The organism is Ulvibacterium marinum, from assembly GCF_003626755.1.
GTDB classification, from domain to species: Bacteria; Bacteroidota; Bacteroidia; order Flavobacteriales; family Flavobacteriaceae; genus Ulvibacterium; species Ulvibacterium marinum.
This window is the reverse complement of the sequence record NZ_RBCJ01000001.1, coordinates 1383149-1440819: the sequence shown is the minus strand read 5'-3', so window position 1 is coordinate 1440819 and position 57671 is coordinate 1383149. Positions and strand designations below refer to the sequence as shown.

Genomic DNA, 57671 nt, shown 5'->3' with positions numbered 1-57671 from the left:
CTGTAATATATATTTTATTGATTCGCTTATCCTTATGGCTTTGTTCTCTTCTGACATGTCCTTTTTTCTCCATTTTCGCCAATAACCGCGCCATGGTCGATTTGTCCCGGTAAAGGAGAGAGGCTAGTTCATTTTGATTGAGGCCATCTTTTTCCGTAAGCTTTTTTAGTAAGACAAACTGCTCTTTGGTAAGTTTAAAACCATGCTGTTGCAGGGCATCCTGCAGATAATAATCCACAATTTTTGAAGTCTTCCCAATCCATGGGGCCAAGGAAGAATCAATGTCCGCTACAACTTCAATTTTCACGAGGCTAAACTATACAAAAAGAATTAGTTGCATACGCAACCAATGTTAAAGATATATTAAAATCTGTTTGGGGGTAGCCAGAATTATTTAAACACATAAAAAGGGATGTAGTTACATCCCTTTTTGTATTGATTGGAGCGTCTATCGTTTAATTCTCATCCTCAAATTTTGTATTTGCCACTGGTGCATCGATATCAAATAACTCTCGATATTTGAGGTTCAATTTCAAATCATCCGTATCAAATACAATAAGGTTTTTGCTTTGTATATTTTGAAGGTTTTCGAAAGAAGTGAAATCGTTTCCTTGAAGTTGAACCAGTTCCAGGTATGGCAAGGAATCGATGCCCTTGGGTACAGTGCCTTGGAAGTTGTTAAAGGACAGCAACAACTCGGACAGATTTTGCATATTACCAAAGCCAATATTTATTTCCCCATCCAGCTTATTACCGGAAAGCACCAAGTTTGTTAGATTGGAAAGTTCCCCGATACTTTTAGGTAGGTCTCCTTGCAAATAATTGTTGGAAAGATCAAGAATCTTAAGGTTCCTGATTTTACCCATACCTTTTGGAATATTTCCCCCAAGCTTATTGTCAAATAAGATAAGCTCTTCCAAATTCAACATTGCCGTAAAGCTTTCGGGAAGCCCTCCCTTTAAACCGTTCATCTCCAGTTTTAGAACCTTGAGTTCGGTAAGTTCGGCCAATGTAGTCGGCAACTCTCCTTCCAAGGCATTAAATGCAAGATCCAGAACTTCAAGCTTTTTCAGGTTTTTTAAACTTGGTGGAATCTTTCCGGTCAAATTATTTTTATACAAGTTGAGACCAACTACATGTCCTTCAATGATATCAACTCCATACCATTGACGAACATCTGATTTTAGATTCCATTTAATACTCCAAGAACTCCCGTTTGTGGCATTGTAGAGGTCTATAAGAGCAGATTTTTCGTTTTCGGGTATTTGAGCAATAGCGAGGGTTTGAAACAGCAGAAAGAAAAGGAATGTTGCATAAAGTAATTTTCTCTTCATAATTATAAGGATTTAGGGTTGGTACTAGTAAAGCATTTTGAAAATTCTATATTTCCGTTATGGCTCTTTTTTGTCAATTTTGAATTAATACGCAGCGTCTTTATTCGTTACGCTGTTTGTTTTTAACGTTTTTTTTCGCCATTTCTTATATAATCAGCTGATTCTCTGCAAGCTTCAAATAAAAAAGGGATGCATAGAAGCATCCCTTTAACCAAACTAACTAACTAAAAAATTATAAATCACTAGTCATCCTCAACATCTTCAAATTTTGTATCTGCCATTCTTGTCTTACTGAAATTGATATCCTTGAAATTGGGATCAAATTCTTCCTTATCATAATCGAATACCAAAAACTGACGGGAATCCATCATTTGCAGATTTTCAAAAGAATCGAACTTGTTGTTTTGAATCTGGAATATTTCAAGACTGGCCAATTGTGCGAACTCTGCAGGAATTTCACCGGCCAATTGATTATTGGCCAACACCAATTCCTTCATTTTTACCAATTTTCCAATTTCCGATGGAATACTTCCCTCCAGGGCATTTTCAAAAAGCCCCAAACTTTCCAGTTGGGTCAAATCTCCCAAGGCAGTTGGAATCCTACCCTTAATACTGTTACTGGAAAGGTTAAGTATTTTTAAATTCTTAATACTTCCAATACTTTCTGGAATACTCCCTGTCAAAAAATTGTTGAACAGACTGATTTCCTCCAAGCTTTCCATTTCACCAATGGTTTGTGGGAGTTCTCCTTTTATTCTATTCATTTCCAATTTCAACACTCTTAAACGATTCATTGAGACTATGGAACTAGGCAATTCCCCAGTAATCGTATTGAATGCGAGGTTAAGAACCCTAAGATGGACCAAATCCCCAATGCTTTCCGGAATAACACCATTAAGATTATTTCGAAACAGGTTTATTTCTATTACGTGACCCTTGTCCACTTTTACACCTTGCCAATTGGATACCGGCTCCTCTAGGTTCCACTTTTTTACCCATTCGGTGCCATTGGTGTTCTCGTACAGGTCTATCAATGCCCTTTTCTCTTTTCGCGTTACCTCGGCGAAGATTCCATTCGCGCTTAGCAAGGTTATCATCAAAAAACAAAACAGCTTTTTCATCATTTGTCGAATTATATAAACAGACAGTAAGATTTAGACTTATGAAATAAAGAATTACCCTACAAAGTAACTTCAATGGAGGATAAAAAGCAAAAAATATCGACGAAACGCCTTATTTTGTTGTGAAAGCACGGTATTTTGTGGTGTAGTAAAATTAAGTAGGCGAAGAAATTTTCCTACAAAGAAAATTCATCCAGCGTCAATGTTATTTGCTCCCAGTCTTTCATAAGCGCTTCTAACGTTTCCTTCTTTTTCTGGTAATCATCAAAAAAGTTGGGTGCGGCTATAGTAGTGTCATAATCTATAAGGAGATTGTGATCTATTTCCGCTAACTCTTTTTCCAAATCGGATATCTTACTTTCAATGGAGCTGAGTTTGTTCTTTAAGGATTTCAACTTTTTTTGATCTTTGAACGAATTCCCCGCTTTCTCACTTTTAGCCCTTTTCTTGGTTATATCTTGATTTTGCTCAATAGCCCTAAAACCATCCACTTGGCGTTGTTCCAAATAAAAATCGATATCGCCCAAATACTCCTTGATTCTTCTATCTTTAAATTCATAGACTTTGTTGGTAAGTCCTTGTAGAAAATCCCTATCATGCGAAACCAATATCAGGGTGCCCTCAAAATTCATCAAAGCCTGTTTAAGTACATTCTTGGACCGAATATCCAAATGGTTGGTAGGCTCGTCCATGACCAATACGTTAAAGGGTCGTAAAAGCATTTTGGCCAACGCCAACCGATTTCGTTCTCCTCCTGAGAGTACTTTTACATATTTTTCCACCTCATCACCACTAAATAAAAATGAACCCAAAATATCCCTTACCTTGCTCCTGTTCTTTTCATTGGCAGCGTCTATCATAGTATCCAGAACGGTTTTGTCCCCATCCAAATACTCGGCCTGGTTCTGGGCAAAATATCCGATTTGCACATTATGGCCCAACTTGACCCTACCTTGGTGCTCCAATTCCCCGACTATGATTTTGGCCAGTGTGGTCTTTCCTTGCCCATTTTGGCCTACAAATGCCGTTTTGCTGTCCCGCTCTATTAAAAGATCTATGGCCTGAAGAACATGATTTTCTCCGTAACTTTTAGAGAGGCCCTCAACCTCCGCGATTACTTTCCCTGGTGTTACAGAAATAGGAAAACGCACGTTCATAACGGCATTATCTTCCTGATCCACCTCAATGCGTTCCATCTTGTCCAATTTCTTGATCAGGGACTGTGCCATGGAGGCTTTTGTAGATTTTGCCCTGAATTTTTCGATGAGGCGCTCCGCCTGTTGTATTTCCCTTTCCTGATTTTTTTGGGCATTCAATTGTTGTTCCTTCATTTCTGCCCGAAGCCTTAAATATTTGGAATACGGTTTTTTGTAATCGTAAATACGCCCTAAGGAAATTTCAATGGTTCTATTGGTCACGTTATCCAAGAACATTTTATCATGCGACACTATCACGACGGCACCGGCATAATTAATGAGGAATTGTTCCAACCAAATTATGGATTCAATGTCGAGATGGTTTGTAGGTTCGTCCAATAATAGTACATCGTTGTTCTGCAACAGGAGTTTGGCCAATTCGATCCGCATCCGCCATCCACCCGAAAAAGTATCGGTTCTTTTAAGGAAATCCTCACGTTTGAACCCTAGGCCAAGTAATATCTTTTCTGTTTGGCCTTGATAATTGTAACCGCCTAAAATATCATATTGATGGGTAACGTCATTCAAATCGACCATCAGTTGATGATAGTCTTCACTTTCGTAATCGGTACGTTCCGCGAGCTGCAGATTTATTTCATCCAATTTCAATTCCAGGGCCTTCAATTCCACGAAAGCTTGATAGGCCTCCTCTAAAACTGTCCTGCCTTGTTCAAAATCGATGTCCTGTCTTAGAAAACCGATTTTTACATTTTTTTCAATGGCAATAGTTCCGGAATCCAGTGGCATCTCCTTGGACAGTAGTCTTAATAGGGTAGATTTCCCAGCCCCGTTCTTTCCGATAAGTCCTACCCTATCACCCCCATTTAGGCGAAATGAAACTTGCTTAAAAAGGTATTCGCCTCCAAAAGAAACGGAAAGATTATGGACATTGAGCATTTTGTGACTTTTGTAACGTTCAGGAATGGGCAAAACTTTACCTTTGCCAAAAACTTTTGCAAATGTTAAAAAAAGGGAACAAACTCTATAGCATTTTAACAGGATGTTGTCCAAGATGCCACCAGGAAAGCATGTACATGGACAAGAACCCGTATCGTTTGGGCTATCTTTTTAAGATGCACGAACGCTGTTCGCACTGTGACCTAAAATATAAAATGGAGCCCTCTTTTTTTTATGGTGCCATGTATGTAAGTTATGCAGTAGGTGTCGCTTTTGCCGTAGCAGCTTTTGTCATTTCTTACTTGTTCATTGGAGTCCCATTGTTCTATGCTTTTATAGCCATTGTAGGAACCTTGGTGTTCTTTTTACCTGTAATTATACGACTGTCCCGAAATATTTGGATAAACCTTTTTGTTAAATATGATATAAAAGCGGTTAATCCGAACGCTCAAAATATTTCTTCGTAAAGCGGGAAATGTCCATTTCCTCGGATATTGGTTCTTTTTGTTTAATAGCGGCAAATAACTGTTCGGCGGCAAATGGCGCTATCATGACCCCTCTAGACCCAAAACCATTAAGAACATACAAATTGCCATGCTCAGGATGTCTACCCACCAGTGGCCTTCTATCAGCTACCGTGGGCCGTATCCCGGCTACATGATTCACTACCTCATAATTACAGGTAAGGAAGGTATCCAGTTTTTGTAATAGCTCTGATTTTGCTTCTTGAGTCGGTATATTGGATTTGTCTTGCCATTTGTAGGTAGCCCCAACCCGATATAGGTCATCACCCAACGGTATAATAAACACAGAAGACTTTATGACCCTACTTTCCAGTAGTGCCGGGGCCTTTATGGTAAGGAGCTCTCCTTTGGTACCATTAAGTGGCAAATACTTAAAATAGGGGTTGTATTTTAATCCAAATCCTTCCGCAAAAACAATTTGCTTTGCTTCTATGGATTTATATTCTACGTGCTCTTTCGAAATTTTAAGTGCATTATAATCAAAGGTTTCCTCCAGAAACAATTGTTGCTCCATTAAATAATTGGCATAGGATTTTAATAGGGTCGCCGTATCTATTCTACCTGTACCCAAAACTTCTCCGAAACTAAAAGGAGCATCGACCATTGGATTCTCATTTTGGACAAGCCTTGTAGACAAAAAACTACTCAATGCTTTTTGGTCTGCGGCCTCATACCACAAATTTTGTTCCTCAACGGAGGCAAACCGCCTAAGCACGGGAACCTTGAAATCCAGTTTTATTTTTAATTTTTCTTCCAATCCCTGATAAAAGGGAATAGCCTTCTCCAATTGTTCCTGGGCTTTCCAGGCCAATGTAAAACGTTTTAGAATCACAGGATTGTAAAGTCCGCCGGCAACAATGGACGAAGTTTGGGAATTATCGCTAACGGCTACAAAGGATTTATTGTTCCTTTCCAACCACTCGCAGAACGAAATGCCTGCAAGGCCCAAGCCCACAACTATATAATCCAACATAGGGCAAAGGTAGAAATTGTAGTTGTCTTTCAAGAGATACTACCCAAGGACAGAGCAAGATATACTAAACATAAAAATGCCCTTACGATTTGGTAAGGGCATTTTAACTATATTGAATTGGAATGTAATCTTTTTATGAAATTGCCACTTCTTGGTGGCAGGGACTTGCTAATTAGAGTTTTGAATCCTATTTAGTAGGCCCACATATCCTGCTCCCTATCTCGGATGACCTCTTTTATACGGTTGGCCTCCAGCAATTGGAACAGGGCATTTTCGGAAATGTAGTCATTAATTTCGCGGTCTCCATGAACATTATCCTCGCGATAGATAACACCATTAAATCTTCTAGCATTTAAAAGCATATCAAAAGATATGGGCTGGGCGGAATTTCTTTGGTTGAATACCTTGGCATCGTGCAAAATCTGTCGTGCACCGGGGTACCATACCCAAAATAATTCTACCTTGGCATCACCAGGATCCATGGATTGGTCATCGATGAAGTTGACATCCGGAGCTACGGGAGCAAGTCCCAATAGACGGTATTTCAATTCACCTTGACGCTTATCAAAATACCAGATTCCCTTTATACGGTATTCTTCAATATCTGCGGCCGTAAGATCCCTACGAATCACAAATTCCTGAGAAAGTTCCTCGCCCGCATTCAATTGTTCGTAACCATAATCCGTGGTATCTACTTTTTGCAACGTAGCCCTTAGGTCACCCATAGTTCTTTTTTCGGTGAAATAGGAATCCACATATACATCCTGAAGTTTACCGCTTTTAATGTTCTTCATCAGAACATCATATAAGGATCTTCTATCGGCACCAATATCCACGGTGTCTATGGGATAGTACAATGGAAAGTTTACACGTTCGTCCAGATCAATTACTTCCCATACGGTCTTGGACCATAGGATGTCCCTATCGTCCACATAACCATATTCCAAGGGAGCGTCATTGTCCATCGTTTTTTGTGCTTCGGTCTTTTTCCCAATATCCTCAGGTTTTTTGGCGTTCAATATATTCGCCTGGGCCATTATGGATACGGGCAACAAACCAAGGGCTCCGATCAATAAAACATTCTTCCAATTCATTGTTTACTCCTTTTAAAATTACCGGGCGACCTTGTTACGGCCACCCGGTTTTTAATCGTTATTAATTTGTTATCTCCACAACTACCGGAGATACTTTCTTCAATTTGTAACTTTTGTTATTTGTGATGTAAGCGTTGATATCGAATATCTGAACGGCATCACCTCTTTTTGCACGTTTTAGGGCGGATTTGGCCCTAGAATCCAATTTGCTACCATTAACGGCAACTGTTGGCTGTCCGGGTACTTTAAATTTAAATCCACTAACGGCAAGGTTCAAGTCAAAGTCAAAATCCTCCAACATGGCACTGATCGTAGCGATTTCCAAGTTTCTTCTAGGTAGTTTTAGGCTACCGGTCTGCTTACTTACAGATCCTGAAGGTCTCGGAATATCCTTGATCCTAAAGGTTGCAGGAGTAGAAATACGCTGACCATCGGGCAAAATACCGGACGCAATAATCTTAACAGTCCTTCCTTTTCCAGGGTTCATTACATAACTACTACCGTTTCTTTTGGTAAGACCCGGTGCGGATGCAGTTACCTTGTTATTAGGTATACCTGGAATAGAAATTGACATTGGATTGGATACTCCACGATACACTACGTTCATCTTATCGGCAGCGATCAAAGCAGCGTTAGGTTTGCTGATCGTTGCAAAGGCATTTTTTACAGGTACGGGAATCTCTTCACCATCCTGCATGAAATATAATGTACCTTCTACAGTATGGTCACCGGGAGCCCCAGCGCCTATTAGCAATTTAACCCCGCCTGCTTCCAAACGATAGTCCTTTCCATCCGTCATTTTTCTACCGTCCAAAGTCAATTCTGCCTTAACAGGTGTAGAGGAATTATCGGTCTTACTAATAATTATCTTACCGTCATATTTCTCACCACTATAGAAAGCGGACTTAGTAGCTAAAAGAGAGGTAGCAAAGTTCTTTAAGGAAACTTGACTGGTAAGTTCTCCTTCCAACATGGATTTCAAAGCGTCTTCCTCCGTTGCCTTGACGTCCGCTTGAAGCGCGGTCAACTTGGCCAAAGAGGCAACTTGTGGAAAGCCTTCATAGTGATAGTTGATCCAATCTTGTTTGGTACCATCACGCTTTTCAACTTTGCCATTGGCATCACCTGTTTCGAAACGAGCTTTAATGGATTCTTTGATTCCTGCAGGAACAATGGCTGCAACTTGGGTACGATAATCCGTAATCCTTTTCATGAACTCCTTACCGCCTTTGGCTAGGTTGTCGCCTTGAAAGAATTGTTGATCTAAATAGTCGGACTTGTCCATTACAGCATAATCCTTTGGATCTTCAGTCTCTTTCATCATTTCTGATTTAAGACCTTCCAAATAATCGTAATATTCTTGGGACAAGGTTTTTATTTGCTGGGCATTCTGATACAATTCCCCATATTTGGCGGAATCCTCGGATGCCTTTGTTTCTAGACTGGCCAAGAAAGCTTCGTTACTTTCTTTCGTCTTTACATTGGAAGCCTCCATCCGTTCGTTCATTATTCCGAACGCGGCAAGAACTTCCTTGCTCATATTTAAGGCCAACATCGCAATGAAGATCAGGTACATTAGGTTGATCATCTTTTGACGTGGCGTCTGTTTTCCTGAAGCCATATTTTCTAATTGGATTTAATTAATTAATCTGATTTGGGTTTAAGGAATTCAATCCAATTAGTTTCTATTCATTGCGGTCAACATTCCTCCGTAAACACCGTTCAAAGAAGAAAGGTTGGTGGCCAAAGATTCCATTTGCTCCTTAAGGGCACTGGCATTCTGTACTACTTCTTCGTTAACAGAAGCTTGCTTACTTGCACTCTCCAATTGAACTTTGTACAAGCTGTTCAAAGACTCCATTTGTGCAGCGGCCTGAACCATTTCATCGGAATATTTCTTGGTAGACTCCATGGCATCCATTGTAGGGGCGATACCTTTGGCGGCTCCTTCAAAATTTCGGATACTGTCACCCAAGCTTTCCATAAGATTGGCATCTACACCGGCTTCTTTTAAAAGGTCATCTAATTTTTTGGATAAAGAAGTCTCAGCTTCTTTCATCTCGGCCAACTCGTTTTTCTTTCCGTTGGAAGCTCCACCGGATAATTCAGGATAAACCAAAGACCAATCATATTCATCATCTACTGGTTCAAATGCACTGATCGCAAAAATAAGTGCTTCCGTAATAAGTCCTATCGCTAGAAGGATTCCACCATTAAGAGGTCCGAACTCCCAGTGAAGGATTTTGAACAACGCACCGATAATTACTACAGATGCCCCAAGGCCGTAGGCCATGTTAAACAATTTCTTTGTTGATTTTGACTGTGCCATAATTTAAAATTTAATTTAAGTTTACTGTTAAAATAAGTATTTGGTTAAAATTTGATGGTTTTCCGATAGTTGGTATCGGGATTTGTATTTAAGATTTAAAATATTCTATTGTGTTGAATCCTCTTCGCCCATATAATCCTGGACGGTTCGGAAACCTATATAACTCCTTGCGGAATCTTTGTATTCGTAATCCCTGGTACTCACTTGAAGGAAATATGCTACGTCCTTCCAAGATCCACCACGGATCACTTTTCTTGCATTTCCACCGTCTCCGCCATTGGGGTTCATTGTAGAAACGTAATCATAGGATGCAGGATCATAGCTGGAGTTGGTCCACTCGGATACGTTACCGGCCATATTGTACAAATTAAAATCATTAGGCTCGTACGACTTTGCCTCCACGGTGTATAAGGCGGCGTCGGCTGCATAATCCCCTCGTTGTGGCTTAAAGTTGGCCATGAAACAACCTGTATCGCTAATTACATAAGGGCCTCCCCAAGGATAGGTTCCACCCTCAATACCACCTCTGGCGGCGTATTCCCATTCCGCTTCGGTAGGCAATCTAAATTGATTGACAAATTGCCTTCCGCGGCTCTTCTGATCATCATTCTTAAACTTGGTCCTCCAGTTACAAAAGGCTTTTGCCTGCTTCCAAGATACCCCGACTACAGGATAATCACTGTATGCATCATGCCAAAAGTAATCATTATGCATGGGTTCGTTATAGGAATATTCAAAATCCCTGATCCATACAGTGGTATCCGGATAAATTTCCAATTCTTCCTGACGGATAAAGTCCCTTCTACTACCCTTTCCTTTTTTGGCAGCGCGGGCGGCGGCTTCAATATCCATCCAACTATATTTATACTTTAGTTTGGTAACATCTACACTTCTTTGTCCATTATAGGATTCCTCCTCAGGAATGTACAAAGAATCCATAACCTCGGTATAGTATTCGTCCGGATATTCCGAAGTGTCCCAAATAAGATCTTCATCCTTGTTCAATCCCCTTCCTTCATATCCTGTCTCTCCCATTCCGGAGTAATTGTCCAGCATGTATTTATCGTATGCGGAAACTTTGGAGGTATCGGCATCCTTAAATGCGTACTCCCCAATTCCCCCATCTTCAGGACCTAGTCCCAATTCATCGGCAAGAATGGCCAATTTTGTTCTCGTAATGGAATCCTTTACCCATTCCACAAACTGCCTATATTCACTGTTGGTAATCTCCGTATCATCCATATAAAAGGAACGTACGGTAACAGTCTTTGTTGGGGCATTGAGAACCTTTGCCATATCTTCCTCGCTCTTACCCATAATGAAAGATCCCCTGGGAATCAATTCCATTCCATAGGGTTTCTCGGGATACCATTTTTTACCTTTGGCTCCAACTAGCTCTCCCTTCGTTTTAGACCCACAACTTGTGAGCAAAAAAACAAACGCTATGGATGATAACAATAGCTTCTTCATACTTTAGGTTAAATTTCGATTTCGGTTATAAACTGCAAACACAAATATTTATTCTACTCTCTAAAACTACGTTTTGAGTAAATTATTGTATCGAAAGCAATTATCCTCTAAAAAAACTTTTGATCAATTAAGGCCCTTCTTATAGGCCTTGAACCACCTTTCTGGAATGTTCTGGTCGCAAGCGTCCAAATAGTCCTTTTCGGCGCATGGTAATAACGCCGATGATTCCTTTTTAGTATGTGAAGTTAAAATTGAAGGTACCTCTACCCACCATCTTTCTGTAAGGTGACTTTTATAGAAGACCAACTCTTCCGTTTCAGTGGGTACGTTGTACTTTGTGAAGTTTTCATTTTTGGCATAAGGAGATTCATAAATCCTATAGTTATACCCCTCTATAAAGTACCAAATTATCTGAGCTACAAGTTGACCGGATTGTACTGTATTCTCCATTTCATAAATACCGAATAAACAGACTTTATCACTGATACCTGCATATCTGGCAATAGCACAGATTTCCCTACCATCAAACCCATTTGGGGAAAAGTCATTGGAAAGCACTCCCATTTCACCGGCCTTTATGGAACGAGCATCTATACTTACCACATGTGCATTTCGCAATACCGGCTCTACCAATGACATATTTTGGGTAAGTTCCCCCAATCTATAGGCATCAAAAAAAAGGCGATCCATAAGGTCAATTTCCTCTTGGGCATTAAAGTAACTTTGATATCCAATGTTGGAGAAATTGAACAGGTTGTTAGGCTTATCCGTAATTATCTTGCTCATGTAAGAATTGGAAGATATCAATTCGTCCTCTATTCCAAAATCGAAACGGCTGTCTACCGCTACCAAGTTTATCAAATCCTTTATGCCATCAAAGGCGCGGTAGGTAGGGTAGGTAACATCCTGGGTAGCCCCGATTATAATGGGAACAATATTTTCCTCCAAAAGACCCGCAGCAATTTCCCTAACCACAAAATATGTATCATCTACGGTCTCTCCCTCCTCTATATCTCCCATATCCACAAGGGTGGAGTTCCAGTTCCCCTGCAATAACTTGTATAATTGAATCCTGATGTTGGAAACATCCAGTTTTTCATGTTTTTTTACGAAAGCGTTCCTAGATTCCAAAACGCCCACTATGGCCATGGATGCGCCGGCCAAAACCGGCAGGCCCTCTTTTTCCGTATGCTTGTATATGTTTTTTCCAAGGGCTTGGGGGGGCAACAATTCGCAATGGGCAAGGACCTTATCCGCAACCGGTACTAAAAAATCGAAAGCCATGAAGGTAAATATTGGGTTATCGGGCTATTTGTTCGTTGTTCAAAACTAAAAAGTTACCGTGTCAATTGCAAGGACAAGAATTTTGGACTTTCGTAATACCCATAGCTTTGAATTTAGAATTGCCGACCATGATGTTTTTTACTTCTTCTTTGCCTTGGACCTTTTTTTCGGAGCCTTTTTTGCCAAAAGTTCCTTGGCCTCTTCCAGTTTTATTTTAGAGACATCCACCGTTTTGGCCAACTCTACCTTGGTACGACCTTTTATTATATTGTGTCTTCCCCATCTGGCCTTTTCGATCCGGATACCCTCCTCTGGCCATTCCTGTATTAATTTATCAATTTCCTTTTGCTTTTTAACCTCGATCAGTTCTTCGATATTCTCCTGGGATAAATTCTCGAAATCATATTTTTTATTGACATTGATAAAGATCCCATCCCATTTGATGAAGGGTCCAAACCTTCCTTTGCCTTTGGTAACTTCCTTGCCTTCATAAGTTGCAATGGGCGCATCTGCCTTTTCTTTTTCCTTAATGAGCTCAATGGCCCTTTCCAGATCCACATCAAAAGCACTTTCGCCCTTCTCCAAGGAAACAAACTTCTTTCCGAAACGAACATACGGACCATAACGACCCACACTAGCTTCTATGTCTTCTCCCTTGTAAGCCCCTAATTTTCTGGGAAGTTGAAACAACTCCATAGCCTCTTCGTAGGTAATGGTGTTAAGGGACTGGTCTGGCAAAAGACTGGCAAACAAAGGCTTTTCCTCCTCTTCTACCGTTCCTATTTGAACCATAGGTCCAAATCTTCCAAGACGTACGGCCACCTGTCTACCTGTATCGGGATCCGTTCCCAATACTCGCTCCCCACTGGCTCGATCGGCGTTTTCCTCCACATGCTCAACATTGGGCCGAAAATCCTTATAAAAATCCTGCATTATTTTTTGCCAATCCTCTTCACCTTCGGCAATTTCATCAAAGTTTTCTTCGACCTTGGCGGTAAAGTTGTAATCCAAAATATTGGCGAAATGGCTTACCAAAAAGTCATTTACGATCATGCCTATATCCGTGGGAACGAGCTTGCCCTTATCGGAACCTACGGTTTCGGCAAGCTTTTTTTCCTGTATTTTTCCGGAATCCAATACTAATTGAACGTAATTTCTTTCTGTACCTTCTATGGTGCCTTTTTCCACATAGCCCCTGTTCTGAATGGTAGAAATAGTAGGCGCATATGTGGAAGGTCTTCCAATACCGAGTTCCTCCAATTTCTTTACCAAAGAAGCTTCAGTAAATCGATATGGCGGTCTTGTGAAACGCTCGGTAGCCGAAATGTATGTATTGTCCAGAACATCACCTTCCTTCATGGCCGGCAACATGCCTTCCTGTTCTTCGGCCCTATCCTCATCATCGATCCCTTCCATATACACCTTTAGGAAACCATCAAATTTGATTACCTCCCCGTTGGCCGTAAATTCCTCGCCATGGGTGTTCGACTTAATCTTAACATTGGTACGTTCCAATTGGGCATCGCTCATTTGTGACGCAATGGTCCGTTTCCAAATAAGTTCGTACAATTTGGACTGGTCCCGCTCCAAGGATGGTGATTGGTTGGTTATGTTGGTAGGCCGTATGGCCTCATGCGCTTCCTGAGCACCTTTTGACTTTCCCTTAAAATTCCTTACGCTACTGTATTCGTTTCCATAATTTTCAATAATGGCCTCTTTGGCCATAGCAATGGCTTCACCGGAGAGGTTAACGCTATCCGTTCTCATATAGGTAATAAGTCCGGCCTCGTATAAGCGTTGGGCAACCTGCATGGTACGCCCCACCGAAAAATAGAGTTTGCGGGAGGCCTCTTGCTGCAAGGTAGAAGTAGTAAATGGTGCCGATGGAGATTTTTTAGCGGGTTTCTTGTCGAGGTTCCCTACTGAAAAAATGGCTCCAAGGTTCTTTTTTAAAAAGGCCCCTGCTTCATCCTTGGATGCAAAGGTCTTATTCAATTTGGCCATAAAGACGCCCCCATCGGCGGTCTTGAATTCTGCCGAAATCTTAAAGGAAGCTTCCGGCTTAAATACCTCTATATCACGTTCCCTTTCAACGATCAGCCTTACTGCAACCGATTGGACCCTACCGGCCGAAAGTCCTGGCTTAATTTTTTTCCATAGTACGGGCGAGAGTTGATAGCCTACCAAACGATCCAATACCCGCCTCGCCTGTTGGGCGTTAACCAAATTGTAATTGATATCGCGTGGATTCTCAATGGCCTTCTGGATAGCAGATTTGGTAATGGAGTTAAAAACGATTCGCTTGGTCTTTTTCTTATCCAAATCCAAAGTTTCGGTCAAATGCCAAGAAATGGCTTCCCCTTCACGATCTTCATCACTGGCCAACCATATGGTATCCGCTTTTTTGGCAAGATCCTTTAATTTCTTGACCAATGCCTTTTTCTCCTTGTCTACTATATATTTGGGCTCAAAATTATTATCTACATCTACGCCAAGCTCCTTGGAAGGCAAGTCCGCAATGTGTCCAAAACTGGATTCCACTTTGTAATCCTTCCCTAAAAATTTCTCTATCGTCTTTGCCTTGGCAGGCGACTCAACGATCACTAAATTCTTTGCCATGCAACGGTTTTTGAAGGAACAAAAGTAACCGAAATTTTTAATTTGAAACTATCCGCGCTATAGTCTTGCATAAAAAAGCCCCGGAATTCCGGGGCTTTTTCTGTCTTATATAATGTTTTAATCAAGCTGGAGGGTACTCATTAATTTAATATCATCTTGCAAATATTCGTATTGGTACAACACCTCATCTCCCACCATCAAAAGGGAATTATCCAAGGGAATGACATCAAACGTAAAAATGTCCTTAAAATGGTTTAGGGATACCAAATCTTCCACATTGGTCTTATCGTATACCTTAAGACCTGATTCGCCATCACAAACGAACAGCTTTTCATCCTTTATACCAAGTCCGTATGGGCCGTCCATGGGGTAGGAAATTTTTAATTCCGGACTGGAGATATTGGAAATATCCACAATAAACAATCCGCTTTCCGTTGCGCCACAACCGTTACCGCCCCGGAGGGTAACATACGCGTAGTCTCCATCCACGACTACTGGGTCACAAGCAGTGCCGTGTTGAAACTCTGATACGAAGGTAGGGGTAGCTGGGGAAGAAATATCATATATATACATCCCACGCATACTTCCGAGAAACAAATGTTCTCCACGATTAAAAATTGTTTCAATATCAAACCCGGCATAAACATCCTCTAAATCCTGTGGATTTTCCAAATCCTCTATATTAAAGATATTAATGTTATGGCTATCTACAGCATATAGAAAATCGCCAACAATCTTAAATCGTGCTAAAGAACCACCTTGTCCGGTGCCCGCATCATTGGCAGCTTCCGCAAACAAAGCATCCCCTCTGTTTAGAAAACGTTCCTCGTATTCGGAAATTAGGCGACGCTCTGTAACCACTTCCCATCCAACGATAATTTCATTCTCATAATCAAAATTCGTTTGTTCAAAAAAATCGACTCCCAAAGGCCAAATTACATTGTCCCTAAGTACATTTTCCAATCGATTCACGATAGTAATGTTGGTAATGTCCGAAATATCCAAAACGATAAGGTCCATGAGGCTATCAGCATATAGATAGTCATCTTTTACGGAAATATCCACATTACCGGCAATTTTAATAAAGGAGATCTTTTTTGGGGCATTTGGATTACTATTGTCTATGACGTGAACGCCCCTGTATTTGTCATTGACAAAAATGTAATCCTGATAAGCATAAATCTTTCCCGATTCCTCAATGGGCAAAGGAGCTATGACATCCACACCATTTTTAAATTCCGTCTTAGTAATCTTCAATGGGCGCGCCACTAGATAGTCCGCATACCTCCCATCGTCCTCGTTATCGTCGCAGGAAATAAATCCCAACGAAGCTACCACGAGTAGCAATAGCAATTTCTTTTTCATAACATATTTATTTATTGGGTTGTTGAATAATAGATGCATGTAATGAGATACCGTTGCGTTGGTTTGTAATGACAATCTTAAGAAAATTGATTTCCGGTATCAGAGTTTATCATTCTTATGGATACTAGATGTTGGGTTTTTTCCGCGGTACTTTGGGAAAAACCTTGAAGATTTATAGTACTTACTACGGCCATAACATCCCGATAAACAATAGGACATGCCCTCAAATGGCGAGATAACGCATAAAATATTGCAAAACAAACTGTCATTATGTCACAACTTTGAATTTAGTATTATCTTTGCCTTCCTAAATTCCACGAAAGATAGTAGGTATTCCATGGAGAAAGTAATTGACGAATCGGTTCAGGGCAACACGCTTACTTTGGAAAGCAACCAAGGCAATACACGTAAGCTGTACATAGAAAGTTATGGCTGTCAAATGAATTTTTCCGATAGTGAAATTGTGGCTTCTATCTTGTCCAAACAAGGATTCAATACAACGAATGTCCTTGAGGAGGCCGATCTGGTTTTGGTAAACACCTGTTCTATTCGCGAAAAAGCAGAGACAACCGTCAGAAAACGTTTGGAAAAATTCAATGCGGTAAAAAAAACCAAACCCCATATGAAGGTGGGTGTTCTGGGCTGTATGGCGGAGCGGTTAAAGGATAAGCTCTTGGAAGAGGAAAAGATAGTTGATATGGTGGTAGGTCCGGATGCCTATAAAGACTTGCCCAATCTTATACAGGAAATCGACGAAGGCCGAAATGCAGTAAACGTTATCCTTTCCAAGGACGAAACATATGGCGATGTGGCCCCTGTCCGATTGAACTCCAATGGTGTAACCGCTTTTGTATCCATTACCCGAGGATGTGACAATATGTGCACCTTTTGTGTGGTTCCCTTTACGAGAGGTCGCGAACGCAGCCGGGACCCACTTTCCATTGTAGCCGAGGTAAATGATCTCTGGAAAAAAGGGTTCAAGGAGGTAACATTGCTAGGGCAAAACGTGGACAGCTACCTATGGTATGGTGGCGGACTTAAGAAGGAATTTGAAAAAGCATCGGAAATACAGAAAGCCACTGCAGTTAATTTTGCCGGGTTATTGGAAATGGTAGCTCTCGCGCAGCCCAAAATGCGTATCCGTTTTTCTACTTCCAATCCGCAAGATATGACCTTAGATGTCATAAAGACCATGGCCAAGCACGATAATATATGTAATTACATTCACTTACCGGTACAAAGCGGCAGTAATCGCATTCTAAAAGCGATGAACCGTTTACATACCCGTGAGGAATATTTTGATTTGATAGCGAACATCCGCAGAATATTGCCGGATTGTGCCATAAGCCAAGATATGATCACTGGGTTTCCCACGGAAACCGAAGAAGATCACAAGGATACATTGTCCCTAATGGAATATGTGAAGTATGATTTCGGTTTTATGTTCGCCTATTCGGAAAGGCCAGGCACCTTGGCAGCAAGAAAATTGAAGGATGATATCCCTGAGGAAACCAAAAAAAGAAGGTTACGCGAAATTATAGATCTCCAGCAAAAACATGGGCTTTATAGAACCCAACAGCATTTGGGAAAAATTGAGGAAGTCTTAATAGAAGGGTCTTCCAAAAAATCGGAGGTCCATTGGATGGGACGTAATTCCCAAAATACCGTTGTAGTATTTCCCAAGGAAAATTACCATGTTGGGGATTTTGTAAACGTAAAGATAAACGAGTGTACCTCGGCTACCTTAATAGGTGAAGCAATAGGATATACAGCTAACAATTGACTTTTTGGAATTCCGTATTTGAACTGTGCCGTAAACGGCATTTTCATCCGGAAGGAATGCAAGAAACTAAATGGAATCAGTACAAGCAATAAAACAACGTTTCGAAATAATTGGCAATGACCCCAAACTAAACAGGGCATTGGAAAAAGCCATTCAAGTGGCACCGACAGATATTTCGGTCTTGGTCACCGGCGAAAGTGGTGTAGGTAAGGAAGCCGTTCCAAAAATCATACATTCCCTGTCCCATAGAAAACACGCAAAATACATTGCGGTGAACTGTGGGGCCATCCCCGAGGGCACCATAGATAGTGAGCTTTTTGGTCATGAAAAAGGCTCTTTTACCGGTGCTACGCAAACCCGGAGCGGATACTTTGAAGTAGCCGATGGCGGGACCATATTCCTTGATGAAGTCGGAGAACTTCCACTTACGACCCAGGTACGCCTGTTACGGGTTTTGGAGAACGGTGAATTTTTAAAGGTGGGATCTTCACAAGTACAAAAAACGGACGTACGTATTGTAGCCGCCACCAACATGGATATGCTGGATGCCATAAAGAAAGAAAAGTTCAGGGAAGACCTATACTACAGGTTAAGTACCGTTGAAATCAATATTCCTCCTTTGCGCGAACGTCAAGGGGATATTCATCTTTTGTTCAGGAAATTCGCTTCGGATTTTGGCCAGAAATACAAAATGCCCACAATACGGTTGGAGGACGATGCCGTTCAATTGCTCCTAAAACACCGATGGCCCGGTAACGTGAGGCAATTACGCAATATAGCGGAACAGATTTCGGTACTTGAAGAAGAAAGAAACATATCCGCATATGTACTAAACGGTTACCTTCCCAATGCCAACAGAAGTAATCTCCCCGCGGTTATAGACCAAAAGAGTGAAGAAGGGAATTTTAGCAATGAACGGGAAATACTGTACAAGGTACTGTTCGACATGAAGGGAGATCTTAATGATCTGAAGAAACTTACCCTGGAGTTACTTAAGAACAAGGATTCTGCCAAGGTACAGGAAGAGAACGAAACGCTTATCCGGAAAATATATGGGAGCAATGGGGAAGAGGCACAAGAAGAGGAAAGTACCTCCATGGAGGTCCTGCAACTTCCAGAACCCCATGTAGAACCCCAAACATATACCCAGCCCCAAGAGGACAAATATCATTTTGCAGAAGAGATAGAGGAAGAAGAAACCCTATCTTTACAAGAAAAGGAAATAGAATTGATCAAAAAGTCCTTGGAGCGCAACAGAGGGAAACGAAAAGCGGCAGCTGCGGAATTGGGCATCTCGGAGCGTACCTTATATAGAAAAATAAAGCAATATGACCTTTGAGGTTGGGGTTTCGGTTAAAAAGAGAATTTCCAAGGGATTTGGTCATAAAAGAAAGTGAAAACTTTTTTTATTCGTTCTATATTTTTTATTCTTGGTTTAAAAAGGAAGCGTGCATAAATCCAAATACAGAATTCCAATAGTAATCCTTACCATTTTAATAAGTGGTTGTGGAGTGTATAATTTTACCGGTGGAGATGTTGGTACGGCAGAGACTTTTCAGGTTCCCTACTTTCAAAATTATGCCACCCAAAGCCCGGGATCTGTTTTTGCCCCGGGTTTGGATAGGGACTTCACCCTGGCGCTACAGGACAGAATCCTAAATCAGACTAGCTTGCAGCTTACTTCTTCCAATGGGGATTTGCTCTATGAAGGCGAAATTGTTGAATATCGTGTGTCCCCAATGACGGCAACCGCACAACAGAGAGCGGCGCAAAATAGACTTTCGATGGCGGTAAAGGTTCGCTTCTACAACAAGACCAAAGAGGATGCCGATTTTGAACAACGATTCTCCTTTTTCTTTGATTATGACGCAAATGTACAGTTGACGGCTATACAGTCTGAGGCACACGAAGTTATTTTTGAACGGATAACCCAAGATATCTTTAACGAATCCCTGGCGGATTGGTAAAATACAAATACTAGCTTGGAAATATGAAAAATGAAGTTGGAAGCACAATATTGAAAGAGTTTAATTTGAAAATAAGCTTGTAGCCTTATATCTTGAATGTAGCAGAATTTACATACCTCATTCAATACCCGGAAAAAGTGGTATCCCCAGTACAGACTAAACAACTGGAAGACGTTTTGGATGAATATCCCTATTTCCAGGCTGCGCGGGCACTTCATTTAAAAGGGTTAAAAAACCTTAATAGCTTTAAGTACAATAACGCCCTAAAGGTCACGGCCGCCTATACCTCGGATCGGGACATACTGTTCGATTTCATTACCTCAAGGGACTTTCTTCAAAACAATATTGCAGATACCATTTCAGGAAAAACCACCTCCCTGGCAAATACCGAAACCATTTCGGAAGAGGTGTTACCCTCGGATAATGAAAGTATTTTTTTAATTGAAAAATCCAAGGATGCTCCCCTTCCCCAAAACAGTGGCGAAGCCGATCAGATCTTGGATCCCCTCCTATTTGAGTCCAAAAACCAAAAAGTTGCGGAAACTTCATCTGAAAAAAAGGATAATTCAAAAGACGGCCTACAGTTAGGTGACCCATTGCCATTCACTAAAAGAGAGAAATATTCCTTTACGGAGTGGTTAAAACTTGCCTCGTTAAAAACGGTAAAGAGAAGCAAAAATACATCAAAGGGCACAAGAGCAAAAGAGATACATTTCCCTGTCGAGGAAGAGGTGCTGAAAACCAAAAAATTCGAATTAATAGACAAGTTTATAGCGGAAAATCCCAAAATTGTGCCGAGGGAAAACCCTGACTCCAATATAGACATAAAGTCATCGGTAAAGATTGATAAAAATGAATTGATGACCGAAACTTTGGCCAAGGTATATTTGGAGCAAAAAAAGTACAAGAAAGCAGTACAAGCTTATAAGATATTGAGTTTGAAATATCCGGAAAAAAGTGGTTTCTTTGCAGACCGCATAAAGGCAATACAAAAATTACAGAAAAAACATAGTTAAGATAAAAGATGAATACGTTCACTATTTTTTTGATCCTTATCATCATAGTCTGTTTTCTATTGGTCCTGGTCATTATGGTCCAAAATCCAAAAGGAGGTGGTCTATCCTCTTCTTTTGGTGGAGGGGGCAGCCAAATTGTAGGTGGTGTAAAAAAGACCGGAGATTTTCTGGATAAAAGTACTTGGACCCTGGCCATTTTGTTAGTGGTCCTCATTTTGGCTTCCAATGTTGCTCTTAAAGGAAATTTCGGCCAAGCCGATTCAAAATTGCTTCAAGGGGATGATATAGAAACAACGGTTCCCGAAACGGTACCGGAAGAAATTCCAGCACCTGCAACAAATGATGGAGTAGATCCTACGGACTCATTGTAATCCATTGGACAAACATATCAAAATGCCAGCAAAAATGACAAGCTGGCATTTTTTATTTTACAAAGTGTCAGTTTTTAGGAAATGGCATAATTTCTGTCAAGTAAAACCAAGAATTTTTAAATCAATTTAAAACTATTAAATATGGCTAAAGTTAACATCAAACCATTGGCAGATAGGGTTCTTATTGAACCCATGGCGGCCGAAACCAAGACTGCATCCGGTATCTACATCCCGGATACTGCTAAAGAAAAACCACAACAGGGCAAAGTGGTTGCCGTGGGCCCTGGCACAAAAGATGAAGCGATTACGGTAAAGGTGGGTGATACGGTTCTCTACGGAAAATATTCCGGTACGGAACTAAAATTGGAAGGTACCGATTATCTTATGATGCGTGAAAGTGACATTTTAGCAATTATTTAAAACCAAACTCCAAAAAAACAAATCTCAAATCCCAAAAGCTTGGAATTTGGAAATTGAAGTTTGGGATTTTAAATTTTAATACAGTAAAATTTTAATTATGGCAAAAGACATAAAATTTGATATTGAAGCGCGTGACGGTCTAAAAAGGGGAGTAGATGCCCTGGCCAACGCGGTAAAAGTAACACTAGGTCCTAAGGGAAGAAACGTAATCATAAGCAAATCCTTTGGTTCTCCCGTTGTTACCAAAGATGGGGTAACCGTAGCAAAAGAGATAGAGTTGGCGGATGCCCTTGAAAATATGGGTGCACAAATGGTAAAAGAAGTTGCTTCCAAGACTAATGATCTAGCGGGAGACGGTACCACTACAGCCACTGTCCTAGCGCAGGCCATTGTAAAGGAAGGTTTAAAAAACGTGGCTGCCGGTGCTAACCCTATGGATTTAAAAAGGGGAATCGACAAAGCCGTTGATGCTATCGTTGAGAACCTCTCAAAGCAATCAAAACGTGTAGGTGATTCTTCTGAAAAAATAAAACAAGTTGCCGCTATTTCCGCCAATAATGATGAGGCCATAGGTGACCTTATTGCCCAAGCTTTCGGCAAAGTAGGAAAAGAAGGAGTTATCACGGTAGAAGAGGCCAAAGGAACGGATACTTATGTTGACGTTGTCGAAGGGATGCAGTTTGACCGAGGATACCTCTCCCCATATTTCGTGACCGATTCCGAAAAAATGACTGCGGATTTGGAGAATCCTTATATTTTATTGTTCGACAAGAAAATTTCAGCAATGAAAGATTTACTTGCCGTATTGGAGCCGGTAGCGCAATCGGGGAAACCTTTGTTGATCATTGCCGAAGATGTTGATGGTGAGGCTTTGGCCACATTGGTAGTGAACAAATTAAGGGGGTCTTTGAAAATTGCTGCCGTAAAAGCACCAGGCTTTGGAGATAGAAGAAAGGCCATGTTGGAGGATATTGCCATATTGACCAATGGTACGGTTATCTCCGAGGAAAGAGGTTTCTCTTTAGAAAATACTACCATAGATATGCTAGGTAGCTGTGAGAAGGTGACCATTGACAAGGACAATACTACTATTGTAAATGGGTCTGGAGCAGCAAAAAACATTAAGACCAGGGTAAACCAGATCAAATCCCAAATTGAAACCACCACTTCGGATTACGATAAAGAAAAACTTCAGGAACGTTTGGCCAAATTGGCCGGTGGTGTAGCCGTACTATATGTTGGGGCGGCCTCCGAAGTTGAAATGAAAGAGAAAAAAGACCGTGTGGACGATGCGTTACATGCCACAAGGGCAGCTGTTGAGGAAGGTATCGTTGCCGGTGGGGGCGTAGCTCTGGTAAGAGCAAAGAAAATGCTCTCCAAGGTGTCCACTGAAAACGCCGATGAAGAAACTGGGGTACAGATCGTTGCCAGGGCCATTGAATCCCCAATCAGGACAATTGTCGAGAACGCAGGAGGTGAAGGCTCTGTTGTAGTAGCCAAGGTAAATGAAGGCAAGGCCGATTATGGGTACGATGCCAAATCTGAAAAGTATGTGGACATGCTCAAGGCAGGTATCATAGATCCTACCAAGGTGGCTAGAATTGCATTGGAAAATGCCGCTTCGGTAGCCGGAATGATCTTAACTACCGAATGTGCCTTGACGGACATTAAAGAAGAAGCACCTGCAGCTCCTCCAATGGGAGGCGGTGGCGGTATGCCCGGAATGATGTAATAAGTGCTAAATCATTTTATAAAGTAAAAGCCTCTCTGGAATTCCAGAGAGGCTTTTATATTCTGGGAATCTATCAAAATAACTATTCCCCAAATAATGCCGTCTCATAAAAAGCCGGAATAGAGAACCAATACCCCATAAAAGAGGATGAAACCTTTAAAGGACTGCCTGAACCTGAGACTACCTCTCCAAAAGCATTCCATTGGGTACCATTGGTATCCTGAACAATCGCTTCTGAATCCCCATCAAAATTAAATTCAAATTCCGAGGTATTCTGGGATTCATTTAATTCGAAAGAGATAATAAATTCTGAATTTCCGACTATCAGATAATCCTTCCCCCTAAAAGAATCTTTGATTGCCCCCAAGGATTCAACGTCCTCAAAGCGATAGGCCTTTGCATCCCCATTATCTACAATGGCATGTACCCGTTCTTTTAACGGCAATCTGTCGTCCTTAGGCGTAGGGAAAATAAAAAAATCGTTGTTGGTCCTGTAATCACGATAGGGATAAATCCCATAAGTTCTGGAGAAACCGGTGATTATACTCAAAACTTTGGTAGAAGGAAACATGGATTTCCATGTTCCCCAATCGGTTTCCACTAGAGGAATCAAATCTGCCTTTTCTCCCAAAAGGTTACCATTTACGGATTCGTTCAAAATCTGAGACCAATTGCTCAGAGTTGCCCTGTCAAAGGGAACCAAATTGGTCTGGTACAACAACCCAGATACCCCGAAAGTAGTTTCTCTTCCATCGATTATTCTGTTCCAACCGATTCCGGTTCCTGTAAGCGGGCAATAGGTGACTGCAAGGGAAGTGTCATCTATATTATCATTGACGATTTCGTGCCAATCCAAAATAATATGGGGGTAAGCACGGATGTCATTGCCATTTTTAAAACCTATTACCAGATCGGTATCCTTCAAAACGGCCGAAGCATCTTCGGCAGCGACAAAATTGGGATTCTCCAGAGCAGGGATACCGTCTCTTCCAGGACCACCATCCAAAACTTCGGATACCGGAATGCTCCATTCATTGGAGGAAGGATTTGGATTACCTTGAACATCAGGATTTTGTTCCGTTTGTTGAGTGCTCGATGAGCTACATGACAATAAAAGTGTGCCACAAATCAGTAAAAATAACATGTTTTTCATAGCAAATTAGTTTAAAATGTTTACTTCTTTCTTTTTCAACAGAAATGAGATTCCAGCTGTGAACCGCAATGTAGGTGTGAGCTGTGTGCCGTTCACATAACTATAAATGGGCAGTTCCAATCTTGTACTAAGTATAATACTTGGTGTAATTTGAGCTCCAAATTCAGGCCTGACAAAAACCCATTCCCCTCCGGTATTGGGCAAATCAGAATCTTCTATTCTGTCCACGGAAGCGTTCCGGTATTTAAATACCACCCCAGGGCTAAATATAGTATTGAACAATAGAAACTGATCAGTATACCCTAAATTGGCCTGTATAACATCGCCAAATTCATAAGTAGAAGTGTTATTTAAATATGAATTGTTTTTACCTGTTAGGCGATATGTGAAACTTCCTGAAACAGTTGCGGAGGGCCTAAAGTTAAGTCCTTTGGATATGGACATCCATCCAATCATATCCCACGCCCCGCTTCCTGGTTGCAGGTCGGCGGTCAACTGAAATCCCTCCTCGGTAGTCAAATCCGATTTTCCCAAAGGTGCCTTGGTTCCTACTCCCAGATTCAAGACTGTACGTTCCCCCAGGATATCCGGAATTGCATATTTCGCAAGGAAAACAGCATCACCAATACCAGTGGTCTCAGTAAAATTCTCATTTCCAAATTGTGTAATGGTACGCGTTTGGTTTACCCATGTAAAGAGTGCTTCTACAGAAATTCTGTCCGTAAAGGCATAGCCCAAACTCGCTAAAATAGAATTGGTAATACGCAATCGGGAATCATCATCAAGCTTATCGGCACCTGCATTTAAGGTATTCAAATTGTTGTAGTCGTAATTCAATCCAAGAATCCAAACTCCTTTCCCCTCATTAGGTAGTCCCAAATTATTGGATAGGGGGACCCCTCCGGAACAACAAGTTTGGGAAAAAAGTTGTTGTGCCAATATGAAAATGGTTATAAAAAGAACCTTCCGCACCTATATCAACCTTTAGTGATATTGGGTTTAGTGTGAAAAATTGGGATGTCCTTACATTTACCTACCCAGATTGGGCGGTAAACCTCAAAATTTAACTTTTAGAGAGGGAATTGTGATGTTTCCCCAACAATTTATCAATGCTGTTTACTGTCATCCGTGTTATCCTCACGATATTTACAGCAGGGGTGTACGCTATTATAAGCTTCTTCGGTAGCTTTAAGTTCCTTGGTGTCATGACCTACCTGTACCATGGCGGTCTTTATTTTCATCGGATCTGTTTTGCGTTCATCAATAATTAATGACAATTGATGCGAAGGGATATCCCACAAGGCATATTTTACCCCCTTTACACCTAAAGCTGCTTTCTCTATTCGCATTTTACACATATCACACTTGCCATCGACTTCCATAGTCAACTTTTTGTTTTTTTCTTGGGCTAAAGTGATTGCCGACATGAGCATTAAAACGGAAGATATTATTATTTTTTTCATACTTTTTGTTTTTAGGGTCTCAACGATACTATATTCCAGATTTCTAAAGTTTAAGCCGGAAGCCTGTATAGAACATTCTTCCCATAATGGGTGCAAACACAATGGTGGTATCAAAATATGGGCCAAAGGGATCTTGAGACCCCAAAACCGGATCACCCTGCGTAAAATTAGTCAAATTTTCACCTCCCAAATAAACTTCGAACTTTTTAGAAAAAACTTTGGTCACCTGGGCATTCATTAAACTATAAGGCTCCGAAAATGCTTCCAACCGAAATGGCTCGGGGTTGGAGGATGTATCCGGCAGGCGTTGTTTACCCAATGTATGTAGCGTGTAATCAAATCGCCATTGAGACCCATTCTCTTTAATTTCGGTCTGGTAGCCCAAATTGGCAAAAAAACGGTGTTGTGCCAACAAGGGCTTTTGTAACCTCCCTGACCGATAATCGACTTCTACCTGATAATACTTATACGCCGTACGTAGTTCCAAGTTGTTTAAAATTTCATGGTTCAGTTCCAATTGTAAGCTATTGGCATAACTCTTCCCCTCCAAATTATAGAAGGAGACTTCATCAGGGTTTTCCCAATCTACCACTATCTGATTACGAAAATCCGTTCTATAGAAATCCAAGGTTACGTTTCCAGGCCTATCCAAAAAGGTAAAGCCTTGAATGAAGCTAAGCCCATAGTTCCATGCATCCTCGGGATCCAGGCCATAAACACTACCATTGGAGTTCAGTAATTGAATCTGACGTGATGATGCGAACAATTGCTGGTTCTCTGCAAAAATGTTAGCCGCTCGCCTACCTCTTCCAAAAGACCCCCTAAAACTTGCTTTTTCCCAAGGCGTATATCGAATATGAAATCTAGGGGTAACAAACGTTCCCAAACGATTATGGTCATCCACTCGTAGTCCTGCCGTTAGGCTAACTTTTTCCAGATTGTCATAGCTATATTCGAAAAAAGCTCCGACCGAATGATCTATCCTTTCAAAATCTTGAGTGTTAACCAGCTCGTCATAGGAATCATACGCAAAGGTCAATCCTGCTTTGAACTTGTTCCGGGTATCCCCAAGAATGGAATTGAAAATAAGATTGGAGTAGATGCTTTCATGGTCAATATCATACCGATTGAATCCGTAGTACGAATTTTGTTTGTGTATACTATAGGAAGCCTGGAATCCAAAACTCTGAAAAGGAAGCGCCGGAAACACATAACCCAGCTTCAGGGAGGAATCAAACCTTCGGGTATCAATTTCACCGCCCCACCCTTCGACTTCGTTCAGGGGAGATGTATTCGTCGTGGGTCCATCAGAGGTGGGTCTGAAATTGGTCTCCCCTACTTGCTTTTCATCATTTAAAAAACGAAAATTGATAAAACTTACCCAACCCTTTTCTGGATTCTGATATTGCCAACGATTCATCACATTGATCTGGTTCGTCAATGGGGCATCTAAAAATCCATCATTATTCCGATCTTCCTTTTGGTCTCTCCTATTCCCATGTACATAAAATCCTGTACTCCATTTGTCGGTCAATTTTTGATTAAAATGGGTATTGAGTTCCAAACGGCCATTTCTATTGGCATAGCCATTTACAAAAAGTGCATTGTCCGTAAACGGTTTCACCAATTCGGTATTGATCTGCCCGGAAATACTTTCATATCCATTGACCACGCTTCCAGCCCCTTTGGTAATCTGGATGCTTTCTACCCACGTCCCAGGAATAAAGGTCAGGCCATACGCCTGCGAGGCTCCTCGGACCATTGGAATATTCTCTTGTGTAATCAACAAATAAGGACTTGTTAACCCCAACATCTGAATTTGTTTGGTACCGGTAAGGGCATCGTTAAAATTAACATCGATGGCCGGATTGGTTTCAAAACTTTCAGAAAGGTTGCAACAGGCGGCCTTTAACAATTCTGCACTATTTACGGTGACCACATTTTGTGCACTGAAGTAGGTTTTTTGAACTGCATCACGTTTCCTTTCTACCACCACTTCGTCCAATTCATTGGCCGGTCTGAGGGTGTGATGCAGCATTTGGGGTGAATTGATCGTTAACGTATCCGATTGAAATCCTACATAACTAATAATCAATTTATTATATTCCTTGGAATAAGGTATGCTAAAAAGACCCTCTATATTGGTAACCGTCCCCATTTGGGAACCCATCCAATATACATTAGCGCCTGGTAGGCCAATATGTTCGTTTTTGGAATTCCCTTCCATGACCATACCCTCTATTTTATCTTGGGAAAGGGAAAACAAAGGAATCGCCATAACGGCGAGTATCACATATTTTTTCATCTTTCCTCTTTTAAATAATTTGAGCCAACATGATAACGGCCATGACCAACATAATGGCATTTTCAATAAATGTCGCTTCGGTCATAGGTAGTTTAAGGGCCGTGCCCAAACAAGCACATTGAATACTTTTCTTATCAAGCAATGTCTTGGTTACTCCAACGGTCGTAACTCCCAATAGCACTATAGTTGCTATGAGCGCTGTGGTTACGGAATACCGCATCAGGAACATCAGTCCGAGCGCCAATTCTATAAAGGGATAGATCCATCCATAAATAGGTACTGCTTTGGCCAATGGGTCGTACATGCGAAAACTCTCAGGGAAACCTTTCAAGTCCAACAATTTAAAAAAGCTAAATACTATGTAAAAGAGACCCATAAAATCCAGCATGGCCGAATGCACATTCCCTTCCTTATAGTTCAGCAAAAAAGCTGTGGCAAAGAGATATATGAAAATCAGAAACAACGGTCTTAACTGTTGTAGTTTCGTTTTTTCTTCTGCCTCGCCCATAATTATATCCTCGGCATGGTCTTCTCGTTCCAAGATGCCGTATTTATCTGGCAGGGCGGACTTTAATGCATTTATGGAAATATGTGTGTCCATGGAAATTTCCGCTTCGGCTTTTTGCAAATTCACATCAACCTTTGTAATACCGTCAACTTGGGATAGTTTTTCAGTAACGGAAGCCGAGCATCCGCTACAGGTCATTCCGGTAATCTTATATATATGTTTCATTTTGTTTTAGATTTATTGTCATGTCCTAGAAAAGGGAAATCTTTTCTGTACAACTCGAAAGCATCCCTATCTAAAAAAACGAGGGATAAAATAGGCAGACTTCCGCCTATTTGGGAAGACGAATAAATCAAATGAGGAAAACCTGGTCAAGAACATGGATGTCCTTAAACAACAGGGGTGGAGGATAATGTTCGTGGGGCAAGGGACGCTCTACCTTCGCTTCGAACAAGACCAAATAGGAATATGCAATAGCAGTTAAAAAAGGCTGTGGAACAAGAATACTATCGTTAAGGGAAATAGTTAAGTGATCTTGCCCTTCCACTACAATAAGTTGATCGCTACAACAAGAATCCTCAGTCTCCATTTGTGAAGTAGCGCCCATTGAATCTCCCATGTCCATACCACAATCCGGTGCATGGGCAAAAAGCGACACACTAACCAAATGGCCCATGCAATAATGCTTGCCGACCGTCCACGAGGTAGTAGAGGCAAGCAAGAGCAGTGCCATTGCTATGGAAACACCTTTGGAAATTATCGCTTTCATAATACAAAAATACGAATAATTACATTTTACCCTTTACTTAGGCAATGTGTTAACGAATATTTATGGCATTGACGTTTTGTTAGTTTTAATCAAAACCTCGACTTTTGAAACTATAAACAGTGTAGTCTTATGTTAGATTCATTAAAGGAAAAAGTAGTCTCCATCATTGAACAGAAATCCGATGTAACATCTTGTCTTCAAGGAATCTGCGAGCTTTTAAAAAAGGATGTTCCCTACTATGATTGGGTAGGTTTCTATTTTAGGAACGGGGAAAAAGAAGAACTGAAGTTGGGGCCTTATGCCGGGGAGCCTACTGACCACACCATTATCCCTTTCGGAAAGGGAATCTGTGGGCAAGTGGCTCTGAGCAATCAGAATTTTGTGGTTCCCGATGTTAATGCCCAAGATAACTACATTGCCTGTAGTATTACCGTAAAGGCAGAAATTGTAATTCCCCTGTTCGTAAATGGCGAAAACATTGGGCAAATCGATATTGATTCTAACACGCCAAATCCTTTTACCAAAGACGATGAACGATTCTTGGAATTCGTTACGGTGGAGGTCGCCAAGATTCTTTAAAACTTTACCCGTTTTGTTGATAACTGGACTCTTTTTTACGTTCAAAAAAATTACTTTTGTGGGTCTAAAACCATATCCCACAACCCAATACAAATGAGCAATGTAAAAAAAGCCGCTTCGGCACTGATATCCGTATTCCACAAGGACGGACTGGAGCCGATCGTCAGAAAATTTCAAGAACTTGGTATCACCATCTATTCCACGGGAGGCACTGAAAAATTCATTAAAGAACTGGGCATTGATGTTGTGCCGGTGGAGGAGGTCACAAGCTATCCTTCCATTTTGGGAGGAAGGGTAAAAACCTTACACCCAAAGGTCTTTGGTGGAATTTTGAACCGCCAGGATAATGAAAGTGACGTAGCCCAATTGGATGAATATGAAATTCCGCAGCTGGATATTGTTATCGTAGACCTATACCCTTTTGAAAAAACGGTAGCAAGTGGTGCATCAGAACAGGATATTATCGAAAAAATAGATATCGGCGGGATTTCCCTAATACGTGCTGCAGCAAAAAATTACAAGGATGTTCTTTGTGTATCCTCAATGGAGGATTACGGTGAGTTTCTCGAGTTAATTACCACGGGTAAAGGGAGCACGTCTTTGGAGGACCGCAAGCATTTTGCCACCAAGGCTTTTAATGTTTCGTCTCATTATGATACGGCTATTTTCAATTATTTCAATCAACAGGAAATGGCCGTCCTAAAAATCAGCGAAACCAAGGGGAAAACCCTTCGTTATGGTGAAAACCCTCATCAAAAGGGATTTTTCTTTGGTGATTTTGAAGCCATGTTCACCAAACTACATGGTAAGGAACTTTCGTATAACAACCTTTTGGATGTGGATGCCGCGGTTAATCTCATGAACGAATTCCGTAAGGACGATCCCACCTTTGCCATCCTAAAACACAATAATGCCTGTGGCCTGGCAACAAGGGATTCTATTCATCAAGCCTATGTGGATGCACTGGCCGGAGACCCAGTCTCGGCTTTTGGCGGAATTTTAATCAGCAACGTAGAAATTAATGAACCTACCGCGGAAGAAATACATAAACTGTTTTGTGAAGTGGTCATAGCACCTAGTTATTCAGATGAGGCTTTGAATATATTAAAAGGAAAAAAGAACCGTATAATTCTGATCCAAAACCAAACACCCCTGCCGGATACCCTAGTGAGGACCTGTCTAAACGGAATCTTGGTACAGGATAAAGATTATAAAACCGATACCCTGATCGATTTGAAATATGTGACCGATAAGGAACCTTCAAAACGTGAGTTGGAAGACCTTATCTTTGCTTCAAAATTGTGTAAGCATACAAAGTCTAATACCATTGTACTGGCAAAAAACAAACAATTGTGCGCTAGCGGTACGGGGCAAACTTCTCGTGTAGATGCGCTGAACCAAGCCATCCATAAGGCGAAGACCTTCAAGTTTGAACTTGATGGTGCAGTAATGGCAAGCGATGCTTTCTTTCCATTTCCAGATTGTGTAGAAATTGCCAATAAAAGCGGTATTATCAGCGTTATACAGCCGGGCGGGTCCATTAAGGATCAGTTAAGCATAGATTATTGTAACGAAAATGGTATGGCTATGGTAATGACGGGGACGCGTCATTTCAAACATTAATTTTGTTACTTTTGTCGATGAAATACTCCCCCACCCAAACTCGTAACATAACCAAACTAAAAAAAAATGGGATTTTTTGATTTCTTGACGGAGGAAATTGCCATAGACCTGGGTACCGCAAATACACTTATTATTCATGCGGACAAGGTTGTGGTAGACAGCCCCTCTATCGTTGCCAGAGATCGTATTTCCGGTAAAATTATTGCAGTAGGCAAGGAGGCCAACATGATGCAGGGCAAGACCCATGAAAACATAAAGACCATACGGCCATTAAAAGATGGGGTAATTGCTGACTTCGATGCTTCGGAAAAAATGATCAACATGTTCATAAAGAACATCCCTGCATTGAAAAAGAAATGGTTTCCGCCTGCCTTACGAATGGTGATTTGTATCCCATCCGGTATAACCGAGGTTGAAATGCGGGCCGTAAAGGAATCCGCCGAACGTGTAAACGGCAAGGAGGTATATTTAATCCATGAACCCATGGCAGCAGCCATAGGTATAGGTCTGGACATTATGCAGCCCAAAGGGAATATGATTGTGGATATCGGAGGAGGAACTACCGAAATTGCGGTAATTGCCCTTGGTGGAATTGTTTGTGATAAATCGGTCAAAATTGCGGGTGATGTTTTCACCAATGACATCATTTATTACATGCGTACCCAACACAATTTATATGTGGGTGAAAGTACTGCTGAAAATATTAAGATTGAGATCGGCTCTGCAACTGAGGACCTTCAGACCCCACCTGATGAAAAATCGGTACAAGGCCGGGATTTGTTGACCGGAAAACCCAAACAGGTTCAGATTTCCTATCGTGAAATTGCCAAGGCACTTGACAAATCCATTCTTAGGGTAGAGGATGCAGTAATGGAGACCCTTTCCCAGACTCCTCCCGAACTAGCAGCGGATATTTACAATACAGGTATTTATTTAGCCGGTGGCGGATCCATGTTAAGGGGATTGGACAGAAGGCTTTCCCAAAAAACGGATTTACCGGTATATATCGCAGAAGATCCACTAAGAGCCGTAGTTAGAGGAACTGGCATTGCGTTAAAGAACTTGGAGCGATACAAAAGCATCCTAATCAAATAAAGCTTACTATAAGGAGGCTTCCCATGCCTATTGGGTATTTCCATTTTCTTTCAAAACCGTTTTCTGGAACCTTAGAAAATTATAAAGTGAATGCAGCAGATAATCAACTTTATTGTACGAAATAAAAATTTTCTGCTCTATGTCCTATTATTGATTATTTCATTGGCCTTCACGGTACAATCGCATACCTACCATCAATCTCGATTCTTTAATTCATCCAACTGGATAACCGGAAATATCTATGAGACCACTAATGGTATTTCTTCCTATTTTGGATTGGCCAAGGAAAACAAACGATTGGTGGAAGAGAATAAAATGTTGCGAAATCTATTGTTCAACAAAAAAATAAGTACCCCGGTAGAACTGGATACCACGAATATCAGGTATACTATTGTTTCGGGAAAAGTCATCAAAAATAGCTACTCGGACCCAAGAAACTACGTCACCATAAACAGAGGTGAAAAGGACAGTGTACAACCAGATATGGGTGTCATTACGGCCAAGGGGATTTTAGGCATCGTGGAAAATGTATCCAACAAGTTTGCAACCGTCCAGAGCATTTTAAACGAAAATTCAAACATCAATGCCAAAATTAAGAACACGAATCATTTTGGCTCCTTAATATGGGATACCAAACAATACAATACTGTACAACTGGTAGATATTCCACGGCTAGTTCCCCTTACCATTGGAGACACCATTGTAACCGGGGCAATGAGCAGTATTTTTCCGGAGAATATCCCTATTGGGACCATAAAGAAGTTTAATTTGGATACCTCCAATAGTTTTTACCACATAGATGTTACATTGTTCAATGATATGACCAATATTAAAAACGTGTACATCATCGACAATATCAACAGACCTGAAATACTGGAGTTGGAATCCAATACCTTTTCAAATGATCAGTAGTTCATATTTTATTAACGTAGTTCGCTTTACGCTATTGGTCCTAGTGCAAGTTCTGGTATTCAACCGACTTAATTTCTTTGGGTTCATAAACCCAATGGTCTATATATTATTTTTGTATTGGTATCCCATAAAAGAAAACCGTGCGGTCTTCATCGGCCTAAGTTTTTTATTGGGCTTTTTCATTGATTTCTTTTCGGACACTATGGCCATACATGCAGCTTCAACAGTCACCATTGCCTACCTAAGACCCGCCATTATGCGTTTCGTTTTCGGTGTAAACTATGAATTTCAGAGTTTTAGGTTGGGAAATGCCACTAAGGCACAACAAATTACATTTTTGGCGTTATTAATAATAGTGCACCATATGGTTTTCTTTGCACTGGAAATCTTTAGTTTGGCCAATATACTGCTGATTCTAAAAAAAGTGCTGGCCATAGGGTTGTCTACCTTGGTTTTGTGTTTATTGTTCAGCTCACTTTTTAGCGTTAGGAAAGAATGAGAAAGATCTTGCTTTCATCCATTATTGTAATTATCGGAATAACCTTTATTGGAAGGCTTTCCTATTTACAGATATTCAGTTTCTCTCCTGATCATGTACTGGAAGATCCGGCCATTAAGCGAATTTATGATTATCCCGAACGCGGCTATATTTATGATCGAAACGGTAAGTTGTTGGTCGGTAATGATCCGGCATATGACGTAATGGTCATTCCACGAGAGGTAAAGACATTGGATACTTTGGAGTTCTGTAATCTCTTGGGTATTGATAAAAAGAAGTTTAAGAAAGAGTTGAGAAAAGCCCGTATTTACTCCCCGAGGTTACCTTCTGTATTAGTACCCCAGCTTTCCAAGGAAGATTATGCCCGCTTGCAGGAAAAAATGCGCCGTTATCAAGGGTTCTACATACAGAAACGCTCCTTGCGCTACTATGACACGCCTAGCGCCGCTAGTGTCCTAGGCTATATTAGCGAAGTAAACGAGCGAGATTTGGCAGCAAACCCCTACTATATACAAGGAGAGCTTACAGGGCGTACCGGTGTGGAGAAACAATATGAGGATATCCTTAGGGGAAGAAAGGGCGTACAGTATATCCAAAAGGATCGATTTAATCGGGATATCGGTCCTTACAAGGATGGTATTTTGGACACACTTCCAGAACAGGGTAAGGAAATACACATAACCTTGGACAAGGAGCTTCAAGAGTACGGGGAACGTTTGATGCATGGGAAAAGAGGTGGTATTGTGGCTATTGAACCGGCTTCCGGCGAGATTCTCTCCCTGATCTCAGGCCCTACCTATGACCCTTCACTTTTGGTAGGCAGGGAGCGTTCCAGAAATTATAACAAACTTTACAATGATAGTATCCCAAAACCTTTGTTCAATAGAGCTGTGCTGGCCGAGCAATCTCCTGGATCCCCATTTAAAACTTTAAATGCGCTGGTTGCCTTGCAAGAAGGTGTTATTTCTCCCAGCACAACGGTTACTTGTTATAGTGGTTTTTTTGTTGGAGGCAGAAAAAGAGGCTGCCATTGCGGTGGGGGAACCCGGAATATGAACAGCGGAATTTACAAATCCTGTAATGCCTATTTTGCCAGTACATTTCGAAAGATATACGACAAGTTCAACACCACGGACGAGGGGATGGATGTCTGGGAAAAACATATAAAAAGTTTTGGATTGGGAGGATTTTTAGGCTATGACCTTCCTACCGGCAGACGTGGTCTCATCCCATCAAAGAAGTTTTATGATAAATGGTACGGGGACAACCGATGGGCCTCATCTACTATTATTTCTCTTTCGATTGGACAGGGTGAAGTATTGGTTACCCCAATACAATTGGCCAATATGACCGCTACCATAGCGAATAGAGGGCATTATTATACCCCACATGTACTTAAGAAAATTGAAGGTAATGATATTACCAATCCCAAATACACGGAACCCAAGCTCACTACTATCGATAGAAAGCATTTTGAACCGATAATTCAAGGAATGGCCGATGTTTACAAAAAGGGTACTGCACGCTGGGTACAAATTCCTGACATAGAGATTGCGGGAAAGACAGGTACTGTGGAAAATTTTACCATCATAGACAGTGTTAAAACGCAATTAACAGACCACTCAGTTTTTGTTGCTTTTGCACCTGTGGATAATCCCAAGATAGCCATTTCCGTATACATAGAAAATGGGTATTACGGTTCCCGATACGCGGGACATATAGCTTCCCTGATGATAGAAAAATACTTGAAAGGGGAAATTACTCGGAAAGACCTGGAAAAAAGAATGTTGGAAAAAACCTTGGAGCATGAGTATGCCAAACCGTTTAGCGGGGAGGAGTTCAAGATAAACGAGTATGTCTGGTAGAAGTGTCCTAAAACGAATCGACTGGCTTACTGTTTTCATTTACCTGGCATTGGTGATCATAGGTTGGGTAAATATTTATTCCAGCACATTTACGGAAGCAGAACCATCAATTTTTAATTTTAGCACTTTACATGGAAAACAGCTTTTTTTTATAGGGGCAAGCTTGGTTTCCATAGTGATTATTTTGGCCATGGAAACTAGTTTTTATGAACGTTTTTCCAGTGTTTTCTATATTGTATCCATGATTTTACTTTTAGGTCTTTTCATATTTGGAAAGACCATCGCGGGGGCCACTTCATGGTATGATCTCGGTTTTTTTAACTTGCAACCCTCAGAACTTGCCAAAGTAGTAACGGCTTTGGCATTGGCTAAATATCTAAGCGATATACAAACGGATATTAAGAGAGGGAAAGATCAATTATATGCCTTTTTGATCATTCTAGTACCCGTAATACTAATTATTCCACAACCGGATCCGGGAAGCGCATTGGTATTCTTTTCATTGGTTTTTGTGATTTTTAGGGAAGGGCTGCCTTTATATTATTTGGGCATAGGTTTTTTGGCAGTGCTGGTCTTCGTAACCACCCTTATGTTCGGAACCGTTTGGGTGAGCATAGCTACCGTGTTACTGATACTGCTATTCTTTTTACTCAAAAAGAAGAAATCCAAAATCCCGATTTTACCGCTTATTTCAATTGCCGCAGTCGCCCTTTTGTTTTCACTTTCAGTAAATTTTGTCTTCAACAATGTATTTGAACAACGCCATAGGGATAGGTTTAGTCTTTGGCTCCGTTTGGAAAAAGATCCAAATAAATTGGAGCAAATCCGTAAGACCATTGGCTACAATTCCTATCAATCCGAAAAGGCCATAGAATCCGGAGGATTCTTTGGAAAGGGTTTTTTAGAGGGTACGCGAACAAAGGGCGACTTTGTCCCGGAACAGCATACGGATTATATTTTCAGTACGGTAGGTGAAGAATGGGGCTTTGTGGGAACTACGACGGTCATAATCCTATTTACCCTATTATTTTTGCGATTGGTTTTTTTGGCGGAACGCCAGAAAAGTGATTTTAGCCGAATGTATGGCTATGGGGTAATCTCTATCCTTTTGATCCATTACTTCATTAATGTGGGAATGGTTATTGGGGTATTGCCGACCATAGGTATTCCCCTACCCTTCTTTAGCTACGGAGGGTCGGGACTTCTGTTCTTTACCGCTTTGTTGTTCGTCTTCCTAAAGTTGGATACCAATAGGTTAAAGGAAGAATTTTGAGCTAGCCTAAAACTTCCAGTCCTTTGTAGCAATTTCCTTTTCCAAATCCAATTCTATTTTGGTCTCAAGTTGTTCAAAAAAATCAATTTGGGTCCTTTCCTCGATTTCATCTACCGAAACGATAAATTTCTTAATCGACTCGCTAGTCTCCTTCGCAGGTATTAAGAAAGCAATTACCTTTAAGTTTTCAGCACTTCCCCTAGAGATAATCTTGTAATAATATTCAGGGACATCAACATCTTCCTCCCCTATTTCCATAAGACCATCTTCCAGAACGCCTCCGGTCACTACGAATAAGTCCCCATATCTTTTTGACCACTGGCGCACCTGCATTTCCAATCGGTTCCAGATACCGGAATTGAAGTCATTATTCTGTGGACTAATGTTACTCGTGTAAAACGTTTCGTTGTACGCTTGTTCCGAAAATCTACGATCCCCGGCTGGGCAGAGATGGCCACGATCATAGCCAGAGCCTCTATAATTGCGCCAATCGGCAGATTTGGTCCTTATTTTAGGGTCTTCGATAAAGTAGGGCCGCTTCCGATCATCATGGGTCAGATGTTCCTTTTTTAAGATGTAGGCTACCCATTCGGCTTGTTCAAAAGGTTCATTGTAGGACAACATAAAGTGATTATGCTCTATGAGAATGCCCGTTGTGGAGCTGGGAAGATAGATATCAGGAATTGTGGTCCTAGGATTTTTGTTGTCTTCGGTGGAATAGGTGTCCGGGGTATAAAAATTTTCAAAAACCCAAAAACCAATGATACAGCCCAAAATTAGAACGGTGTATATCTTCCTATTTTTATTCCGGGATTTTGCACGAACCATATGCCAAATTTAACGCAATCCCATAACTTGCCAATAGCCTTGTACCTGTAAGTATTCATTTAAAAAATCGACCAAAACAATTTATTTCTTCAATCAGTTATATGTAAATTGTATTGAAGCTTTTAATAGATTTTTCAATAGATAAACAAAAAATGCTGAACTGGAAAGATATCATACATTTTAGTATCAAAGGAAATCCAAAACCGGACCGAAGGGTCGAAAAGACTGAATCCGAATGGAGGGAACTGCTTAGCCCGGAACAGTTTAGAATTACCCGGAAAAAAGGTACGGAAGCTCCCCATACCGGGGAATTGTGCAGTATTTATGAAGCGGGGAAGTATAACTGTATTTGCTGTGATACACCGCTTTTTGATTCCACTATAAAATTCGATTCCGGTACAGGTTGGCCTAGTTTTACCCAACCTATTAAGGAGAATGCCATTAAATATGAAAGGGATTCTTCTTATGGGATGATTCGTGTGGAAGTAATGTGCAACACCTGTGATGCCCATCTGGGGCATGTTTTCCCTGACGGACCGGGACCTAATGGATTGCGGTATTGTATCAACTCCGAATCTATGCGGTTGCAAAAACAGGACAGTGATTCAAAAATGGAAAAGATAAAGGGTTAAACGGTTGATGATTGATAAAATTAAAAATTGAAGTAAGACTATGAACAACTCGAATTTAGGATTGGCCACAGTGGGAGGTGGCTGTTTTTGGTGTGTGGAAGCCGTTTTTCGGCAAGTAAAAGGTGTAGAAAAAGTGGTCTCCGGTTATAGCGGTGGCAACGCTCCAGGCAAACCTACCTACCGTGAGGTATGTTCGGGAAAAACAGGACATGCAGAAGTGGTACAAATCCATTTTGACAAAAACCAAATTTCATATACAGATGTCCTAACCATTTTTATGACAAGCCATGATCCAACCACCTTAAATCGCCAAGGTGCGGATGTAGGTACGCAATACCGATCTGTTATTTACTATCACAACGAGGAACAAAAAGAAATCGCCAAGGGTGTAATCCAAAACGTAGCTCCGTACTTTAACGAACCTATTGTTACGGAAATTAGTCCATTGGATATTTTTTACGAAGCAGAAGAGTATCACCAGGACTATTATGCCAATAATTCATCTCAGGGCTACTGCAGTGCGGTGATTACTCCTAAACTGGCAAAACTCCGTAAAATGCATGCGGACAAACTAAAGGATGTTTCTGTCTCGTAGATGATCAGGCACCTTTCCAAAAATTGGTCAATGATCTCTTTGTTAGGACATGAACAGGGTTAAACAGTAAACCCATAGTATAATGAGGAAGGGGCCTAAAATACCAGCCACTGAACCATTGAGCCTAAAATCTGCTTGGGATAGCTTTCCCGTGCTGAATGCAATCGCGTTGGGTGGGGTGGATACGGGAAGAAACAGGGCACAGGACGCACTTAAACCAATGACCAAGGGTAACACCATAGGATTGGATACCGACCATATACTGGCAATGGGAATCAAAATAGTAGCCGTAGCCGTATTGCTCATGATGTTGGAAAACAATACCGTAATAAACGCAAATACGAGTACCAATATCCAAAAGCCCAATTCCACATCTTCCATTTTCCCTACAAAGTACTCGCCCAGCCCTGTTTGTTGAATGGAAAGGCCAAGGGATAGCCCTCCAGCCACCAACATTAGGGTATCCCAAGGAATAGTCCGTACATCATCGCCTGTGGTAATACTCAGCATTGTAAACACCAAGATGGGCAAGCCGGAAACCATGGCGGGGGAAATACCGTGGATGTTCCCTGTCAACCATAATAAAATGGTCAATAACATCACCCCGAGCACAATTCGTCGCTGCGCCTTTCGTTCTTCCATTTGTATCAACTCTTCAGCATCCGGTTTTTTGTTAGGCTTTAGAAAATCCATGTTCAGTTCTGTAAGATCGGATTTATAAACATGGGTTAAAATATACCATAAGATAAATACCAACAATAATGCAACTGGGACACCAAATAACATCCATTCCAAAAAACCCACTTTAAAAGGTAGTCCTTTCATTGTATTTATCGCATCTACAGCAATGGCATTAGGCGGAGAACCTATAACGGTACCCATTCCACCAATTGCCGCAGCCGCCGGTATTCCCAATAAAAGGGCCTTTACAAAAGGTTCCTTGGCATCCAAAGTATTCAGTAAGGGGGCAATGGAGACAATCATCATAGCTGTTGTAGCCGTATTGGACATCACCATAGAAGCCAGGGCCGTGGCCAGCATAATGCTCAAAAGAACATTTTTGGGTCTTTTACCAAAACGCACGACGGAAAGTTTGAATACCTCTACGTCCAATCCGGTTTTTTCCATGGCCAACGCCAAAAAAAAGCCTCCCAGGATAAGCCAAATGACACTATCGCTCCAAGTGTTTATAAATTGTCCGTATTCAATAAAGTTTGGAGATTCTGGACTGTTTATGGCCGGATTTCCTAACGTAAAGACTAAAAATCCTATGATAAAAAGACCTACCGCAAAAGGCGGTATAGCCTCGGTGACCCAAAGACCTACCGAAAAAAATAAAAGGAATAGAACATAGTATTGGGGTTGGGTAAAAGTAGCATCACGCAACAGAAAGACACCTCCAAGGGCCGCCAAAATGCATAACAGAAAGGATATAATGTGTTGCTGGTTATCTACCTTGCGTTGCATCTTCCGCATAAAGCGGGTAGATGCCCTTCTAGAATCTGCCATGACTAATGGTATAAGTCTGCAAAGATAAAGTAGCTATTGGAATAAAGCTATTTATGAGATAACACTCTTAGATAAAAAGATCACTCCAAATTCCAATTTTGGGAAATAAAAAGTATTATCTCCAAAAACAAAGCCCCAACCATAGGTTGAGGCTCTTATATCAATGAAATGTGGATACTTTAATCCTTTATGGCCAACTTGCCATGTTTTATATTATTAATCTTTAGATCTTGCAAAACATTTACCGCCTCTTCCACATAGACATCCTTGGCCAAATTCTTATGCCAGCGATCTCTCTTTTCACGTAAAACCGAATCTTGGGTAAAAAGTTCCTTCTCATATTTCAAGGAAGTAAAAGTAAGATGGGAATCGTACTCCGAAATCGATTTGAAATAATCACTTCTTTCCTTGTCCTTTTTTTCCTCTTCCTTGTATACATCGTATTTTAAGGAAATAATCGTTTCGTCCTGTTCTTTCTTTAACCATTGCGCATTTTCTTCTATCATCTTAATTTGTGCATTCGCCGCCATACGCTTATTACTGTTCGCAATGGTCTGCTCATAATCTATATAACCATCCCATATCTCATAATCCGCTGGGGATATTTTGTCCCATTTTAAAGGATTGGATTGATCCCTTTCCCCTAAATCGATATAACTGTATTTGTCCGGAACCACAACATCGCTTTTTACACCTTCCAATTGGGTAGAGCCTCCGTTGATTCTATAGAATTTTTGCGTAGTCAATTTTATGGCGCCTAAATCTCCATGCTCATTGCTGCGGACAATATTGTCCAGCGGGATTACATTTTGTACTGTACCCTTACCAAAGGTCTGTTTGCTACCAATAACCACAGCTCTTTTATAATCCTGCATGGCCGCTGCCAAAATCTCGGAAGCCGAAGCGGAAAGTTCATTCACCAAAATCACCAAAGGTCCATCCCATTGGATTCGTTCATCCTTGTCATCATATACGTCCTTTCCTTTTCCACTAGATCGCACCTGTACAATTGGTCCATCCTTTATGAATAGGCCTGCCATTTCCACAACGGTCTTTAACGAGCCCCCTCCATTATCGCGTAAATCCAATATCAATCCTTCTACGCCTTCCTCTTTGAGCCGCTCTACTTCTTTGGCTACGTCACTAGCGGCATTGCGTTCGCTATAATCGTTAAAATCCACATAGAATTTTGGGAGATTGATGAGTCCGAATTTTTGGTTATCCTTAATAATATTGGCCGATTTGGCATAGGACTCCTCCAGCTCTACCACGTCCCGCGTAAGGGAAACTATTTCAACAGAGCCATCCACCTTACGTACGGTAAGATCTACAACCGTACCTTCCGGTCCCTTTATCAGCTTAATCGCATCGTCTAGCCGCATGCCCACAATATCTATGGGCTCTTCACCGTTTTGGCCCACTTTTATGATTTCATCTCCAACATCCAAACGCTGGTCCCGCCAAACAGGGCCACCCGAGATAATCTCTACAATTTTGGCACCCTCAGGCTTTTTTTGGAGACGTGCACCAATACCCTCAAACTTGCCGGACATACTCATATCAAATTTATCCTTGTCGTCCGGTGCAAAATAATAGGTATGCGGATCAAATTCGTCAACAATGGTATTGATGTACTGTACAAACCAATCCTTACGTTCCAAGTCATCTACAAAATCGAAAAACTCGTCCAAAGTTTTTTTGGTGGACTCCCTAGCAGCCACCTCAACTTCAACAATGGTTAAAGGCCTGTCCGAGGAGCTATTTTTATAATTACTATCCAAGGGACGTTTTGTATCCACCATAGCGATGTCTCCTCCGGATGCTCCGCCGCTCTTTGCACTTGTATTGATGTCCAACTTGGCATCATAGGTACCCAGGGTAGCATATTTCAGTTGCTTTCTCCAACGCTCCTTTAGTTCTTTTTTGGAAGTGGCAAAAGACTCTTCATCGTAGTTAATATTTATGGTTTCCTTCTTATTGTAGTCAAAAGGCTCCGCCAATACATCCTTGTATAACTCCTTGGCATCATTCATTCGCTTCATCAAACGGTCATAAACCAGATTAAAAAAGCTAATATCCGTATTCTTTATTTGGTCGTCTATTTGAAATTTGTATTGCTCGAATTCCAGGATATCCTCCTCCAAAAAATAGCGTTTTGTAGGGTCTATAATATCTATGAAATCCTCAAAAACACTAACCGAAAAATCATCATCTATGTCCTTGGGTTCATAATGCCCTTTTTCCAAAACATAAGTAATAAGATCCAACAACAACTTATCCTTATCATCATTTTCAAAAGACTTGTTGGTAAAACTACAGGAAGCCACGGCAACGAGGGTTAACAACAGAGCGTAGATAAAATTCTTTTTCATACTAGTTTTATAGTTTAGGGCGATTATTCAACGATTAAATACATTGAACAAGGCCGTACTTACATAAATTTCTCTAATTCCCTAATATACTGAAAAAACCATGCCAGTAGGTAATACGGAAGCATTAATTTTTTGTTAATGGACATTTGGGACATATCTTTTTTTTAAACGTATTTTTGCGGCATAAAGTATATTCTATGGCAAAACCTTTGATTTTGGTCACCAATGATGATGGTATCACCGCTCCGGGATTAAGGGCTTTGGTCAATTACATGAAGGAATTGGGCGATGTTGTGGTAGTTGCCCCGGACAGTCCACAATCCGGTATGGGACACGCCATTACTTTGGACAATACACTATATTCCCAAAAAATGCAGGTCGATTTTGATAACGGGGCATTAGAAGAGTACAGTTGTAGCGGAACCCCGGCGGACTGTGTAAAACTGGCGCTCCAAGAACTTCTGGAACGCAAACCCGATATCTGTGTCAGTGGTATAAATCATGGTTCCAATTCGTCCATTAATGTCATATATTCAGGTACAATGAGTGCTGCCATAGAGGCAGGTATTGAAGGGGTACCTGCCATAGGGTTTTCTTTGTGTGATTATTCTTGGGAAGCCAATTTTGTGCCTTGTGGCCCCTATATTCAGAAAATTGTCCGGGAATCCTTGGAAAACGGCATTCCCAATGGGGTTGTGCTCAACGTTAATGTGCCCAAGACGGAAGACAACGGCATAAACGGAATAAAGGTATGCAGGCAGGCACGGGCCAACTGGAAGGAAAAGTTTGATAAACGGACAAATCCAATGGGCAAGGATTATTATTGGCTTACAGGAGAATTTGAGCTTTTAGATCATGGTGAGGATACCGATGAATGGGCGCTGAGCCAAGGCTATATTTCACTGGTACCCACCCAGTTTGATCTTACTGCCTACCATGCCATTCAACAGTTGAATACATGGGATTTATAATTTGCGGTGTAAAATAGGAAATCATAGATATGGTAACCCGCAAAATTGAATTAATTGCAGCCCCAAGAAAATAAACGCATAATAAGTTTTGAACATGAATGTTAAGAAAGAGCTCTTCATAGGTTTTGCGGTAGGCATTATTGCCAATACCTTAGGAACACTTTTATATATTCTTTTATTTTCCGATTTGGGTATAACGGATACTTTTAACGCCGCCGTAGAACAAGACCATGTAGGTAGCTTGCTGGCCTTGGGTGCTATCCTGAACTTACTGGCATTTTTTGGTTTTTTGAAAATCCGAAGAGATCAGCGTGCCAAAGGGGTATTGATCGCTACGATTTTAACCGCCCTAATCATATTGTTTTACAAGGTTTTTTGAAATCCAGTTTTAAGGGTGAAATGTGGCATGGTTCCATAAATAAGCTTTTAACTTTAACTTTGACATTTGGTGCTTTAAAATTTTGATCTTTACGAAGTATGAAGTACTACATTATAGCGGGTGAAGCATCAGGGGATTTGCATGGGTCCAATCTCATCAAGGCCCTAAAAATCAAAGACACGGATGCCCAGATTAGATGTTGGGGCGGTGATTTAATGCAACAGGCCGGCGGTAATTTAGCCAAACATTATAAAGAAATGGCCTTTATGGGGTTTTTGGAGGTAGTCATGAACCTAGGAACCATTGCGAAAAACATCAAATTCTGCAAAGAGGACATTCAACAGTTTGCACCTGATATCGTTATTTTTATTGATTTTTCCGGCTTTAACCTTCGTATCGCCAAGTGGGCAAAATTAAATGTCTTTAAGACGGCATATTATATCTCACCCCAGATATGGGCTTCTAGGGAGAGTAGGATAAAAGATATTAAGCGGGATATCGATACGATGTACGTAATCCTTCCCTTTGAAAAGGATTTCTACGAAAACAAGCATGAATATCCTGTCCATTTTGTAGGCCATCCTTTAATTGATGCTATAACAACCAAACCCAAAATGGGAGAGCAGGAGTTTAGGGCACAGAATAATCTGGATGCCAAAAAACCAATTATTGCCCTGCTGCCTGGAAGCCGAAAACAAGAGGTACAAAAAATGCTTACTTTGATGCTTTCCGTAATGCCCTCCTTCCCGAATTACGAATTTGTAATAGCCGGGGCACCTAGTCTTGAACGTAATTTTTATACGCCCTTTTTAAACAATCCCAATGTCGGTTTTGTGTCTAACAAAACATATGACCTGCTGAGCCATTCCTATGCAGCACTCGTCACCAGTGGTACAGCTACTTTGGAAACTGCACTTTTTAAAATTCCACAAGTTGTTTGCTATCGGGCCAATTGGTTTTCATATCAGATTGCCAAACGAATCATTACATTGGATTACATTTCATTGGTAAATCTTATCATGGGAAAGGAAGTGGTAAAGGAATTGATTCAAAATGAACTCAACACCAAAAACCTAAGGTCGGAACTATCCAAAATCCTGGAAGGGCCTTTTAGAACGGCACAATTTGAAGCTTATTTTGAGCTCGAAAGGAAGTTAGGCGGCAAAGGGGCAAGTGAAAAAACCGCCGAACTGATTCTACATGACCTAAGGGATTAGAGAATAAAATCGTTCCTTTTTAAAATATTTCTTTAATTTTGGTTTCCAAGTTCCCTCTTCTACAGCTATAAAGAGGGAGAATTCCTTGGTGCATGCGTAACGTTTTTTCCATTTTCTTTTTAATTCTTATTACCAGTTGTGTAGTCAAGAAAAAAACGACCTATTCCAAAACTCCGAAGGTGACTGTACCAGCTTCCAACGAGGTCATCATTTTAGAAGAAGAAACCAAGGAAAGTATTGAAAAACCCGTTTTATCCAAAGCGGATGAGATTATCAATACCGCCCTCACTTTTTCCGGAGTGCGCTACAAATTTGGTGGGACAACACGAAAAGGCATGGACTGTTCCGGGCTTTTGTATGTGGCCTTTGGTGAGCACGATATTAAGCTACCAAGAACTTCCTACCATATGGCCGAAGAAGGCAAACGGATACGAATAGAACATGTGTCCAAAGGTGACTTGCTCTTCTTTAGGACATTGAGACGTGGAAAAAGGATAAATCATGTAGGATTGGTCGTTGCAGTAGAGGGTGATGATATCAAATTTATACATGCTTCCTCCTCACGTGGTGTTATTGTTTCTTCCCTTAGGGAGGGTTATTGGAACTATGCCTTTATAAAGGCTACCCGCATTTTGTAGGATGCGCTTACTCCAATTTGTTCCCATAAAACTTACGCTATCTCTTGTTGTCGGAATCTTGCTCGGCAGTTACATTAATTTCGGGCTTCTTTACGCTATGGTAACAGCCCTAAGCCTCTTCCTTTTAACCTTACTTTCCTATCTATTTTTGGACAAAAAAAGAAGTGATTCCGTTTTCTTTGGAATCCTGGTAATGCTGACTACCATAGGTATCGGGATACTAGCAATTTCCTATTCCGAACCAAAAAATCGACCTGATCACTATACCCATACAAATTTTCAAGGCGATCATAAGTTTTATGTCAAGGTCAAAGAAGTTTTAAAACCGACAGCGTTCACCAATAGATACCTTGTGGCATTGCAAACCATGGATACTGAGAAGGCTTCGGGAAAAATCCTTCTGGTTTTTCCAAGGGATTCCACAAAACAGGAACTTAAGGTAGACGATGAATTGATTTTGATTTCCCATTTGTATCCCATTGGCCCACCCTTGAACCCTCATCAGTTCAATTACAAAAAGTATATGGAGGGGTTGGGGGTCTATCATCAACTAAAATCGTCCTACGGTTCATTCGTACTTATGGAAAATCCATCCACAACTTTGTACGGGACCGCCGCCCAGCTAAGAAATAGCATTATTTCTAAATTGCAGAAAACCGATTTTGGTGAGGAAGAACTCAGCATTATCCAGGCCTTGCTGTTGGGACAACGAAACGATATATCAGAATCCGTTTACAACAACTACAAAAATGCAGGAGCCGTCCATATTTTGGCTGTTTCGGGACTACATATCGGTATTCTTTTACTACTGCTTCAATTTGTATTAAAACCCCTGGAACGGTTACCGAAAGGAAAGACCTTTAAATTGGCGGTCCTGGTAGTCTTACTCTGGGGTTTTACCTTTTTGGCCGGACTCTCCGCTTCCGTAGTCCGTGCAGTTACTATGTTTTCCTTTGTGGCCTATGCGCTATATCTTAATCGTCCAAGCAATACCTTTAACATCCTGGCACTGTCCATACTTTTTATCCTCTTGGTGATAGATCCAAAATTACTGTTTCAGGTAGGTTTTCAAATGAGCTATGCAGCAGTGTTTGCCATAGTTTGGATCTATCCCCTGCTACAACGGTTGTGGTTTCCAAAAAATAGTTTGCTCCGAAAAGTTTGGCAATTGTTTTCCGTTAGTATTGCCGCCCAATTGGGTGTCCTGCCCATAAGCCTCTTTTATTTTCATCAATTTCCAGGGTTGTTCTTTGTTTCCAATCTATTGATAGTTCCCTTTTTAGGATTGATTTTGGGAGGTGGAATTCTAATCATTTTCTTAGTGCTTTTAAATGTACTGCCCGACTTTCTTGTAGAAATCTACAATGAACTCATCGGATGGATGAATTCAATTATTGAATTGATTGCTCGTCAGGAAGCTTTTATTTTTACCGATATCCCGTTTGACAGCGTACAACTTTTTCTTTCTTATTTAATTATTGTTAGTTTAGTTCTTATCCTGTCCCAGCCTACTTTCAAAAGGATTGTTGCTTTTTTTTCAGCAATTATTCTATTTCAATCGTGGTTGTTTTACTCGGTATGGCAAAGCCGTGAACAAGAAGTGCTATTCTTGGCACACCAGACCCGAAACTCCGTTCTTTTGCACCAAATGGGGACAAACCTGAACGTAATTACCAAAGATAGTTCCCGGACTACCCGATTGGTAAAAAATTTCCAAGTAGCGGAACGCATTAAAAAAATAGAATACAAGGAATTACGGGGCAATTATGTAATACAAAAGCAAAAATTATGGGTTTTGGACAGTTTGGGTGTCTACCCTTCCCATGAAATGAGTCCAGAATTTGTTGTACTTACCCAATCACCAAAAATCAATTTGGAACGCTTTATAGATTCAGTAAAACCAAAGGTAATTATCGCAGACGGTAACAACTACAAAAGTTCCATTGCTAAATGGAAAATGACTTGTGAGAAGAAGAAAGTCCTTTTTCACTATACAGGGGAAAAGGGAGCCTATTACTTTGATGTTGTTTCTGAATAGTACCCGTTTAAGAACTGCTCAAGTCCGCTCTATTTTTCTTTCGTTATCCTCCGCTCCGTGGGTCAAAGCTTTCAATTTTTTGAGGAATACAAAAATCAAAAGACCAAAAAGAATGCAGAATACGGCAATCCCTGTAAATACAGTATATTCTCCAAACTGGGAAGCAGATTCGCCTAACAACCCGGCGACTTTATTGCCCAGGCCTGTGGTAGCAAAATAAATTCCCATCATTGAGGAAGCATATTTGGCAGGAGCAAGCTTTGTGACAAATGAGAGGGATACAGGCGATAGGCTCAGCTCCCCTACCGTATGGAACAAGTATGCCAATACCAACCAATACATGGCCGAGGAACCTGTACTTTGATACTCGGCCGTGGCTGCGGTCATAAATAAGAATCCGGTCCCCATAATAATCAATCCCATCAACATTTTAAAAAGTGAAGAGGCCTCTTTGCCTTTTAATCTTCTTGTGGCCCAATAACCTGCTACAGCGGTTCCAAGGGTTATGATAAAAAACGCATTTAATGATTGAAACCAAGATGCAGGAACTTCCCATCCCATTAACATTCTATTCGTATAGTCTTTGGCATAGATATTCATTAGACCACCAGCTTGCTCGAACGCACCAAAAAACACGATTACCATTAAGAAAGAAAGCACAAGCACAATAACCCTATCCCTTTCTATTTTGGTCAAAGGCCTCTTTAGGGCCTCCCTATCTTCTTCAAGATCTGATTTTCCCAAATAATCGCCCACCCCTGTAAGGTATTTTTGACCGAAAACAAACTGAATAAGCCCAAATAACATACAAATACCAGCTAGTCCAAACCCGTAATGCCATCCATAAACTTCACCCACATACCCAACAATTAAACTGGATAGGAAAGCGCCAACATTAATTCCGATATAGAATATGGTAAAACCTTTATCCCTTCTTATATCCCCTTTTTTGTACAAGCCTCCTACCATCGTGGAAATGTTCGGTTTTAACATGCCCACACCAGCTATGATAAATCCAAGTCCCGTATAGAAGGCCCACATTTGCTCGATGGCCAAAACACTATGCCCTATTACCAAAAGGATGGCCCCTAGAATTACCGATTTCTTTTGACCAAGAATTTTGTCAGCGATCATTCCTCCAGGAATGGATGCCACATAAACCAACATGGTATACCATCCATAAAGGGCCAATGCCTCCCCGTTACTCCACCCAAGACCTGGATTTTTGTCCGTAGTCTGGGTAACCAGATAAAGGACAAATATGGCGCGCATTCCATAATAAGAAAACCGTTCCCACATCTCGGTAAAAAAGAGGACGTACAATCCCACTGGGTGTCCAAAAAGCTCTCTTTGATGTGCTGGTCTTGCTACTGTTGCCATAATACAATTTTGGTTTAGTTAGTTCTTATAGATGTTTCTCAACGAAATCGGTCATTTTATTAAAGAGGTGCACTCGGGTATTCCCGCCATAGATACCATGGTTCTTATCCGGGTAAATGGCCCAATCAAATGGCTTGTTGGCCTGTATCAATGCCTCTATCATCCGCATACTATTCTGTACATGCACGTTATCATCCCCGGAACCATGAATTAACAAATAGTCCCCTTTAAGCAGTTCCGGATAATTAAAGGGAGAATTATCATCATATCCCCCTGGATTTTCAGCTGGGGTCCGCATAAACCGCTCTGTATAAATGGTATCATAAAAACGCCAGCTTGTGACGGGCGCCACGGCTATGGCCATTTCAAAAACAGCGTTACCCTTTAATAGGCAATTGGTGCTCATATGGCCTCCAAAGCTCCATCCCCAAATACCGGTACGTGACTCGTCTACATAAGGCAGTTCGCTTAATTTTTTAGCTGCGGCTATCTGATCTTCTGTTTCGTATTTTACCAAGTTTAAATAGGTTACCTTCTTAAAATCCCGGCCTTTATAACCTGTTCCCCGTCCGTCTATACAAGCCACAATATAGCCTTTTGAAACCAGCATTTGATGCCAATAATCATTGGCCCCCATCCAATCATTGGAGACATTTTGTGATCCAGGTCCACTATATTGATACATAAGCAAAGGATATTTCTTGCCTGGATCAAAATCGGATGGTTTGATCATATACATATTCAGGTCATTTTCATTGATTTCCAAGGTGGAAAATTCTTTGGGACTAATGGAGTAACCACCCAATTTATCCAACAATACTTTGTTGTCCTTTATGTCCCTTAGCTTTTTACCTGTTAAGGCATTTCGCAATGTATACCGATACGGAACAGTGGCGTTGGAATACGTATTGATGAAATTGGAGAAATCCGCATTAAAATCGGCAACATTGGTCCCTTCCTCCGTAGCTAGGGACCTTTTACCCTTTCCATTACCTCTAACACTATATACACCCCGATTTATGGAACCATTTTCAGTCGACTGATAATACACTCTGTCCCGCTTTTCATCATAGCCGTAATAATCGGTAACTTCCCATGGCCCTTTGGTAATCTGGCTACTTAATTCTCCGTTTGCCTTGTAAAGGTAAATATGGTTATAGCCATCACGCTCGCTAGTCCAGATGAAACTGTCATCTTCCAAAAAGGTGAGGTCATCCGTTACATCCACATAAGCATCATCAGTTTCCTCCATTAGCAAGGCAACCGAATTGTCCTTTGCATTTACCATATGCAACTTTAATCTGTTCTGATGTCGGTTTAATGTTTGAACGCTCAATTTATCCGGATGGTTCATCCATTGCATCCTAGGAATATAATAGGCATCGCCCAAATCTACTTTTTTGGTTTCCCCGGAAGCCACATCGAACATATGCAAGGTAACCTTTGCATTTTCCTCTCCGGCTTTGGGATATTTGAAAACATAAGGCCAGGGATATAATCCTTCTCCATAAACATCCATGGAAAATTCCGGTACATTGGTTTCATCAAATCGGAGAAAGGCAATTTTACTCCCATTAGCATTCCAAGCGAAGGCCCTTACAAATGCAAACTCCTCTTCATAGACCCAATCTGTAATCCCATTGATAATCTTATTCCTTACCCCATCCGTCGTAATCCTCGAAGTTTTGCCGGAGACAACATCAAAAAGATAGAGATTGTTCTCTGCCACATACACCACCTGGCTCCCATTTGGGGATAGAAGCGGTTCTTGAATTTTTGTATCAGCGATTTGGATAAGACTTTTGGTAGCAATTTCATACAAATAAAAAACACCCAGAGTAGAGCGTCTAAAAATGGGTTCTACTTGGGTGGCCAACAAAATCTTGGATTCATCGGAGCTAAACTCATAGGACGAAAAGCCTTGAATCTCCGGCAAATCGGCAGATGAGATTATGGTTCCTGTTTTTTCCAGAGTGTCGTAATCGTATTTGTCTATGGAGGTGTTCCCGTTGGACCTATCATAGTTAAGAACAGTGTATTCCTTTCCATTGTTAAGTGAACGGAGGACATCGAGACCTTCTGTTCTAAATTCTCCGCCATAAATCTCTTCAACGGAAACGGTTTTCTTCTGTGCTAGTGTGGTGGTCAAAAAACCTGTGACTATAAGTAACAGAACGTAAGGCCTACTCATAAAGGTGAAAATGTTTATTTAAGCTTTCAAGTTTACTAATAATTTAACTAAAAAATGAATTTTACATGAAAAATATAACACATTGCCTTCACGAACAAGTCTCCAAAATTTGACGGCATTATGCCTATCTTTGGCGAAGAAACCACCACTTTATGAATACTGTAATAGAGGGATTCTCCAAACTTACCAAGGAAGAAAAAATAGATTGGCTAACAAAGAATTATACTAAAAACCCAGAATCGTCCAAAAAAGTTTTAAAGCAATATTGGAATACAGAATCCAAGATACAGAAGCTACATGACGAATTTATAGAAAACACCATAACCAATTATTACCTCCCCTTTGGCATTGCTCCTAATTTTCTGATCAACGGCAGACTATATGCCATTCCTATGGCCATTGAAGAGAGCTCGGTGGTTGCCGCCGCAAGTAAGGCGGCAAAATTTTGGTTGGAAAAAGGAGGGTTTAAGGCCCAGGTTTTAGGCATGGAAAAAATTGGACAAGTCCATTTTATATATAAGGGCAACCGTCAAAATTTGGAAAAGTACTTTGAGTATGTAAAACCAAAGCTCATTTCCGCTGCAAAACCGATTACCCAAAATATGGAAAGACGAGGTGGTGGTATTTCCAACATTGAGTTGAAGGACAAGACCGAAGTATTGGAAAATTATTACCAGCTTCATTGCACTTTCGAGACTCTGGATGCCATGGGGGCCAACTTCATCAATTCCTGTCTGGAAGAATTTGCCAAAGTCCTCAAGGTGGAAGCACAGACTTTTCCTTCATTCGCCGAAAATGAAAGGGAAATCGATGTGGTCATGAGCATTCTATCCAATTATGTTCCCGATTGTTTGGTTAGGGTAGAGGTAAATTGTCCCATTGACCAGCTTGAAACCGAAGAATTCGTAACCCCATATGAATTTGCCAAAAAAATGGTACAAGCCGTAGAGATTGCAAAAATTGAACCTTACCGTGCAGTTACCCACAACAAGGGTATTATGAACGGTGTGGACGCCGTGGTCCTGGCCACGGGCAACGATTTTAGGGCTGTTGAAGCCGGCGTTCATGCCTACGCCGGTAAAGATGGACAGTATTCCGGTCTTACCCGTGCGGCCATAGAAAAAGGTATTTTTAAATTTTGGATGGAAATTCCTTTAGCATTGGGCACCGTAGGTGGACTCACCAATTTACATCCATTGGTCAAGTTGTCATTGGAAATTTTACAGAACCCTACGGCAAAAGAGTTGATGCAAATTGTTGCTGTAGCGGGACTTGCTCAGAATTTTGCCGCCCTACGTTCTCTAGTGACCACGGGTATACAACAAGGTCATATGAAGATGCACCTTATGAATATCTTAAACCAAATGGGTGCAACGGAAGAGGATAAGAAGGTACTGGCAGGTTATTTTAAGACACGTACCGTTACTCACAGTACAGTGAAAGAAGCCCTTGAGCAGTTGAGAAAATGATGGTAAAACAGTTTTACAGCAATGGAAAACTTTTGCTTACCGGGGAGTATGCCGTTTTGGATGGAGCAACAAGCCTTGCCATACCTACCCGATATGGGCAGTCGTTAAACGTTAAAGAAATTGAATACCCCAAATTACTATGGAAAAGTCTGGACGATAAAGGGGCAATCTGGTTTGAAATGGGAATGGACATTCCATCATGGGGGATGCAATACGAACTTTCCGCACAAAAATCTTTAAAGGACACTTTGTTGAAAATTTTGTCCATGGCCAAAACCCTAAACCCAAAGTTCATGGATGGGTCCCAGGGATATAAAATTGAAACCAAACTTGATTTTCCCAGAAATTGGGGATTAGGTTCCTCTTCCACACTGATCAACAATATAGCACAGTGGGCCGGTGTGGATCCTTATCAATTACTTTGGGAAACCTTTTCAGGAAGTGGTTATGATATTGCCTGTGCCCAGTTTGATCATCCCATTTTATATCAGCTCAATAATCAAAAACCCTATGTTCAAAAGGTACATTTTAATCCCCCTTTTAAGCAACATCTTTTTTTTATATATCAAAACAGAAAACAGGATAGCAGGGAAGGTATTGCCCAATATCGTAAAACTGATATAAATACCTCATATTTTGTACATCAGGTTACCGGGATTACAAAAAAAATAACAGCCTCCAAAAGTCAATCTGAATTTAACGACCTAATTACCGAACATGAAAATCTTTTGGCCACGACCTTAAATCTGGTTCCAGTACAGAAATCAGTATTCCCCGATTTTGTTGGAGCCATAAAGAGTTTGGGAGCTTGGGGCGGTGATTTTATTTTGGTCTCGGGAAATGAAGATACGGTACCCTATTTTAAGGAAAAAGGATATGACACTATTATCCCTTATTCAGAAATGGTACTTTAACCATAGAAAAGGGCCTAAATAACACGCAAATCCATATCCGACCCAACGGGAGGTATGATAATGTCCTAATAAAAAGTTGCGCGATTATCCTCTATTTCCGATTTTTCCTTTAATGCATCGTAAACTGCAGTATTTACTTTTCCAGCACTTGAAGATTTAAGTGAGCTGGCATAAGTACTATAGTTCTCGAGCTTTGGCGCAGGGGTTCTTTTGGTCACGGTAATCTTGAAAACCCCACTCTCTCCTTTTATCAAGTCCGAAGTTTGGTCCTGCTCCATGGCATATGCGGTACCAACTACCACAGGTTCCGCTCCTGCACCAGGAATTGTCGGGGATTTTACCGTTAAGGCTGAAGCATTGGAAACCGTAACATTGTTATCCTTGGCCAAGTCCTCCATTGATTTTCCCGTATTGGCTCCAATAATCTGGGTAGCCTTTCTATCCTTACGGATTTTAGGCAAAACGGAAGCAGAGGCATCCTCAACGGACATAAGGCCCTCCTTATATGTTCCTGTCAACTGTACTATGGCATAGCCATTATTGACGTTAAAACGTTTAATCTCACCCACTTCGGTATCTTCATTGAATGCCCATTGAACGATGGCGCGTTGTGCCCCAAGCCCAGGAAGGTTTTCGTCCATGGCCTTTACCCTGTTCACCGGCCGGACCACGTAATCATTCTCTTTGGCCAAGTCCGAAAAAGATTCTTCATTGGCAATAGACTCCATTTCAAATTTGGTTGCATCGGTAAACAGGGTATTGATCGTCTCATCCGAAGGCTCCAATTCACGGGCCAAAGTAGCTATCTGTACAATATCCTCCTTATCATCAATTTTAATGACATGAAAACCAAAATCGGTTTCTACCATTCCAATAGTACCAACGGTATTGCCAAAGGCAAAATCATTAAATTTGGGAACCATTGTTCCCTCTTGAAAGTAACCCAAATCCCCTCCGTTAGGAGCAGAAGGTCCATCAGAATTATCCCGTGCCAATTCCACAAAAGGCGTATCACCTTTTTTGGCATCCCTAAACAATTCCTTAGCTCTTGCTTCCGCTTCTTCCTTAGTACGTTTTATTTCCGGATTCGCTCTTTGCGCACCTTCGTAAGTAATTAAAATATGACTGGCCTTAACGGAACCGTTCGGCTTACGATCCACCATTTTTGAGACCTTGTAGAAATCTCCGTCCTTATATGGGCCAAAGATTTCGCCCGTGTTCAGTGTCATTAAGCTGTCCGCAAATGAAGCAGGGAGGTTTTTTCTGGCCTTGTAAATGGTATCAAACTTTACATCCGATTTACGATCCAAGAAAGCGGTGATATCTTTGGCATTCCGTAAACCGGCAATAGTGTCCATTACATCTCTTTCTTCCGAATACTCCACGGTATCCCCTATCAATTTTGAAATCTCGTCCTTTACCGTGTTCTCATCATCCAGGGAAGGTTTTTCCTCAAAATATACGAATTGGATATCCCGGGTACTTTCCTGCTTAAATTCTTCTTGATGATCATTAATATAGGCCGCAATCTCCGCTTTGGTTACGGTAAGGGCGCTATCCGGAATAGAGGAATAGGGTATTCTAACATATTTGATGTCAATTTTATCATTGGCCAATTTATAATCCAACTCCCCTTCCTTTAAAGTAGCTCCTATACCGGCCTTTACCAAATTATAATAGGTCTGCTCCTTGGCCATCTGAATAATGGCCTGTTCCGTCTGTAACCAGCCATCATACTGCAATGGATTGTTCACCTTCCAATCCGCCACGGTTTGCCTAAAACTATTTGGGTCAAAAACTCCATTCTCATTTTGGAATTCTGGATTTTGGGCATATCCGGTAGTTCTAATAAAATCAAAAATTTGATCTTGTTCGATTCCCACACCCAAATCCTCAAATTGCTGCTCTAGAATGGTATTCTTTACAATACGATCCCATACCCGGTTTACATTTTGTAAGGTAGATGAGGCCGGTGGGGCATTTCTTGTAGCAGTTTCCAATTGTTGTGTAAATGCATCCCGAGATATCTCCTCGCCATTAATCTCACCAACGGCGGAACCCACTTTTCCTCCCCCAAGGTCGCCACTGGTAAACACACCTGAAATTACAAATGCAAAAAGAGCGAGTCCTATAATCAAAATTAAAACGGTAGTCCGTTTTCTAATATTCTCCAAAATTGCCATGGTACGGAACGTTTAAAATCCAGTGCGCGAAATTAGTGTTTTCTTTTTATCTGTTCAAATTTTAGAATGTTAATCGGGTTAACATTTCCAAGGGCAAAATACTAAAAGCCTGTTATTTAATCCCCATTTAGTCGTTCTCTAGAATCTCTAGGGTAACTAAGTCTATTTTAGTGCTGGATACCTCCAAAATGGTGAATAAAAAGTTTTCAATTTTTATTTGGGAGTCCTGTTCGGGAATTTCCCCGGTGTTGTTCATAATAAGCCCCCCGAGGGTTTCATATTCATCGGTTTCCGGAAGCTCCAATTTGTAGTTTTCGTTGATGTAATCAACTTCCAATCGCGCAGAAAACTTATAGATTGCATCCTCAATTTGCTCCTCGTGCAAATCGGTGGAATCGTGTTCATCTTCTATTTCGCCAAAGAGCTCCTCTACAATATCCTCTACAGTCATTATCCCAGAGGTTCCCCCATATTCGTCCAAAACGACCGCCATACTTTTTCTTTTCTTGGTGAGGACGTTCAAAATATCATGTATGAGCATAGTCTCTGGAACAAATTCTACTGGCAAAAGGATGCTTTTTATGGTTTTAGGTTTCTTAAAGAGTTCATAGGAATGTACATATCCGATGATATTGTCTATGGTATCCTTGTAGACCAAAATTTTGGAATAGCCGGTTTCCGTAAAAAGTTTGGCCAGGTTTTTAGGAGTTTCATGTAGTTCAACAGCCATAATTTCGGTTCTAGGAACCATGACCTCCCGAGCTTTGACTTCTGAAAATTCCAACGCATTTTGAAAAATCTGTATTTCGGAATCTA

General features: G+C 41.0%; 49 protein-coding genes (2 of these 49 running past the window's edge). 24 read left to right on the top strand and 25 right to left on the bottom strand.

All coding sequences use genetic code 11. The features are described from left to right. From D7Z94_RS06200 to D7Z94_RS06185, 4 genes are all read right to left on the bottom strand, one after another. Nucleotides 1–307 carry the 5' portion of a MarR family winged helix-turn-helix transcriptional regulator gene (locus D7Z94_RS06200; protein WP_120710618.1) on the bottom strand. 167 nt of this gene lie to the left of the window's left edge, so only the first 307 of its 474 coding nucleotides appear in the window; its start codon is at nucleotides 305–307; its stop codon lies beyond the left edge, outside the window. Between the two features lie 148 nt (nucleotides 308–455). Next, nucleotides 456–1334, bottom strand: a complete 879-nt coding sequence (locus D7Z94_RS06195) for a hypothetical protein (protein WP_120710617.1) — start codon at nucleotides 1332–1334, stop codon at nucleotides 456–458. 242 nt (nucleotides 1335–1576) lie between these two features. After that, the gene (locus D7Z94_RS06190; RefSeq protein ID WP_120710616.1) at nucleotides 1577–2455 is read right to left on the bottom strand and encodes a leucine-rich repeat domain-containing protein; all 879 of its coding nucleotides are present in this window, start codon (nucleotides 2453–2455) and stop codon (nucleotides 1577–1579) included. 176 nt (nucleotides 2456–2631) lie between these two features. Next, nucleotides 2632–4548, bottom strand: a complete 1917-nt coding sequence (locus D7Z94_RS06185) for an ABC-F family ATP-binding cassette domain-containing protein (protein ID WP_120710615.1) — start codon at nucleotides 4546–4548, stop codon at nucleotides 2632–2634. 62 nt (nucleotides 4549–4610) lie between these two features. Here D7Z94_RS06185 and D7Z94_RS06180 point away from each other — a divergent pair, with 62 nt between their 5' ends. After that, nucleotides 4611–5015 carry a DUF983 domain-containing protein gene (locus D7Z94_RS06180; RefSeq protein ID WP_120710614.1) on the top strand — a complete coding sequence of 135 codons (405 nt, stop codon included), beginning with the start codon at nucleotides 4611–4613 and terminating at the stop codon, nucleotides 5013–5015. On the opposite strand, the gene D7Z94_RS06175 is transcribed toward D7Z94_RS06180, so the two are convergent. The 8 genes from D7Z94_RS06175 to D7Z94_RS06140 form a co-directional block, all read right to left on the bottom strand. Beyond that, nucleotides 4984–6045 carry an NAD(P)/FAD-dependent oxidoreductase gene (locus tag D7Z94_RS06175; protein WP_120710613.1) on the bottom strand — a complete coding sequence of 354 codons (1062 nt, stop codon included), beginning with the start codon at nucleotides 6043–6045 and terminating at the stop codon, nucleotides 4984–4986. The genes D7Z94_RS06180 and D7Z94_RS06175 overlap by 32 nt on opposite strands. A 191-nt stretch (nucleotides 6046–6236) precedes the next feature. Further along, nucleotides 6237–7139 (bottom strand): type IX secretion system ring subunit PorN/GldN, encoded by a 903-nt coding sequence (gene porN / locus D7Z94_RS06170; RefSeq protein WP_120710612.1) that lies wholly within the window; start codon nucleotides 7137–7139, stop codon nucleotides 6237–6239. Nucleotides 7140–7200: 61 nt separating this feature from the next. After that, nucleotides 7201–8760 carry a type IX secretion system motor protein PorM/GldM gene (porM, locus tag D7Z94_RS06165; RefSeq protein ID WP_120710611.1) on the bottom strand — a complete coding sequence of 520 codons (1560 nt, stop codon included), beginning with the start codon at nucleotides 8758–8760 and terminating at the stop codon, nucleotides 7201–7203. A gap of 57 nt (nucleotides 8761–8817) precedes the next feature. Then, nucleotides 8818–9468: a type IX secretion system motor protein PorL/GldL gene (gene porL / locus D7Z94_RS06160; RefSeq protein WP_120710610.1), complete on the bottom strand. Its 651-nt coding sequence runs from the start codon at nucleotides 9466–9468 to the stop codon at nucleotides 8818–8820. Between the two features lie 105 nt (nucleotides 9469–9573). Then, nucleotides 9574–10938, bottom strand: a complete 1365-nt coding sequence (gene porK, locus D7Z94_RS06155) for a T9SS ring complex lipoprotein PorK/GldK (RefSeq protein WP_120710609.1) — start codon at nucleotides 10936–10938, stop codon at nucleotides 9574–9576. Between the two features lie 123 nt (nucleotides 10939–11061). Beyond that, entirely contained in the window at nucleotides 11062–12222 is a 1161-nt protein-coding gene (locus tag D7Z94_RS06150; protein ID WP_120710608.1) for a formimidoylglutamase, read from the bottom strand. Nucleotides 12223–12360: 138 nt separating this feature from the next. Continuing rightward, a complete protein-coding gene (topA, locus tag D7Z94_RS06145) occupies nucleotides 12361–14841 on the bottom strand; it encodes a type I DNA topoisomerase (RefSeq protein WP_120710607.1) in 2481 nt (826 codons plus the stop codon). A gap of 117 nt (nucleotides 14842–14958) precedes the next feature. Beyond that, complete coding sequence (locus tag D7Z94_RS06140; protein ID WP_120710606.1) at nucleotides 14959–16206, bottom strand: LVIVD repeat-containing protein; 1248 nt, start codon at nucleotides 16204–16206, stop codon at nucleotides 14959–14961. A 337-nt stretch (nucleotides 16207–16543) separates the two neighbouring features. Between D7Z94_RS06140 and miaB the strand changes: the two genes are divergently transcribed. The 7 genes from miaB (at nucleotide 16544) to groL (ending at nucleotide 23495) form a co-directional block, all read left to right on the top strand. Continuing rightward, nucleotides 16544–17989, top strand: coding sequence for a tRNA (N6-isopentenyl adenosine(37)-C2)-methylthiotransferase MiaB (gene miaB, locus D7Z94_RS06135; RefSeq protein ID WP_120710897.1), 1446 nt, complete (start codon nucleotides 16544–16546; stop codon nucleotides 17987–17989). A 70-nt stretch (nucleotides 17990–18059) separates the two neighbouring features. Then, nucleotides 18060–19328: a sigma-54 interaction domain-containing protein gene (locus D7Z94_RS06130; RefSeq protein ID WP_120710605.1), complete on the top strand. Its 1269-nt coding sequence runs from the start codon at nucleotides 18060–18062 to the stop codon at nucleotides 19326–19328. A 109-nt stretch (nucleotides 19329–19437) separates the two neighbouring features. Beyond that, nucleotides 19438–19956, top strand: coding sequence for an LptE family protein (locus D7Z94_RS06125; RefSeq protein WP_120710604.1), 519 nt, complete (start codon nucleotides 19438–19440; stop codon nucleotides 19954–19956). Between the two features lie 92 nt (nucleotides 19957–20048). Further along, on the top strand, nucleotides 20049–20972 hold the full coding sequence (locus tag D7Z94_RS06120; protein ID WP_120710603.1) for a hypothetical protein: 924 nt from the start codon (nucleotides 20049–20051) through the stop codon (nucleotides 20970–20972). Between the two features lie 8 nt (nucleotides 20973–20980). Continuing rightward, the gene (secG, locus tag D7Z94_RS06115; protein ID WP_120710602.1) at nucleotides 20981–21343 is read left to right on the top strand and encodes a preprotein translocase subunit SecG; all 363 of its coding nucleotides are present in this window, start codon (nucleotides 20981–20983) and stop codon (nucleotides 21341–21343) included. Nucleotides 21344–21484: 141 nt separating this feature from the next. Then, on the top strand, nucleotides 21485–21763 hold the full coding sequence (locus D7Z94_RS06110) for a co-chaperone GroES (protein WP_120710601.1): 279 nt from the start codon (nucleotides 21485–21487) through the stop codon (nucleotides 21761–21763). A gap of 97 nt (nucleotides 21764–21860) precedes the next feature. After that, nucleotides 21861–23495, top strand: a complete 1635-nt coding sequence (gene groL, locus D7Z94_RS06105) for a chaperonin GroEL (protein WP_120710600.1) — start codon at nucleotides 21861–21863, stop codon at nucleotides 23493–23495. An 82-nt stretch (nucleotides 23496–23577) separates the two neighbouring features. Here the strand turns inward: groL and D7Z94_RS06100 are convergent, their stop codons facing one another. The 6 genes from D7Z94_RS06100 to D7Z94_RS06075 form a co-directional block, all read right to left on the bottom strand. Next, nucleotides 23578–24648, bottom strand: a complete 1071-nt coding sequence (locus D7Z94_RS06100) for a DUF3179 domain-containing protein (RefSeq protein ID WP_120710599.1) — start codon at nucleotides 24646–24648, stop codon at nucleotides 23578–23580. Between the two features lie 6 nt (nucleotides 24649–24654). Next, nucleotides 24655–25620 carry a hypothetical protein gene (locus D7Z94_RS06095; RefSeq protein ID WP_120710598.1) on the bottom strand — a complete coding sequence of 322 codons (966 nt, stop codon included), beginning with the start codon at nucleotides 25618–25620 and terminating at the stop codon, nucleotides 24655–24657. A 134-nt stretch (nucleotides 25621–25754) separates the two neighbouring features. Next, nucleotides 25755–26111 (bottom strand): heavy-metal-associated domain-containing protein, encoded by a 357-nt coding sequence (locus D7Z94_RS06090; RefSeq protein WP_120710597.1) that lies wholly within the window; start codon nucleotides 26109–26111, stop codon nucleotides 25755–25757. 43 nt (nucleotides 26112–26154) lie between these two features. Beyond that, nucleotides 26155–28416, bottom strand: coding sequence for a TonB-dependent receptor (locus D7Z94_RS06085; RefSeq protein WP_120710596.1), 2262 nt, complete (start codon nucleotides 28414–28416; stop codon nucleotides 26155–26157). Nucleotides 28417–28426: 10 nt separating this feature from the next. Further along, entirely contained in the window at nucleotides 28427–29149 is a 723-nt protein-coding gene (locus D7Z94_RS06080; RefSeq protein WP_120710595.1) for a heavy metal translocating P-type ATPase, read from the bottom strand. Between the two features lie 127 nt (nucleotides 29150–29276). After that, nucleotides 29277–29693: an HYC_CC_PP family protein gene (locus D7Z94_RS06075; RefSeq protein WP_245967149.1), complete on the bottom strand. Its 417-nt coding sequence runs from the start codon at nucleotides 29691–29693 to the stop codon at nucleotides 29277–29279. A gap of 129 nt (nucleotides 29694–29822) precedes the next feature. Here D7Z94_RS06075 and D7Z94_RS06070 point away from each other — a divergent pair, with 129 nt between their 5' ends. From D7Z94_RS06070 to rodA, 7 genes are all read left to right on the top strand, one after another. Next, nucleotides 29823–30272 (top strand): GAF domain-containing protein, encoded by a 450-nt coding sequence (locus D7Z94_RS06070; RefSeq protein ID WP_120710594.1) that lies wholly within the window; start codon nucleotides 29823–29825, stop codon nucleotides 30270–30272. 93 nt (nucleotides 30273–30365) lie between these two features. Continuing rightward, nucleotides 30366–31895, top strand: a complete 1530-nt coding sequence (gene purH, locus D7Z94_RS06065) for a bifunctional phosphoribosylaminoimidazolecarboxamide formyltransferase/IMP cyclohydrolase (RefSeq protein ID WP_120710593.1) — start codon at nucleotides 30366–30368, stop codon at nucleotides 31893–31895. A 66-nt stretch (nucleotides 31896–31961) separates the two neighbouring features. After that, nucleotides 31962–32990 (top strand): rod shape-determining protein, encoded by a 1029-nt coding sequence (locus D7Z94_RS06060; RefSeq protein WP_120710592.1) that lies wholly within the window; start codon nucleotides 31962–31964, stop codon nucleotides 32988–32990. Nucleotides 32991–33080: 90 nt separating this feature from the next. Next, nucleotides 33081–33902 (top strand): rod shape-determining protein MreC, encoded by an 822-nt coding sequence (gene mreC, locus D7Z94_RS06055; protein WP_120710591.1) that lies wholly within the window; start codon nucleotides 33081–33083, stop codon nucleotides 33900–33902. Beyond that, a complete protein-coding gene (locus D7Z94_RS06050; RefSeq protein WP_120710590.1) occupies nucleotides 33892–34401 on the top strand; it encodes a rod shape-determining protein MreD in 510 nt (169 codons plus the stop codon). The genes mreC and D7Z94_RS06050 overlap by 11 nt, the downstream gene beginning before the upstream one ends. Beyond that, the gene (gene mrdA / locus D7Z94_RS06045; protein WP_120710589.1) at nucleotides 34398–36266 is read left to right on the top strand and encodes a penicillin-binding protein 2; all 1869 of its coding nucleotides are present in this window, start codon (nucleotides 34398–34400) and stop codon (nucleotides 36264–36266) included. The genes D7Z94_RS06050 and mrdA overlap by 4 nt, the downstream gene beginning before the upstream one ends. Next, nucleotides 36256–37539, top strand: coding sequence for a rod shape-determining protein RodA (gene rodA / locus D7Z94_RS06040; protein WP_120710588.1), 1284 nt, complete (start codon nucleotides 36256–36258; stop codon nucleotides 37537–37539). The genes mrdA and rodA overlap by 11 nt, the downstream gene beginning before the upstream one ends. Before the next feature lie 6 nt (nucleotides 37540–37545). Here the strand turns inward: rodA and D7Z94_RS06035 are convergent, their stop codons facing one another. Beyond that, the gene (locus tag D7Z94_RS06035) at nucleotides 37546–38367 is read right to left on the bottom strand and encodes a DNA/RNA non-specific endonuclease (protein ID WP_120710587.1); all 822 of its coding nucleotides are present in this window, start codon (nucleotides 38365–38367) and stop codon (nucleotides 37546–37548) included. Between the two features lie 152 nt (nucleotides 38368–38519). Here D7Z94_RS06035 and msrB point away from each other — a divergent pair, with 152 nt between their 5' ends. Beyond that, entirely contained in the window at nucleotides 38520–38999 is a 480-nt protein-coding gene (msrB, locus tag D7Z94_RS06030) for a peptide-methionine (R)-S-oxide reductase MsrB (protein ID WP_120710586.1), read from the top strand. 40 nt (nucleotides 39000–39039) lie between these two features. Continuing rightward, entirely contained in the window at nucleotides 39040–39594 is a 555-nt protein-coding gene (gene msrA / locus D7Z94_RS06025; RefSeq protein ID WP_120710585.1) for a peptide-methionine (S)-S-oxide reductase MsrA, read from the top strand. 42 nt (nucleotides 39595–39636) lie between these two features. Here msrA and D7Z94_RS06020 read toward each other — a convergent pair whose 3' ends face one another. Both D7Z94_RS06020 and D7Z94_RS06015 read right to left on the bottom strand, forming a co-directional pair. Then, the gene (locus D7Z94_RS06020; protein WP_120710584.1) at nucleotides 39637–41103 is read right to left on the bottom strand and encodes an SLC13 family permease; all 1467 of its coding nucleotides are present in this window, start codon (nucleotides 41101–41103) and stop codon (nucleotides 39637–39639) included. A 179-nt stretch (nucleotides 41104–41282) separates the two neighbouring features. Then, a complete protein-coding gene (locus D7Z94_RS06015; RefSeq protein WP_120710583.1) occupies nucleotides 41283–43475 on the bottom strand; it encodes a carboxy terminal-processing peptidase in 2193 nt (730 codons plus the stop codon). 197 nt (nucleotides 43476–43672) lie between these two features. On the opposite strand from D7Z94_RS06015, the gene surE reads away from it, so the two are divergent. From surE to D7Z94_RS05990, 5 genes are all read left to right on the top strand, one after another. After that, a complete protein-coding gene (gene surE / locus D7Z94_RS06010) occupies nucleotides 43673–44446 on the top strand; it encodes a 5'/3'-nucleotidase SurE (RefSeq protein WP_120710582.1) in 774 nt (257 codons plus the stop codon). 94 nt (nucleotides 44447–44540) lie between these two features. Further along, entirely contained in the window at nucleotides 44541–44825 is a 285-nt protein-coding gene (locus D7Z94_RS06005) for a hypothetical protein (protein ID WP_120710581.1), read from the top strand. Nucleotides 44826–44923: 98 nt separating this feature from the next. Continuing rightward, nucleotides 44924–46042, top strand: a complete 1119-nt coding sequence (gene lpxB, locus D7Z94_RS06000) for a lipid-A-disaccharide synthase (protein ID WP_120710580.1) — start codon at nucleotides 44924–44926, stop codon at nucleotides 46040–46042. A 92-nt stretch (nucleotides 46043–46134) separates the two neighbouring features. Continuing rightward, nucleotides 46135–46680, top strand: coding sequence for a C40 family peptidase (locus D7Z94_RS05995; RefSeq protein WP_120710579.1), 546 nt, complete (start codon nucleotides 46135–46137; stop codon nucleotides 46678–46680). 1 nt (nucleotide 46681) lies between these two features. Then, the gene (locus tag D7Z94_RS05990; RefSeq protein ID WP_120710578.1) at nucleotides 46682–48718 is read left to right on the top strand and encodes a ComEC/Rec2 family competence protein; all 2037 of its coding nucleotides are present in this window, start codon (nucleotides 46682–46684) and stop codon (nucleotides 48716–48718) included. A gap of 18 nt (nucleotides 48719–48736) precedes the next feature. Here D7Z94_RS05990 and D7Z94_RS05985 read toward each other — a convergent pair whose 3' ends face one another. Both D7Z94_RS05985 and D7Z94_RS05980 read right to left on the bottom strand, forming a co-directional pair. Continuing rightward, on the bottom strand, nucleotides 48737–50098 hold the full coding sequence (locus tag D7Z94_RS05985) for a peptide MFS transporter (RefSeq protein ID WP_120710577.1): 1362 nt from the start codon (nucleotides 50096–50098) through the stop codon (nucleotides 48737–48739). Between the two features lie 25 nt (nucleotides 50099–50123). Further along, complete coding sequence (locus D7Z94_RS05980; protein ID WP_120710576.1) at nucleotides 50124–52289, bottom strand: S9 family peptidase; 2166 nt, start codon at nucleotides 52287–52289, stop codon at nucleotides 50124–50126. 152 nt (nucleotides 52290–52441) lie between these two features. Here D7Z94_RS05980 and D7Z94_RS05975 point away from each other — a divergent pair, with 152 nt between their 5' ends. Together D7Z94_RS05975 and D7Z94_RS05970 are read left to right on the top strand one after the other, a co-directional pair. Beyond that, the gene (locus D7Z94_RS05975; protein WP_120710575.1) at nucleotides 52442–53758 is read left to right on the top strand and encodes a hydroxymethylglutaryl-CoA reductase, degradative; all 1317 of its coding nucleotides are present in this window, start codon (nucleotides 52442–52444) and stop codon (nucleotides 53756–53758) included. Continuing rightward, nucleotides 53755–54672 (top strand): GYDIA family GHMP kinase, encoded by a 918-nt coding sequence (locus tag D7Z94_RS05970; protein WP_317125766.1) that lies wholly within the window; start codon nucleotides 53755–53757, stop codon nucleotides 54670–54672. Before D7Z94_RS05975 ends, D7Z94_RS05970 begins: the two co-directional genes overlap by 4 nt. Nucleotides 54673–54737: 65 nt before the next feature. On the opposite strand, the gene D7Z94_RS05965 is transcribed toward D7Z94_RS05970, so the two are convergent. Together D7Z94_RS05965 and D7Z94_RS05960 are read right to left on the bottom strand one after the other, a co-directional pair. Next, nucleotides 54738–56855, bottom strand: coding sequence for a peptidylprolyl isomerase (locus D7Z94_RS05965; protein ID WP_120710574.1), 2118 nt, complete (start codon nucleotides 56853–56855; stop codon nucleotides 54738–54740). A gap of 127 nt (nucleotides 56856–56982) precedes the next feature. Then, nucleotides 56983–57671, bottom strand: partial view of a hemolysin family protein gene (locus D7Z94_RS05960; RefSeq protein WP_394347412.1) — the 3' portion only. The gene runs 607 nt beyond the window's last position; the window shows 689 of its 1296 coding nt (coding positions 608–1296); the start codon falls outside the window, past its right edge; it ends in the stop codon at nucleotides 56983–56985.

What these genes read in the sequence shown, in the direction of transcription:
- D7Z94_RS06195 (WP_120710617.1), bottom strand. Translation starts at nt 1,334, where the DNA reads ATGAAGAGAAAATTACTTTATGCAACATTCCTTTTCTTTCTGCTGTTT.
- D7Z94_RS06190 (WP_120710616.1), bottom strand. Translation starts at nt 2,455, where the DNA reads ATGAAAAAGCTGTTTTGTTTTTTGATGATAACCTTGCTAAGCGCGAAT.
- D7Z94_RS06185 (WP_120710615.1), bottom strand. Translation starts at nt 4,548, where the DNA reads ATGCTCAATGTCCATAATCTTTCCGTTTCTTTTGGAGGCGAATACCTT.
- D7Z94_RS06180 (WP_120710614.1), top strand. Translation starts at nt 4,611, where the DNA reads ATGTTAAAAAAAGGGAACAAACTCTATAGCATTTTAACAGGATGTTGT.
- D7Z94_RS06175 (WP_120710613.1), bottom strand. Translation starts at nt 6,045, where the DNA reads ATGTTGGATTATATAGTTGTGGGCTTGGGCCTTGCAGGCATTTCGTTC.
- porN (WP_120710612.1), bottom strand. Translation starts at nt 7,139, where the DNA reads ATGAATTGGAAGAATGTTTTATTGATCGGAGCCCTTGGTTTGTTGCCC.
- porM (WP_120710611.1), bottom strand. Translation starts at nt 8,760, where the DNA reads ATGGCTTCAGGAAAACAGACGCCACGTCAAAAGATGATCAACCTAATG.
- porL (WP_120710610.1), bottom strand. Translation starts at nt 9,468, where the DNA reads ATGGCACAGTCAAAATCAACAAAGAAATTGTTTAACATGGCCTACGGC.
- porK (WP_120710609.1), bottom strand. Translation starts at nt 10,938, where the DNA reads ATGAAGAAGCTATTGTTATCATCCATAGCGTTTGTTTTTTTGCTCACA.
- D7Z94_RS06150 (WP_120710608.1), bottom strand. Translation starts at nt 12,222, where the DNA reads ATGGCTTTCGATTTTTTAGTACCGGTTGCGGATAAGGTCCTTGCCCAT.
- topA (WP_120710607.1), bottom strand. Translation starts at nt 14,841, where the DNA reads ATGGCAAAGAATTTAGTGATCGTTGAGTCGCCTGCCAAGGCAAAGACG.
- D7Z94_RS06140 (WP_120710606.1), bottom strand. Translation starts at nt 16,206, where the DNA reads ATGAAAAAGAAATTGCTATTGCTACTCGTGGTAGCTTCGTTGGGATTT.
- miaB (WP_120710897.1), top strand. Translation starts at nt 16,544, where the DNA reads ATGGAGAAAGTAATTGACGAATCGGTTCAGGGCAACACGCTTACTTTG.
- D7Z94_RS06130 (WP_120710605.1), top strand. Translation starts at nt 18,060, where the DNA reads ATGGAATCAGTACAAGCAATAAAACAACGTTTCGAAATAATTGGCAAT.
- secG (WP_120710602.1), top strand. Translation starts at nt 20,981, where the DNA reads ATGAATACGTTCACTATTTTTTTGATCCTTATCATCATAGTCTGTTTT.
- D7Z94_RS06110 (WP_120710601.1), top strand. Translation starts at nt 21,485, where the DNA reads ATGGCTAAAGTTAACATCAAACCATTGGCAGATAGGGTTCTTATTGAA.
- groL (WP_120710600.1), top strand. Translation starts at nt 21,861, where the DNA reads ATGGCAAAAGACATAAAATTTGATATTGAAGCGCGTGACGGTCTAAAA.
- D7Z94_RS06100 (WP_120710599.1), bottom strand. Translation starts at nt 24,648, where the DNA reads ATGAAAAACATGTTATTTTTACTGATTTGTGGCACACTTTTATTGTCA.
- D7Z94_RS06090 (WP_120710597.1), bottom strand. Translation starts at nt 26,111, where the DNA reads ATGAAAAAAATAATAATATCTTCCGTTTTAATGCTCATGTCGGCAATC.
- D7Z94_RS06085 (WP_120710596.1), bottom strand. Translation starts at nt 28,416, where the DNA reads ATGAAAAAATATGTGATACTCGCCGTTATGGCGATTCCTTTGTTTTCC.
- D7Z94_RS06080 (WP_120710595.1), bottom strand. Translation starts at nt 29,149, where the DNA reads ATGAAACATATATATAAGATTACCGGAATGACCTGTAGCGGATGCTCG.
- D7Z94_RS06075 (WP_245967149.1), bottom strand. Translation starts at nt 29,693, where the DNA reads ATGAAAGCGATAATTTCCAAAGGTGTTTCCATAGCAATGGCACTGCTC.
- D7Z94_RS06070 (WP_120710594.1), top strand. Translation starts at nt 29,823, where the DNA reads ATGTTAGATTCATTAAAGGAAAAAGTAGTCTCCATCATTGAACAGAAA.
- purH (WP_120710593.1), top strand. Translation starts at nt 30,366, where the DNA reads ATGAGCAATGTAAAAAAAGCCGCTTCGGCACTGATATCCGTATTCCAC.
- D7Z94_RS06060 (WP_120710592.1), top strand. Translation starts at nt 31,962, where the DNA reads ATGGGATTTTTTGATTTCTTGACGGAGGAAATTGCCATAGACCTGGGT.
- mreC (WP_120710591.1), top strand. Translation starts at nt 33,081, where the DNA reads ATGCAGCAGATAATCAACTTTATTGTACGAAATAAAAATTTTCTGCTC.
- D7Z94_RS06050 (WP_120710590.1), top strand. Translation starts at nt 33,892, where the DNA reads ATGATCAGTAGTTCATATTTTATTAACGTAGTTCGCTTTACGCTATTG.
- mrdA (WP_120710589.1), top strand. Translation starts at nt 34,398, where the DNA reads ATGAGAAAGATCTTGCTTTCATCCATTATTGTAATTATCGGAATAACC.
- rodA (WP_120710588.1), top strand. Translation starts at nt 36,256, where the DNA reads ATGTCTGGTAGAAGTGTCCTAAAACGAATCGACTGGCTTACTGTTTTC.
- D7Z94_RS06035 (WP_120710587.1), bottom strand. Translation starts at nt 38,367, where the DNA reads ATGGTTCGTGCAAAATCCCGGAATAAAAATAGGAAGATATACACCGTT.
- msrB (WP_120710586.1), top strand. Translation starts at nt 38,520, where the DNA reads ATGCTGAACTGGAAAGATATCATACATTTTAGTATCAAAGGAAATCCA.
- msrA (WP_120710585.1), top strand. Translation starts at nt 39,040, where the DNA reads ATGAACAACTCGAATTTAGGATTGGCCACAGTGGGAGGTGGCTGTTTT.
- D7Z94_RS06020 (WP_120710584.1), bottom strand. Translation starts at nt 41,103, where the DNA reads ATGGCAGATTCTAGAAGGGCATCTACCCGCTTTATGCGGAAGATGCAA.
- D7Z94_RS06015 (WP_120710583.1), bottom strand. Translation starts at nt 43,475, where the DNA reads ATGAAAAAGAATTTTATCTACGCTCTGTTGTTAACCCTCGTTGCCGTG.
- surE (WP_120710582.1), top strand. Translation starts at nt 43,673, where the DNA reads ATGGCAAAACCTTTGATTTTGGTCACCAATGATGATGGTATCACCGCT.
- D7Z94_RS06005 (WP_120710581.1), top strand. Translation starts at nt 44,541, where the DNA reads ATGAATGTTAAGAAAGAGCTCTTCATAGGTTTTGCGGTAGGCATTATT.
- lpxB (WP_120710580.1), top strand. Translation starts at nt 44,924, where the DNA reads ATGAAGTACTACATTATAGCGGGTGAAGCATCAGGGGATTTGCATGGG.
- D7Z94_RS05995 (WP_120710579.1), top strand. Translation starts at nt 46,135, where the DNA reads ATGCGTAACGTTTTTTCCATTTTCTTTTTAATTCTTATTACCAGTTGT.
- D7Z94_RS05990 (WP_120710578.1), top strand. Translation starts at nt 46,682, where the DNA reads ATGCGCTTACTCCAATTTGTTCCCATAAAACTTACGCTATCTCTTGTT.
- D7Z94_RS05985 (WP_120710577.1), bottom strand. Translation starts at nt 50,098, where the DNA reads ATGGCAACAGTAGCAAGACCAGCACATCAAAGAGAGCTTTTTGGACAC.
- D7Z94_RS05980 (WP_120710576.1), bottom strand. Translation starts at nt 52,289, where the DNA reads ATGAGTAGGCCTTACGTTCTGTTACTTATAGTCACAGGTTTTTTGACC.
- D7Z94_RS05975 (WP_120710575.1), top strand. Translation starts at nt 52,442, where the DNA reads ATGAATACTGTAATAGAGGGATTCTCCAAACTTACCAAGGAAGAAAAA.
- D7Z94_RS05970 (WP_317125766.1), top strand. Translation starts at nt 53,755, where the DNA reads ATGATGGTAAAACAGTTTTACAGCAATGGAAAACTTTTGCTTACCGGG.
- D7Z94_RS05965 (WP_120710574.1), bottom strand. Translation starts at nt 56,855, where the DNA reads ATGGCAATTTTGGAGAATATTAGAAAACGGACTACCGTTTTAATTTTG.